This window comes from Pseudarthrobacter defluvii, assembly GCF_030816725.1.
GTDB classification, from domain to species: Bacteria; Actinomycetota; Actinomycetes; order Actinomycetales; family Micrococcaceae; genus Arthrobacter; species Arthrobacter defluvii_A.
In genome coordinates this window covers 4391882-4447770 of sequence record NZ_JAUSYG010000001.1, presented here as the reverse complement: position 1 = coordinate 4447770, position 55889 = coordinate 4391882, and the positions used below count along the sequence as shown (strand labels likewise).

General features: G+C 66.6%; 55 protein-coding genes and 3 pseudogenes (2 of these 58 running past the window's edge). 25 read left to right on the top strand and 33 right to left on the bottom strand.

Annotation, left to right across the window (positions count from 1 at the left end; genetic code table 11):
- Both QF031_RS20790 and QF031_RS20785 read right to left on the bottom strand, forming a co-directional pair.
- Window positions 1-155, bottom strand: the start of a protein-coding gene (locus tag QF031_RS20790; protein WP_307432729.1) for a Re/Si-specific NAD(P)(+) transhydrogenase subunit alpha. Its footprint begins 1024 nt before the window's first position; the window shows 155 of its 1179 coding nt (coding positions 1-155); its start codon is at window positions 153-155; its stop codon lies beyond the left edge, outside the window.
- 173 nt (window positions 156-328) lie between these two features.
- On the bottom strand, window positions 329-1081 hold the full coding sequence (locus tag QF031_RS20785) for a GntR family transcriptional regulator (RefSeq protein WP_307432726.1): 753 nt from the start codon (window positions 1079-1081) through the stop codon (window positions 329-331).
- Between the two features lie 95 nt (window positions 1082-1176).
- On the opposite strand from QF031_RS20785, the gene QF031_RS20780 reads away from it, so the two are divergent.
- Together QF031_RS20780 and ligK are read left to right on the top strand one after the other, a co-directional pair.
- Window positions 1177-2202, top strand: coding sequence for an amidohydrolase family protein (locus QF031_RS20780; protein WP_307432723.1), 1026 nt, complete (start codon window positions 1177-1179; stop codon window positions 2200-2202).
- 22 nt (window positions 2203-2224) lie between these two features.
- Window positions 2225-2908, top strand: coding sequence for a 4-carboxy-4-hydroxy-2-oxoadipate aldolase/oxaloacetate decarboxylase (ligK, locus tag QF031_RS20775; RefSeq protein WP_307433552.1), 684 nt, complete (start codon window positions 2225-2227; stop codon window positions 2906-2908).
- Between the two features lie 29 nt (window positions 2909-2937).
- Here ligK and QF031_RS20770 read toward each other — a convergent pair whose 3' ends face one another.
- The 13 genes from QF031_RS20770 to QF031_RS20710 all read right to left on the bottom strand — a co-directional run bounded on the left by QF031_RS20770 (window position 2938) and on the right by QF031_RS20710 (window position 14808).
- Entirely contained in the window at window positions 2938-3237 is a 300-nt protein-coding gene (locus QF031_RS20770; protein ID WP_307432719.1) for an MmcQ/YjbR family DNA-binding protein, read from the bottom strand.
- 134 nt (window positions 3238-3371) lie between these two features.
- Window positions 3372-4184, bottom strand: a complete 813-nt coding sequence (locus QF031_RS20765) for an IclR family transcriptional regulator domain-containing protein (protein ID WP_307432717.1) — start codon at window positions 4182-4184, stop codon at window positions 3372-3374.
- Between the two features lie 11 nt (window positions 4185-4195).
- Window positions 4196-4897 (bottom strand): 3-oxoacid CoA-transferase subunit B, encoded by a 702-nt coding sequence (locus QF031_RS20760; protein WP_307432715.1) that lies wholly within the window; start codon window positions 4895-4897, stop codon window positions 4196-4198.
- Window positions 4898-4899: 2 nt separating this feature from the next.
- On the bottom strand, window positions 4900-5589 hold the full coding sequence (locus QF031_RS20755) for a 3-oxoacid CoA-transferase subunit A (RefSeq protein ID WP_307432713.1): 690 nt from the start codon (window positions 5587-5589) through the stop codon (window positions 4900-4902).
- Between the two features lie 3 nt (window positions 5590-5592).
- On the bottom strand, window positions 5593-6813 hold the full coding sequence (locus tag QF031_RS20750) for a thiolase family protein (protein WP_307432710.1): 1221 nt from the start codon (window positions 6811-6813) through the stop codon (window positions 5593-5595).
- Entirely contained in the window at window positions 6810-7238 is a 429-nt protein-coding gene (pcaC, locus tag QF031_RS20745; RefSeq protein WP_307432707.1) for a 4-carboxymuconolactone decarboxylase, read from the bottom strand. Before pcaC ends, QF031_RS20750 begins: the two co-directional genes overlap by 4 nt.
- On the bottom strand, window positions 7235-8053 hold the full coding sequence (locus QF031_RS20740) for an alpha/beta fold hydrolase (protein ID WP_307432704.1): 819 nt from the start codon (window positions 8051-8053) through the stop codon (window positions 7235-7237). Before QF031_RS20740 ends, pcaC begins: the two co-directional genes overlap by 4 nt.
- On the bottom strand, window positions 8046-9518 hold the full coding sequence (locus QF031_RS20735) for a lyase family protein (RefSeq protein WP_307432699.1): 1473 nt from the start codon (window positions 9516-9518) through the stop codon (window positions 8046-8048). The genes QF031_RS20740 and QF031_RS20735 overlap by 8 nt, the downstream gene beginning before the upstream one ends.
- A complete protein-coding gene (gene pcaG, locus QF031_RS20730; RefSeq protein ID WP_307432696.1) occupies window positions 9515-10072 on the bottom strand; it encodes a protocatechuate 3,4-dioxygenase subunit alpha in 558 nt (185 codons plus the stop codon). Before pcaG ends, QF031_RS20735 begins: the two co-directional genes overlap by 4 nt.
- A 5-nt stretch (window positions 10073-10077) precedes the next feature.
- A complete protein-coding gene (gene pcaH / locus QF031_RS20725) occupies window positions 10078-10962 on the bottom strand; it encodes a protocatechuate 3,4-dioxygenase subunit beta (RefSeq protein ID WP_307432694.1) in 885 nt (294 codons plus the stop codon).
- 68 nt (window positions 10963-11030) lie between these two features.
- Complete coding sequence (locus QF031_RS20720; RefSeq protein ID WP_307432691.1) at window positions 11031-12917, bottom strand: bifunctional sugar phosphate isomerase/epimerase/4-hydroxyphenylpyruvate dioxygenase family protein; 1887 nt, start codon at window positions 12915-12917, stop codon at window positions 11031-11033.
- Window positions 12917-13798 carry a shikimate dehydrogenase gene (locus QF031_RS20715; RefSeq protein WP_307432689.1) on the bottom strand — a complete coding sequence of 294 codons (882 nt, stop codon included), beginning with the start codon at window positions 13796-13798 and terminating at the stop codon, window positions 12917-12919. The genes QF031_RS20720 and QF031_RS20715 overlap by 1 nt, the downstream gene beginning before the upstream one ends.
- A 155-nt stretch (window positions 13799-13953) precedes the next feature.
- The gene (locus tag QF031_RS20710) at window positions 13954-14808 is read right to left on the bottom strand and encodes an IclR family transcriptional regulator (protein WP_307432685.1); all 855 of its coding nucleotides are present in this window, start codon (window positions 14806-14808) and stop codon (window positions 13954-13956) included.
- Window positions 14809-15039: 231 nt separating this feature from the next.
- Here QF031_RS20710 and QF031_RS20705 point away from each other — a divergent pair, with 231 nt between their 5' ends.
- Complete coding sequence (locus tag QF031_RS20705) at window positions 15040-16359, top strand: MFS transporter (protein WP_307432682.1); 1320 nt, start codon at window positions 15040-15042, stop codon at window positions 16357-16359.
- A 157-nt stretch (window positions 16360-16516) separates the two neighbouring features.
- Here the strand turns inward: QF031_RS20705 and QF031_RS20700 are convergent, their stop codons facing one another.
- Together QF031_RS20700 and QF031_RS20695 are read right to left on the bottom strand one after the other, a co-directional pair.
- Window positions 16517-17605: an ATP-dependent DNA ligase gene (locus QF031_RS20700; protein ID WP_307432679.1), complete on the bottom strand. Its 1089-nt coding sequence runs from the start codon at window positions 17603-17605 to the stop codon at window positions 16517-16519.
- A 52-nt stretch (window positions 17606-17657) separates the two neighbouring features.
- Window positions 17658-18581 (bottom strand): AEC family transporter, encoded by a 924-nt coding sequence (locus QF031_RS20695; RefSeq protein WP_307432676.1) that lies wholly within the window; start codon window positions 18579-18581, stop codon window positions 17658-17660.
- A gap of 164 nt (window positions 18582-18745) precedes the next feature.
- Here QF031_RS20695 and QF031_RS20690 point away from each other — a divergent pair.
- The 4 genes and pseudogenes from QF031_RS20690 to QF031_RS20675 all read left to right on the top strand — a co-directional run.
- Window positions 18746-19699: pseudogene (locus QF031_RS20690) on the top strand (TIGR03885 family FMN-dependent LLM class oxidoreductase); the annotation flags it as partial.
- Between the two features lie 84 nt (window positions 19700-19783).
- Entirely contained in the window at window positions 19784-21478 is a 1695-nt protein-coding gene (locus QF031_RS20685; protein WP_307433550.1) for an alpha-amylase family protein, read from the top strand.
- A gap of 39 nt (window positions 21479-21517) precedes the next feature.
- Window positions 21518-22768: a pyridoxal phosphate-dependent aminotransferase gene (locus QF031_RS20680; RefSeq protein WP_307432674.1), complete on the top strand. Its 1251-nt coding sequence runs from the start codon at window positions 21518-21520 to the stop codon at window positions 22766-22768.
- A 106-nt stretch (window positions 22769-22874) separates the two neighbouring features.
- Complete coding sequence (locus QF031_RS20675) at window positions 22875-23111, top strand: hypothetical protein (protein ID WP_307432671.1); 237 nt, start codon at window positions 22875-22877, stop codon at window positions 23109-23111.
- Window positions 23112-23140: 29 nt separating this feature from the next.
- Here the strand turns inward: QF031_RS20675 and QF031_RS20670 are convergent, their stop codons facing one another.
- Complete coding sequence (locus tag QF031_RS20670; RefSeq protein WP_307432669.1) at window positions 23141-23977, bottom strand: NAD(P)-binding domain-containing protein; 837 nt, start codon at window positions 23975-23977, stop codon at window positions 23141-23143.
- Entirely contained in the window at window positions 23967-25379 is a 1413-nt protein-coding gene (ligM, locus tag QF031_RS20665) for a vanillate/3-O-methylgallate O-demethylase (RefSeq protein ID WP_307432666.1), read from the bottom strand. Before ligM (QF031_RS20665) ends, QF031_RS20670 begins: the two co-directional genes overlap by 11 nt.
- Before the next feature lie 242 nt (window positions 25380-25621).
- On the opposite strand from ligM (QF031_RS20665), the gene QF031_RS20660 reads away from it, so the two are divergent.
- The 7 genes from QF031_RS20660 (at window position 25622) to QF031_RS20630 (ending at window position 33313) form a co-directional block, all read left to right on the top strand.
- Window positions 25622-26719 (top strand): 4-oxalomesaconate tautomerase, encoded by a 1098-nt coding sequence (locus QF031_RS20660; RefSeq protein ID WP_307432664.1) that lies wholly within the window; start codon window positions 25622-25624, stop codon window positions 26717-26719.
- A 34-nt stretch (window positions 26720-26753) separates the two neighbouring features.
- Entirely contained in the window at window positions 26754-27719 is a 966-nt protein-coding gene (locus QF031_RS20655) for a VOC family protein (RefSeq protein WP_307432661.1), read from the top strand.
- A gap of 46 nt (window positions 27720-27765) precedes the next feature.
- Window positions 27766-29256, top strand: a complete 1491-nt coding sequence (locus QF031_RS20650; protein WP_307432657.1) for an aldehyde dehydrogenase family protein — start codon at window positions 27766-27768, stop codon at window positions 29254-29256.
- 117 nt (window positions 29257-29373) lie between these two features.
- Window positions 29374-30270, top strand: coding sequence for a methylenetetrahydrofolate reductase (locus tag QF031_RS20645; protein WP_307432654.1), 897 nt, complete (start codon window positions 29374-29376; stop codon window positions 30268-30270).
- A gap of 11 nt (window positions 30271-30281) precedes the next feature.
- Entirely contained in the window at window positions 30282-31154 is an 873-nt protein-coding gene (purU, locus tag QF031_RS20640; RefSeq protein WP_307432651.1) for a formyltetrahydrofolate deformylase, read from the top strand.
- Window positions 31155-31192: 38 nt separating this feature from the next.
- Window positions 31193-32605 (top strand): vanillate/3-O-methylgallate O-demethylase, encoded by a 1413-nt coding sequence (ligM, locus tag QF031_RS20635; RefSeq protein WP_307432648.1) that lies wholly within the window; start codon window positions 31193-31195, stop codon window positions 32603-32605.
- Between the two features lie 69 nt (window positions 32606-32674).
- Window positions 32675-33313, top strand: coding sequence for a PadR family transcriptional regulator (locus tag QF031_RS20630; RefSeq protein WP_307432645.1), 639 nt, complete (start codon window positions 32675-32677; stop codon window positions 33311-33313).
- On the opposite strand, the gene QF031_RS20625 is transcribed toward QF031_RS20630, so the two are convergent.
- The 8 genes from QF031_RS20625 to QF031_RS20590 form a co-directional block, all read right to left on the bottom strand.
- On the bottom strand, window positions 33314-34570 hold the full coding sequence (locus QF031_RS20625) for an ABC transporter substrate-binding protein (RefSeq protein ID WP_307432642.1): 1257 nt from the start codon (window positions 34568-34570) through the stop codon (window positions 33314-33316).
- Window positions 34567-35673 (bottom strand): branched-chain amino acid ABC transporter permease, encoded by a 1107-nt coding sequence (locus QF031_RS20620; protein ID WP_307432639.1) that lies wholly within the window; start codon window positions 35671-35673, stop codon window positions 34567-34569. Before QF031_RS20620 ends, QF031_RS20625 begins: the two co-directional genes overlap by 4 nt.
- Complete coding sequence (locus QF031_RS20615; RefSeq protein WP_307432635.1) at window positions 35673-36554, bottom strand: branched-chain amino acid ABC transporter permease; 882 nt, start codon at window positions 36552-36554, stop codon at window positions 35673-35675. Before QF031_RS20615 ends, QF031_RS20620 begins: the two co-directional genes overlap by 1 nt.
- A gap of 5 nt (window positions 36555-36559) precedes the next feature.
- Window positions 36560-37267, bottom strand: coding sequence for an ABC transporter ATP-binding protein (locus QF031_RS20610; protein ID WP_307432632.1), 708 nt, complete (start codon window positions 37265-37267; stop codon window positions 36560-36562).
- On the bottom strand, window positions 37257-38039 hold the full coding sequence (locus tag QF031_RS20605; protein ID WP_307432628.1) for an ABC transporter ATP-binding protein: 783 nt from the start codon (window positions 38037-38039) through the stop codon (window positions 37257-37259). The genes QF031_RS20610 and QF031_RS20605 overlap by 11 nt, the downstream gene beginning before the upstream one ends.
- Window positions 38040-38173: 134 nt before the next feature.
- Window positions 38174-38494, bottom strand: a complete 321-nt coding sequence (locus tag QF031_RS20600; RefSeq protein WP_370874545.1) for a MoaD/ThiS family protein — start codon at window positions 38492-38494, stop codon at window positions 38174-38176.
- Window positions 38454-39563 (bottom strand): WD40/YVTN/BNR-like repeat-containing protein, encoded by a 1110-nt coding sequence (locus QF031_RS20595; RefSeq protein ID WP_307432623.1) that lies wholly within the window; start codon window positions 39561-39563, stop codon window positions 38454-38456. The genes QF031_RS20600 and QF031_RS20595 overlap by 41 nt, the downstream gene beginning before the upstream one ends.
- A 69-nt stretch (window positions 39564-39632) precedes the next feature.
- Complete coding sequence (locus tag QF031_RS20590) at window positions 39633-39833, bottom strand: hypothetical protein (protein WP_307432620.1); 201 nt, start codon at window positions 39831-39833, stop codon at window positions 39633-39635.
- A 277-nt stretch (window positions 39834-40110) separates the two neighbouring features.
- On the opposite strand from QF031_RS20590, the gene QF031_RS20585 reads away from it, so the two are divergent.
- The 6 genes from QF031_RS20585 (at window position 40111) to QF031_RS20560 (ending at window position 45756) form a co-directional block, all read left to right on the top strand.
- Window positions 40111-40944: a hypothetical protein gene (locus QF031_RS20585; RefSeq protein WP_307432617.1), complete on the top strand. Its 834-nt coding sequence runs from the start codon at window positions 40111-40113 to the stop codon at window positions 40942-40944.
- Window positions 40945-41043: 99 nt separating this feature from the next.
- Complete coding sequence (locus QF031_RS20580) at window positions 41044-41859, top strand: class F sortase (protein ID WP_307432614.1); 816 nt, start codon at window positions 41044-41046, stop codon at window positions 41857-41859.
- Window positions 41860-41955: 96 nt separating this feature from the next.
- Window positions 41956-42468, top strand: a complete 513-nt coding sequence (locus QF031_RS20575) for a universal stress protein (RefSeq protein WP_307432611.1) — start codon at window positions 41956-41958, stop codon at window positions 42466-42468.
- 296 nt (window positions 42469-42764) lie between these two features.
- On the top strand, window positions 42765-43124 hold the full coding sequence (locus QF031_RS20570) for a metal-sensitive transcriptional regulator (protein ID WP_307432606.1): 360 nt from the start codon (window positions 42765-42767) through the stop codon (window positions 43122-43124).
- Between the two features lie 55 nt (window positions 43125-43179).
- Window positions 43180-43419 carry a heavy-metal-associated domain-containing protein gene (locus QF031_RS20565; RefSeq protein ID WP_307432603.1) on the top strand — a complete coding sequence of 80 codons (240 nt, stop codon included), beginning with the start codon at window positions 43180-43182 and terminating at the stop codon, window positions 43417-43419.
- A 27-nt stretch (window positions 43420-43446) separates the two neighbouring features.
- Window positions 43447-45756: a heavy metal translocating P-type ATPase gene (locus QF031_RS20560; protein ID WP_307432600.1), complete on the top strand. Its 2310-nt coding sequence runs from the start codon at window positions 43447-43449 to the stop codon at window positions 45754-45756.
- A 29-nt stretch (window positions 45757-45785) separates the two neighbouring features.
- Here QF031_RS20560 and QF031_RS20555 read toward each other — a convergent pair whose 3' ends face one another.
- Window positions 45786-46058: a DUF2277 domain-containing protein gene (locus tag QF031_RS20555; protein ID WP_307432598.1), complete on the bottom strand. Its 273-nt coding sequence runs from the start codon at window positions 46056-46058 to the stop codon at window positions 45786-45788.
- 212 nt (window positions 46059-46270) lie between these two features.
- On the opposite strand from QF031_RS20555, the gene QF031_RS20550 reads away from it, so the two are divergent.
- A complete protein-coding gene (locus QF031_RS20550) occupies window positions 46271-46534 on the top strand; it encodes a WXG100 family type VII secretion target (RefSeq protein ID WP_307432593.1) in 264 nt (87 codons plus the stop codon).
- Window positions 46535-46684: 150 nt separating this feature from the next.
- Here QF031_RS20550 and QF031_RS20545 read toward each other — a convergent pair whose 3' ends face one another.
- On the bottom strand, window positions 46685-47719 hold the full coding sequence (locus QF031_RS20545) for an EamA family transporter (RefSeq protein WP_307432590.1): 1035 nt from the start codon (window positions 47717-47719) through the stop codon (window positions 46685-46687).
- 71 nt (window positions 47720-47790) lie between these two features.
- Between QF031_RS20545 and QF031_RS20540 the strand changes: the two genes are divergently transcribed.
- Window positions 47791-48336, top strand: coding sequence for a CGNR zinc finger domain-containing protein (locus QF031_RS20540; RefSeq protein WP_307432587.1), 546 nt, complete (start codon window positions 47791-47793; stop codon window positions 48334-48336).
- Window positions 48337-48381: 45 nt separating this feature from the next.
- Here QF031_RS20540 and QF031_RS20535 read toward each other — a convergent pair whose 3' ends face one another.
- The 3 genes from QF031_RS20535 to QF031_RS20525 form a co-directional block, all read right to left on the bottom strand.
- Window positions 48382-48756, bottom strand: a complete 375-nt coding sequence (locus QF031_RS20535) for a hypothetical protein (protein ID WP_307432584.1) — start codon at window positions 48754-48756, stop codon at window positions 48382-48384.
- A gap of 96 nt (window positions 48757-48852) precedes the next feature.
- Complete coding sequence (locus tag QF031_RS20530) at window positions 48853-49443, bottom strand: hypothetical protein (protein WP_307432581.1); 591 nt, start codon at window positions 49441-49443, stop codon at window positions 48853-48855.
- 46 nt (window positions 49444-49489) lie between these two features.
- Window positions 49490-50842, bottom strand: a complete 1353-nt coding sequence (locus tag QF031_RS20525; RefSeq protein WP_307432576.1) for an MATE family efflux transporter — start codon at window positions 50840-50842, stop codon at window positions 49490-49492.
- Between the two features lie 108 nt (window positions 50843-50950).
- On the opposite strand from QF031_RS20525, the gene QF031_RS20520 reads away from it, so the two are divergent.
- A complete protein-coding gene (locus tag QF031_RS20520; RefSeq protein ID WP_307432573.1) occupies window positions 50951-51385 on the top strand; it encodes a DoxX family protein in 435 nt (144 codons plus the stop codon).
- Between the two features lie 301 nt (window positions 51386-51686).
- Here the strand turns inward: QF031_RS20520 and QF031_RS20515 are convergent.
- Window positions 51687-52584 (bottom strand): IS5 family transposase gene (locus QF031_RS20515; protein ID WP_307429913.1). Its coding sequence is split into 2 segments (ribosomal slippage): window positions 51687-52232 and window positions 52234-52584, totalling 897 coding nucleotides; the frame shifts between segments, so codons are not numbered across the junction.
- A 67-nt stretch (window positions 52585-52651) separates the two neighbouring features.
- Between QF031_RS20515 and QF031_RS21515 the strand changes: the two are divergent.
- Together QF031_RS21515 and QF031_RS21510 are read left to right on the top strand one after the other, a co-directional pair.
- A pseudogene (locus tag QF031_RS21515) lies at window positions 52652-54610 on the top strand (SGNH/GDSL hydrolase family protein); the annotation flags it as partial.
- Between the two features lie 630 nt (window positions 54611-55240).
- Window positions 55241-55889 (top strand): annotated as a pseudogene (locus QF031_RS21510) (rhamnogalacturonan lyase); its annotated part runs 1163 nt beyond the window's last position; the annotation flags it as partial.

Sequence of the window (55889 nt, the reverse complement as noted above, 5' to 3'; positions counted from 1 at the left end):
TCCCGGTATGCCACGTCTGCGTGCCCGGCACCGTCCCCGGCACCAGCTTCCACCAGCACCTCCAGCCCCATCCCGGCAAGCTGCTTAGCGGTGTCCGGGGTGGCGGCCACACGCCGCTCGCCCTCCCTGCGTTCCCGCGGAATCCCCAGTTTCAACCGCCGACTCCTCTTCCTGACCAGCGCTGCAGCGGCTCTGCTGCACGCAGTTGGCTTGAGTCTAGAGCCCTGCAGGGCGCGGCGGGAGTGCAGGCCGGGAGGTTGTGGGTAACGATTCGCCTGTCGGCCGGCGTCCTCCCGCCTGTGGCGCCCCTGGGGCAGGACGGGTGCGGCTATTTGTTGCTGGCGCGGATTGCGTCCGCGACGCTTTCCAGGTGGACGCGCATGGCTTCGGCCGCGGCGTCAGGATCATGGGCGCAGACGGCATCGATGACAGCCAGGTGCTGCGGGAGGGAGACGGCAGGGCGGCCCGGCTGGCGGGCCAGGCGGAACTGGAAGCGGACCGCCTGTCCGCGCAGCCGCTGGATTGTTGAGGCGGCGGTCTTTTGCGCGCTCATGGCAATGATCTTTTCGTGCATCGCCTGGTTGCCTTCGGAGTAGGACTCGCGGTCCCCTCGATCCACGGCGCCCTTCATCCGGTCAGCCAGCTCCTGCAGCTCAGCGATGTCAGTGTCGGTGGCCCGCTCGGCGGCCTTGCGCGCGCACAGCGCCTCGAGGGCGGCGCGAACCTCGGTGATTTCAACCGCCTCGTCCACTGAGACGGCCCGCACCCGGGCTCCCCGGTTCTGGACACGTTCCACGAGGCCTTCGACGCTCAGCTCCGAGAGCGCCACCCTGATGTTTCCACGGCTCGCTCCATACTCGGCAGCGAGGTCACCCTCCACCAGGCGCTGGTTGGGGACGAGTTCCCCGCTGACAATGGCGGTGCGCAGCAGCTCCGCGAGCTCGGCAGCGGTGAGGGCCCGGCCCGTTCCATCCACGGTCTCCACAGCCACCATCTCCCTGTTCCGCCGGTTGCCAGTTTCGCTGAATTTTCCGGATTCAGCGTACTCCAGACTTGCCTGCCGGCACCCGATGAGAGCCATTGATTGTTAGCTATATTGCTGACAACATTTGGACTGTGCGGTTATTGAGTTAGAACGGCGCCGTTCGGCAGGCGCCCCTGCCAGGAGCATGCGCGATGATCATTGACATCCACGGCCACTACACCACGGCCCCGGCCGCCCTTGGGGAGTGGCGTGAGCGGCAGGTTGCGGCCCTGCAGGATGCTTTGCCGGCGCCATCACGGGCCGACCTGAAAATCTCCGACGACGAACTCCGCCAGAGCGTCGAAGCGAACCAGCTGCGCCTCATGGACCACCGCGGCATCGACCTCACTGTCTTCTCGCCCCGGGCGTCGTTCATGGCCCACCACATCGGTGCATTCGAGACCTCCGCCGAGTGGGCCGGGCTCTGCAACGAACTCTGCTACCGGGTCAGCCGGCTCTACCCCGAACGGTTTGTCCCGGCCGCGATGCTTCCGCAGTCCCCCGGCGTGGACCCAGCCACCTGCCTTCCGGAACTCACCCGCTGCGTGGAGGACTACGGGGCCGTGGCCGTGAACCTGAACCCGGACCCGTCCGGAGGCCATTGGACCGCACCCCCGCTCACGGACCGGTACTGGTACCCCATCTACGAGAAAATGGTGGAGTACGGCATCCCCGCCATGGTCCATGTAAGCACCAGTGTGAACCCGGCCTTCCACACCACCGGCGCCCACTACCTCAATGCCGACACCACCGCGTTCATGCAGCTCATCCAGGGGGACCTGTTCGCGGACTTCCCCACCCTGAAGCTCGTCATCCCCCACGGCGGCGGTGCAGTGCCCTACCACTGGGGACGCTTCCGGGGCCTTGCCATGGCCCTGGGGAAGCCCGCGCTGGAAGAACACCTGCTGGGGAACGTCTTCTTCGACACCTGCGTCTACCACCAACCCGGCATCGACCTGCTCCTGGAAGTGATCCCAACGCAAAACATCCTGTTTGCCTCAGAAATGATCGGCGCCGTCCGGGACATCGATCCCTGGACCGGCCACCACTTCGACGACACCGCGCGGTACATCGACGACGCCGGCCTTGACGAGGCCGAACTCGCTGCCATCCAGGAGCACAACGCACGCAGCGTCTATCCGCGCCTTGACGCCCTGCTTAAACAGCAGGGCCGCTGACATGCCTTCGGAGGGAACCATGATGCAGGAACTGGGCGTGGTCCACACCACCATCACCCGGGCGGCGGAAGATGCCGTCAAGGCACTCTCCGCGTTCGGGGTCAGCACTGTCCATGAAGCCATGGGCCGGCTGGGGCTCATGCGCCCCTATATCCGCCCGGTCTACCCCGGCGCCACCATGTGCGGTCCCGCGGTCACAGTCCTGCTCCAGCCGGGTGACAACTGGATGCTGCATGTTGCGGCCGAACAGCTCCGGCCCGGCGACGTGGTGGTGGCAGGGTGCACCACCGAATGCGAGGACGGCTTCTTCGGCGAATTGCTGGCGACCTCACTCCGGGCGAAGGGCGCAGCCGGCCTGGTGATCGACGGCGGCTGCCGGGATGTTGCAGCACTGCAGGCCATGGATTTCCCCGTCTTCAGCCGCGCCATCAACTCCAAAGGCACCGTCAAGGCGACCCTCGGTTCCGTAAACATCCCGGTGGTCTGTGCCAACGCCCTGGTCAACCCGGGGGACGTGGTGATTGCCGACGTCGACGGCGTGGTCGTGGTCCCCGCAGCCCGGGCTGCTGACGTGGCGGCGGCGGCCCGGAAGCGCGAGGACAACGAAAAAGTTAAGCGGGAGCGCTTCGCCAACGGGGAGCTGGGACTGGACATCTACAGCATGCGCGGGCCGCTCGAAGCGGCGGGGCTGCGTTACATCGACTAAACGGCGGGACCTCCCAGGCCGGGCCCGTCTTAGCCGCCTGCCAGCCGGTAGGAATCCTCGAGCAGTTCCGCCAGGAGCGCCTGGTCGATCCGTTCCAGGCGGACCAGCACCAACTGGGGTGAGCGTTCGTGGTGCGGCGTCCAGAAAAAGGTGTCCGGTTCGGTGCCGGCCAGCGCCTGGCGCTCTGCTGTCTTGACGGTGAGGACGCCGGGCTCCCAAATGCGGGCCAGCAGGGTCTTGGCAAACCACGCGGGCTGTCCCCAGCTGGACCGTTCCGTCACGCCCGGCAGCGCGAGGGCAGCCTGCCTGACATCCTCCTCGTTGACCATGCACCCGAGTCTCCCCCCGGCTTGGCGGCGGGACAAGGGCACGTACCGGGCTGCGCACTGAGCGCCGGGTTCAGTGGGCAGGGACAGTCCCTGCCCATCGAGAACCGGGTTGGACGCGCAACCCAGGACGCCTGTCAGCCGCGGGCGGTGAGGTCCGCCGAAATAAGCTTCGCCGTGGCCACGATCTCCTGCGCCACCGCTGCGAGGTAGGCGTCCGGGTCCGGCTTGGCTTCCACGGACTGGGCCTGCAGGGACACGTTGACGGCGGCCACCACCTTGGTCCCGTCATACACGGGCGCCGCGACGGACATGAGGCCCAGTTCCAGTTCCTGGTTGAGCCGGCACCAGCCCTCTGCGCGGACGGTTTCCAGAACGGCGAGCAGCTCGGGAACTGTTCCCAGGGCGCGCGGAGTGAGCGGCTTGATGTCCGCGGCCGCCAGGTAGGCCTTGAGGTCCGCGGGCGGAAGGTGCGCAAGGAGCACCCTGCCCATCGATGTGGCGTAGGCCGGGAACCTTGTTCCCACGGTGATCCCGATGGTCATGATGCGGCGGGTGGTGACCCTGGCGATGTAGGCGATGTCCGTTCCGTCCAGCACGGCGGCGGACGTGGACTCCCCCAGTTTCAGGGACAGCTCCTCGAGATGCGGTTGCGCCAGCTGCGGCAGGGACAGCCCCGAAAGGTAGGCGTAACCCAGCTGGAGGACCTTGGCCGTCAGCGCGAAGGTCTTGCCGTCGGTGCGCACATAGCCGAGCTCCACCAGGGTGTGCAGGAACCGGCGTGCGGTGGCCCGGGTCAGCCCGGTCCGGGCAGCAACCTCGGACAGCGTCATCACCGGGCGCTCGGCGTCGAAGGCACGGATCACGGCGAGGCCACGCGCCAGCGACTGGACGTACTGGTCGCTGGCCTGCGGAGCGGCCTGGGTGTCGGTACCTGCGGCGTCAATCATGATTACCAATCCTAGGGCGCGCCTTCATCCGGGGTTCCGACGGCGGACGCGGCCGTGAGCGAGACCGGCACCAGTTCCTGGAGTTCCTCGAGCGTGCAGCCGAAGGTTTCCCGGACGGTGACACCCCCGGGTCCGGTGAGGAAGACGCCCTTGTCCGTGTAGACGCGGGTCACGCAGCCGACGCCGGTGATCGGGTAGCTGCAGGACTCCACGATCTTGGAAACGCCCTCGCGTGTCAGAAGCGTCATCATCACGAAGACGTCCTTGGCTCCGGTGGCCAGGTCCATGGCACCCCCGACGGCGGGAATGGCACCGGGTGCGCCGGTGTGCCAGTTGGCGAGGTCACCGGTGGCGGAGACCTGGAAGGCGCCCAGTACGCAGATGTCCAGGTGTCCGCCGCGCATGATCGCGAAGGAATCCGCGTGATGGAGGTAGGACGCACCCGGGAGTTCGGTGACGGGGATCTTACCGGCGTTGATGAGGTCGCCGTCGATCTGGTCGCCCGTTGCCTCCGGGCCCATGCCGAGCATCCCGTTCTCCGTGTGGAGGGTGATGTTCTGTTCCTCGGTGAGGTAGTTGGACACCAGGGTGGGCTGGCCGATGCCCAGGTTCACGAAGGACCCCGGTGCGATGTCCCGGGCCACCAGCTTGGCCAGGTCATCGCGGCCCAGGGGCGTGGCGGACGTCTGGAGGGAGGTTTCGGTCAGGCTCATTCTCAGGCCGCCTTTTCTGCCGCGCTGCCGCTGCGGGCAACTTTTACGATGCTGTTGACGTAGATGCCGGGCGTGACCACGTTCTCCGGGTCCAGCCCGCCGGTGGGCACGATCTCTGAGACCTGGACAATGGTATGTTTCGCGGCCGCGGCCATGATCGGACCGAAGTTCCTGGCGGTCTTGCGGTAAACGAGGTTGCCTTTGCCGTCAGCCTTCAGCGCCTTGATTAGGGCGACGTCAGCGTGGATGGGGGTTTCGAACACCTGCCACTTGCCGTCCAGGAACCGGGTTTCCTTGCCCTCGGCCAGCATGGTGCCGTAGCCGGTGGGGGTGAAGAACCCGCCGATGCCGGCCCCTGCGGCGCGGATCCGCTCGGCGAGGTTGCCCTGCGGAACGAGCTCGAGTTCGATCTCGCCGGCCTTGTACTTGGCGTCGAAGTGCCAGGAGTCGGACTGCCGCGGGAAGGAGCAGATCATCTTCTTCACCCGGCCTTCCTTGATCAGCAGGGCGAGGCCCTGGTCGCCCTGGCCGGCGTTGTTGTTCACCACGGTCAGGTCCGTGGCCCCGCATTCCAGCAGTGCATCGATGAGTTCGAACGGCTGCCCGGCGTTTCCGAACCCGCCGATCATCACGGTGGAACCGTCCTTGATGCCGGCCACGGCGTCCTGGACGGTATCAACGAAGTTCAGCATGGCTTAGGCCCTTCCATTTGAAGCGGTGACGTTCTCGAGCACGACCGCCAGGCCCTGGCCCACGCCGATGCAGATGGCGGCCACGCCCCAGCGTTCGCCGGAGGCCTGCAGGGACCGGGCAAGGGTGCCCAGGATCCGGGTCCCGGAAGCACCCAGCGGGTGGCCCATGGCGATGGCGCCGCCGTGCCGGTTCACGATCGAGTGGTCGATGCCCCAGGCGTTGATGCAGGCCAGGGACTGCGCGGCGAAGGCTTCGTTAAGTTCGACGGCGCCCACCTGGTCCCAGCTGATGCCCGCCTTTGCGAGGGCTTTGTTCGCCGCCTCGACGGGGGCGTAGCCGAAGTACTGCGGATCGTTGGCGTGCGCGCCGCGCCCGGCGATCCGGGCCAGCGGCTCCAGCCCCAGCAGCCCGGCGGCAGCCTCGCTGCCGATCCAGGCCGCGGAGGCGCCGTCGGACAGCGGGGATGCGTTGCCAGCGGTGACCGTGCCGCCCACCTCGGCGCCCTCGGGCTCTTTCCGGAACACGGTTTTCAGCGCGGCCAACTTTTCGGCGGTGCTGCCGGGACGGATGCCCTCGTCCCGGACCAGGTCCGTGCCGGGCACCGGGGCCACGAGGTTGTCATAGAACCCTTCGTCCCAAGCGGCGGCGGACAGGTTGTGCGAGGCGGCGGCAAACTCATCCTGCGCCTCGCGGGTCACGCCGTACTTTTCGCGCAGCCGCTCGGTGGCCTCGCCCAGGGAGATGGTCCACTCCTTGGGCATGGCCTTGTTCACCAGGCGCCAGCCCAGCGTGGTGGACGCCAGGGTCATGTCCCCGGCCGGGTACGGCTTCTCCGTCTTCGGCAAAACCCACGGGGCGCGGGACATCGACTCCGCGCCGCCCACGAGCATCAGGTCCGCGTCGCCGGCGTTGATCTGGCGGGAGGCAATGATCGCGGCATCCAGGGAGGAACCGCAGAGCCGGTTCACCGTGGTGCCCGGGATGGAAACCGGGAGCCCGGCCAGCAGCGTGCCCATCCGGGCGATGTTGCGGTTCTCCTCACCGGCACCGTTCGCGTTGCCGAACACCACCTCATCGATCCGCTCAACGTCGAGGGACGGCGCCCGCTTTACGGATTCCTTGATCACGTGCGCGGCAAGATCGTCCGGACGGACGCTGGCAAGGCCGGAGCCACACTTGCCGAACGGGGTGCGCACAGCGTCGTACACAAAAGCCTGGTTCACGGGGTGGTATCCATTTCTCGAAAGACCTGCTGGGCGGTCTTGAAGGCGGTGTTGGCGGAGGGAACTCCGCAGTAGATGGCGGTCTGCAGCAGGATTTCCTTGATCTCGTCCCTGCTGAGGCCGTTCCGGAGGGCAGCGCGGATGTGCATGGCCAGCTCCTCCCAGTGGCCGTGCGCCACCATGGCCGTGATGGTCACGGCCGAGCGCATCTGGCGGGTCAGGCCGGGCCGGGTCCAGATGCCGCCCCACGCGATGCGGGTGATCATGTCCTGGAAGTCCTCGGTGAACTCATCCTTGTTGGCGTTGGCCCGGTCCACGTGCGCATCGCCCAGGACTTCGCGCCGGACTGCCATGCCGCCGTCGTAAATCTCCTGGCTGGTGGCGCCGGGCTGGACCACTCCGTGGCGGGGATCGTTTGCGCTCACTGGGCGGCCTCCTGTGATTCTGCCCAGCCGATCAGGCTGCGCATCAGGTCTGCCACGTGCGCCGGTGCCTCGGCGGGGGCCAGGTGCGAGATCCCCTCGATGGTCACGGCAGTGGCGGTTCCGCTGCCCGCCGTAATGCCGGCGGCCACTTCCTCCGCCATGGCGGGGGTGGCGACGCCGTCCAGCGCCCCCGCGATCACCTGTGTGGGGACCCGGATGCTGCCGAGTTCGTTCCGGACGTCAAAGGCGGCCAGCGCCTCGCAGCAGAACGCGTAGCTGAAGCGGTCGGCGTCACGGAGGGCATGCAGGAGCCGGCTGCTGAAGTCGGGTTCCCGGTCCAGAAAGCCCGGCGCGAACCAGCGCTGCGCGGAGCCCTGGATCATGACGGGGGTGCCCTGGGTGCGGACCGTTTCGGCGCGCTCAAGCCAGCCCTCCGGGGTACCGATCTTTGCGCCGCTGTTCTGCACGGACAGGCTCTTCAGCCGCTCACCGTGCTTGATACCCAGCTGCAGGCCGGTGGCACCGCCCAGCGAGACGCCGGCGTAGTGGAAGTTCCCGCCGGGGGCAATGGAGTCGACGAGGTCAACCACGGCGTCCGCAAGCGCGGCAACGTCGAACGGTTCGGTGGCTGCGGGCGAGACGCCGTGGCCGGGCAGGTCCCAGGCCACCACGTCGAAGTCGTTGCCGAGCAGGGACGCAACCCTGTTCCACAGGATGGAGGAGGTGCCGAGGGACGGACCCGCCACCAGCAGGGGGTGGTCGCCGAGGGGTCGCTGGGGTGACAGCAGCGCTGCCTTCAGGGCCGGTTTAGCCACGGGAAGCTCCATTCGCGTCGGGGGAAACAAAGTCGGGAAAGGATGCCAGGATGCGGCGGGAGATCTCCGCCGCCTGGCCCAGGTAGTTCGCAGGGTCCAGGAGCCCGTCCAGCCGGGTGTCAGGGACGACGGCGGCGGGGACGGCTTCGCGGAGCAGCTTGCGGTAGGTGGCGGCCTGTTCCGCCGGTGGCGCCTGCAGCGTCCGGTCCACCACGTCCTGCAGCTGCTGCTTGCCGCTGCGGCCGTCCCGCTCCTCGAGCAGTGGAGCGACGGCGGCGTTCACGCCTTCGGCCAGCAGCAGCGGGCCGGCCAGGTCCAGGTTGCGGCGCATCGCGTCCGGGAACACCCGCAGCCCCTCGGCCAGTTCGCGGATGTTTCCGGCGGCGCCGAGTGCCAGGGCCAGCAGCTGGCGCAGGGCGGGCCACTCGGCGTGCCACGCTCCGTCCGGACGTTCGTCGTTGAAGTTGGCGGCGGCCGTGTGCAGCTGGGCAGCCAGCTGCGGCGCCTGCAGGGCGGCGCTGCGGACCAGGACGGACAGCACCGGATTCTGCTTCTGCGGCATGGCTGAAGAGACACCGCGGCCGGCAGCGCGGGGTTCCCCGAGTTCCGCCACCTCGGGCCGGCTCAGGAACGCCACATCCGCGGCGATCTTGCCGAACGCGTCCAGCACGGAAGCCAGCGAGTGCCCCAGTGAGGTGATGGCCAGCCGGTTGGTGTGCCAGGGTGCCGCCGCGGGCGCCAGGCCCAACTGGGCAGCCAGGGTGTCGGCAAGGGTGAAGGGGGTGGCGGACGAGCCGTCCGTCAGCACGGTTCCGGCCGCGAGGGTTCCCGCCGCCCCGCCGAACTGGACGGGAAACTGCAGGACCTCCAACTGCCTGCCCGCGGCGGCCACGCCCTGGAACCACTGAGCAGCCCGCAGCCCAAAGGTATAAGGGAGCGAATGCTGCGTCAGGCTCCTGCCCACGCACAGCGTGTCCGCATGCTGCCCTGCCAAGGCGGCGAGCGCCGCCGTCGTGCGTTTCAGGTCGGCGAGCACCGCGTGGACGGTGTTGCGGGCCAGCAGCATAAGCGCGGTATCCAGCACGTCCTGGCTGGTCAGCGACGTGTGCACTGCCTTCGCCGCACCCACCCCGGCGGTATCCAGCGCGGCGACGTTCTTCCGGAGGTCTGCCAGCACCGGAATCACCGGGTTGCCGCCGCCCTGGGCGCGCAGCGCAATACCGGCCAGGTCGTAGCGCCCCGCCTCGGCGGCGGAGGCGACGACGGCGGCCGAACCGGCAGGTGCCAGGCCTGCCCGTTGCAGCACGGCAGCCCAGCCGGCTTCGACGGCGAGGATGGCACCCAGCACTGCCCGGTCCCCCGTCAGCGCCGCCACCAAAGGCGAGGCCGAGACGGGACTGAGCAGGCCGGCGTCGGCCTCTTCCGCGAAGGCGCGCAAGTCTCCCAGGGCGGCGGCGTGGGTCATTGGAAGTCCAGGAAGACCGTCTCGCCCTCACCCTGGAGGCGGATGTCCCAGGTGAGGCCGCCGTCGGGGTCGCGGCGGGCGATGAGTGTGTTGCGGCGCTCCGGATCGAGCGAGCCCAGCAGGGGGTCGTTGGCCAGGGCCTCGGTGTCCTCCGGCAGGTAGATGCGGGTGAACAGCCGGTTGGTCAGGCCGCGGGCAAAGAGCGCCACCGAGATGAACGGCGCCGCCCCGGGCTTCGTGGGGCCGGGGTCGACGGTGGTGAAGGTGTAAACGCCGGAGTTGCCCACGGCGCCGCGGCCCCAGCCGGTGAAGGTGTAGCCGTCACGGACCAGGGAGCCGGTGCGCTGGACAACCTTGCCGTCCGCATCGGGCTGCCAGATTTCCAGGATGGCGTCAGGGATGGTGTGGCCGGCGCCGTCATAGACCGTGCCCTGCAGGCGGATGGAGCCGGGGAACCCGGGAGGGAGCAGCTCGTTGTCCTTCTCGAACGGGAGCGCATAGCCGTAGAACGGGCCCACGGTCTGGCCGGGGGTGGGTACCAGTTTGGTGCTCATCTTTCCTACTCTCCTGCCTCATCAATGCTGTCGCCTGCCGTACCAAACGCCTCGTTTTCGGTCCAGGTCCGCTTGGGACCGGTCAGGACGATGTCCCAGTTGTAGCCCAGGGCCCATTCGGGTTCGGTGATGCTGTGGTCATAGGTGGCCACCAGCCGGTCGCGCGCGTCCTGGTCCACGATGGTCTGGTAGATCGGGTCCAGCGGGAACAGCTGGTCGCCGGGGAAGTACATCTGGGTGATGATCCGCTGGGTGAACTCGGTGCCGAACAGTGAGAAGTGGATGTGCGCCGGCCGCCAGGCGTTCAGGTGGTTCTTCCACGGGTAGGCGCCGGGCTTGATGGTGATGAACCGGTAGGAGCCGTCCGGGCCGGTGATGCAGCGGCCGATGCCGGTGAAGTTGGGGTCGATGGGCGCGGGGTGCTGGTCACGCTTGTGGATGTAGCGGCCGGAGGAGTTGGCCTGCCAGATCTCCACGAGCTGGCCCGCCACCGGGCGGCCGTCGCCGTCCAGGACCTTGCCGGTCACGATGATCCGCTCACCCAGCGGTTCGCCGTTGTGCTGGATGGTCAGGTCCGATTCCAGGGCGTGCACGTCCTGGTGTCCGAACGCCGGCGAGTAGAGCTCGATGGTTTCCGGGTCCGCGTGCTGCAGGCTCTTGGTGGGGTGGCGCAGGATGCTGCTGCGGTACGGCGGGTAGTCCAGCCGGGGCTGGATCTCCGGCTGGCCGCCGTCCTTGAGGGCGCGCCGGTAGGCCTCGCCGATGGCGGTGATCTCTGCACTGAGATCTGCCTGCGACTCGATGGCCTTGTCCAGGGGCTGGTGGGCAGCCTTCGGTTCGGCCGGGGGCACGAGCTCCTCCGACTCCAGCTCGGCGTTGATGTCTTCCACGGCTGGCTCCTTTCTGATCTGTTCGGTTTCTTGCTTGGTTTCTTGGGTCTGGTTCAAGGGGTGCGGCACTAGGTGGTGCGGTGCAGCGAGTCGTACTGGACGGCGTGCCGCACCGGGGCGTTGGGGGCGCCGTAGCCGTCATAGCCGCCGCGGCGTTCCACCATTTCGAAGAACACGCTGCCCACGGTGGCGGTATAGAAGTGCAGGAATTCGCCCTCCGCGTCCCGGTCGAACAGCAGGTTGAGCTCCTGCAGGGTGGCAAGGAACTCCGGGTCCAGGTCGAACCGGGCGTCCAGGTCCTCGTAGTAATTGGCCGGGATCTGCAGGAACTTCAGGCCCCGCTCCCGGGCGGCCCGGGCGGTGGCCACCAGGTCATCGACAGCGAAGGCGATGTGCTCCTGGTAGGTCTTGCGCACCTCGCTGCGGGCCTGCTGGATCGGGGCCAGGTTCAGGACAAGCCGCACCGCGGCGTCAGAGGTCTGCATGACCTGCGAGCGCACCAGGCCGCTGGGGCTGGGCACCTCGGCGAACGGCTGGGGCTCCAGGGCGAGGGCGCTGGTATAGAAGAGGACAGCCTCGTCGAAGTGTTGCCACGGCTGGGCCAGGTTCACGTGGTCGATCACAGCAGTGGGTCCGGCGGAGAGGTGTTCGAGTCCTTCGCCGAACTCATGCGTCCAGGCCGCCGTACCGTCCGGGCTGCCCTGGCAGAGGAAGATCTCCGTGGAGTCCGGCGCGGCGATGCCCTGGAACACTTCCTCGTCCGCCTGGACCTTGCGGGCCACCACGGGCGCCTTGAGCTGCTGGGCCCTGGCGGAGGCAATCACGGGGGAATCGACGTCGAACCCCAGCGCGGCGATGGCCGGCTCGGCATGCTGCGCCGCCTGTTCGTTGATGATCACCCGCGCCTGGCCCATGGTCCACAGCTGGACGTCCTTGGTGCGGTGCCGGCCCTCGAACGCGAAGCCCAGCTGCCCAAGGAGCCTCTCCAGCTGGGCGGTGTCGTCCGCCTTCACCTCCGCGAAGTTGAAGCCGGCGGGTTCGTTCACCTTGGGCAGGGTGGCCAGTTCCATGGGATAACGACGGCGGAGCGCACCGGCGCTGCCCGGCGCCCCTTCCGCGGCGTTCCCGGCATTGTCCGCGAGCCACTTGGCGCTCTGCTCCTCCAGCCAGATCAGCGAGCGCATTGCATCCACGGCAGTGCGCTCAACGTCGGACTGTCGGAAGACGTCGTTGAAAACCTCGAGCGAGACCGGACCGGTGTAGCCGGCACGCACCACGTGGCCCATGAACTTGGCCAGCTCGAACTGCCCCTCGCCCGGGAACACCCGGTAGTGGCGGCTCCAGGAGAGGACGTCCATGGACAGCTTGGGGGCATCCGCCACCTGGACGAAGAAGATCTTTTCGGGGTTGAAGGCCTCGATGTGGGAGGTTTCCCAGTCCCGGCTCAGGATGTGGAAGGAGTCCAGGCAGGTCCCCAGGTTGGGGTGGTCCACCATCTCCACCAGGCGGTAGGCGTGCTCGTAGTCGTTGACGTACTTGCCCCACGCCAGGGCCTCGTAGGCCACCTTGACGCCGTGGTCCCCGGCCAGGTTGGCAAGCTGCGCCAGCTGTTCGGCGCGGACACCGTCGTCGTCGATGGTGGCGGTGGCAACGTTGGAGCACACCAGGATGGTGTCCATGCCCAGGCGCGCCATCAGCTTGAACTTTGCCTCCGCACGCCGGAGGTTGGCCTTCAGCAGGTCCGGGGTGACGCCGTCGAAATCCCGGAACGGCTGGTAGAGGTCCAGGCCGAGCCCCAGGTCCGCGGCCATCTTCCGCACGTCCTCCGGGCTGAGCGGCGAGGTGACCAGGTCCTGCTCAAAGATTTCAATGCCGTCGAAGCCGGCGATGGCGCAGGCCTGCATCTTTTCCTTCAGGGTGCCGGAGAGGCAGACGGTGGCGATTCCGGTGCGCATCAGGCGGCCACCTCCTCGGCGGCCACAAGTTCCAGGAAGTGGCTGCGCATCCGGTCCGAATCAGCGTCCAGGCCGGTGAAGATCCGGAACGCGTCGGCGGCCTGGCCTACTGCCATCCGGCCGCCGTCCAGGACCTCGCAGCCCTTGGCGCGGGCGCCGCGGACCAGTTCGGTGTCGATGGGGCGGTATACGATGTCCGCCACCCAGTGCCGGGGCTCCAGCAGGTCCAGGTCCAGGGGGACGCCGGGGTGGGCTGCCATGCCCACCGGGGTGCAGTGCACCAGACCGTCGGCCAGGCGCATCAGCTGCGGCAGCTCCGCCGTCGTACCCGCCGTGACGGTGCTGTCCGGGAAAAAGCCCTGCAGTTCGGCTGCCCGCGCGGCCGCCCTGACCGGGTCCATGTCCACCAGGTCAAGCGTTTGCACGCCGGCGCCCAGCAGGGCGTAGGCGACGGCGGATCCGGCGCCGCCGGCGCCAAGCTGCACCACCCGGTTTAGGCGCGCCCCCGGGAGGCCGGCAGCCAGGGCGGCACCAAAGCCGGAGAAATCGGTGTTGTGGCCGATGAAGCGGCCGTCGCGGATCACCACCGTGTTGACGGCGCCAAGGCGGCGGGCGTCGGGGCTCACTTCGTCCAGGTGCTGCAGGACCAGCTGCTTGCAGGGGTGGGTGATGTTCAGGCCGTTGAAGCCCAGGGTTCGGGCGCTGTGCAGGATGGCGCCGACCGATTCCCCTGTCAGCCCGAGCTCCAGCAGGTCGATGGGCCGGTACAGGTAGCGCAGGCCCTGCACGTCACCTTCCCGTTCGTGCATGGGCGGCGTGAGCGATGGCATCACACCATCACCAACCAGTCCCACCAGGTAGGACTCAGTTCGATTGCTCATGCGTGCAGCTCCTTTGGTACGGCACCGGGCAGCGGCGGAACTCGGGCCGCGCTGCGGGGTGATAGGGATTACGGTACATCAGATGTTCACTTATCGCACTGATGTTCTAGATACGAACAAAAGTGTTGTCACAAAGCCGCGGCCCGCGCGGCCTGCTAGCGCTGCGGCAGCCTTGCTGCCAACTCTGCGGCGGCCTCCTGGAGGACGGGAACGTGCGCCACCAGCTCCTCAAGTCCCATTCGGAAGACCGGCACTGCGGTTGCCAGCGAGGCGAAGGCATGCCCCTGGCTGTTGAGCAGCGGGACGGCCACAGCCCGCATGCCGGCCTCGTTTTCCTCGTCCATGACGGCATAGCCCTGCAGACGGACCCTGTCGATTTCAGCCCTGAACGCGTCTCGGTCCGTGATGGACTTGGCAGTGAGCGCCTCCAGGGGCAGCTCCGCCAGGAGCTTTTCCCGCTCCGCGTCTTCGGCGAACGCCACCAGCACCTTCCCGACGGAGGTGGTGGACAGGGAGCCCAGGTGGCCGGGGTCGCTGGTGACCCGGAAGATCTGGGGTCCATCCACCTTGTTGACGGTCAGATGGTGGTGGCCGTCCCGGACACTGAGGATGGTGGCCTCGCCGGTCTGTTCGGTGACCCGGCGGAGGATGGGCATGGCGGTCCCGGCGAAGCCGTGGTGGTTGGAGACGCGCTGGCCCAGCTGGAAGACCCGAAGGCCCAGGTGGTAGCGGCGGCCATCCGGCTCATAGTCCACAAAGCCGTCCCGCGCCAGGGAACCCAGCAGGCGGTAGGTGGTACTGAAGGGCAGCTCCGCCCGGCGTGATATCTCGGCGGCACTGGCCCCGCGCGGCTCCTCCCCCAGCAGCACCAGCAGGCCCAGCGCCTTTCCCACCATGTCGGTCCGGTCCGCCGCCTTCTTCCCGGCGGCCTTCGGCTCTCCATCGGACTGCCCCGGGTCTGGGGGCCCGGGCTGAACGTCATCGTCCACTGTGGCTTGGTTCACACTCATGCCTCAATATTGCCACATTGTGAGAGCTGCTTCTAGATGGTGATTATTTTCTTGACACGTGACCGCACTCACAGCCATAGTTTCTATATTGCAAAAGTAGCTCCCACCATGTGGCTACGAATGCCGGGTCTTCTTCCGGACTCCCAGCCGCATCCCCAGCCCGCACCAAGGCAACGGCGGCTGCGACCACCAGATCCATCCGCGACAATGTCGTCACATCAAAGGAACACCATGAGCCAGACACTTCCATCCGCCGGGGAGGGTGCACTCACCCACGCCGGCACGCCCAAGAAGGCAGCCGTCGCCAGCTTCCTGGGCAGTGCCGTCGAGTATTACGACTTCTTCATCTTCGGATCCGCGGCCGCCCTCATCTTCCCCAAGGTCTTTTTCCCGGACGCCGACACGAACGCGGCCATCATGTCTTTCGCGACCTTCGGTTTCGCCTATGTGGCGCGCCCGGTCGGGGCGATAATCCTTGGCCACTTCGGTGACCGCGTGGGCCGCCGGAAGGTCCTGATGTTCACGCTGCTGCTCATGGGAGCTTCCACCTTCGTGATCGGCTGCCTGCCGGACTTCAAGACCGTCGGCTGGTGGGCTCCGGCCCTGCTCGTGATCGCCCGGCTCTGCCAGGGCCTCTCCGCCGCAGGCGAGCAGGCCGGTGCCTCGTCCATGACCCTCGAGCACGCCCCGGACAACCGCCGTTCCTTCTTCACCTCCTGGACCCTCACCGGCACCCAGGGCGGCCAGATCCTCGCAGCCCTGGTGTTCATTCCCGTCCTGGCCCTGCCGGATGACATCAAGTACGGCATCGGCTGGCGCATCCCGTTCTGGCTCAGCGCCGTGGTGGTTGTGGTTGCGTTCCTCATCCGCCGCACCCTGCACGAGCCGCCCGCCTTCGAGGAAGCCCGGAAGAACGCCGAGATCGCCAAGCTTCCCGTGGCGGACCTGCTCAAGGGCCACTGGCGGGACGTCCTGCGCGTCATCTGCTGCGCCTTTATTGCCGCCGTCTCCACCGTGTTCGGCACCCTGGCCATCAGCTATGCCAAGACCGTGGCCGGCGTCGACGGCACCACCACCCTGTGGCTGGTGGTGGCCGCCAACATTGTGGCCCTGGGCACCCAGCCCCTCTTTGGAATGCTGGCGGACAGGGTCGGCCGCAAGCCGGTCTTCATCTACGGCGCCCTGGCCAGCGCACTCCTGACCCCCGTGTTCCTGCTGAGCCTGGAGTCCGGCAGCGTCCCGCTGATGTTCCTGGCCGCCATCGGCTACTTCTCCGGTGGCTACGCAGCAGCCAACGCCGTCTGGCCGTCCTTCTACGCCGAAATGTTCAGCACCAAGGTCCGCTTTTCCGGCCTTGCCATCGGCACCCAGCTGGGCTTCCTGATGGCAGGGTTTGCCCCGGCCATCGTCGCTGCCATGGGCGGAATCAAGCCCGGCGGCTGGGTTCAGATCAGCATCTTCACCGCCATCATCTGCGCCGTCGCCGCCGTGTCGGCGTTGACCGCCAAGGAGTCCTTCCGGACCCCCACAAAGCAGCTCGGCCTGAAGTAGGAGCGCGCTCCAGCCCAGTTACTTCGCAAAGAAAGCCCGCCACTTCCTGAAAGGTCCAGGGGTGGCGGTTTTTCTGTGCCGCTGCACCGGGCTGGGCAACAGCAACCGGGCAGGAATGCACGACGACGGCGCCAGGCCAGGCGCCCGCCAGCAGCCGCTACCCCCGGCCGGTCTCCAGCACCGAGGCGAGGTCGAAGTTGACCGGCTCCTCCAACTGCTCGTAGGTGCACGATTCCGGGTCCCGGTCCGGCCGCCAGCGGTTGAACTGGGCCGTGTGGCGGAACCGGTCACCCTCCATGTGGTCGTAGCGGACCTCCACCACCAGTTCGGGCCGGAGCGGAACGAAGGACAGGTCCTTCGTTCCGCTCCACCGGCTGCCTTCGGCGTTCCGCGGGGTCCGCTCGCCCTCTTCCTGCTTGCCCCATGCCCAGGGGTGGCCCTCGAAATCGGTCACCAGTGGCTGGAGCTGTTCGAACAATTCCCTTCGCCGCTTCATCGGGAAGGCACCGATCACGCCCACGCTGGCCAGGCCGCCGTCGTCCTTGTACAGGCCCAGCAGCAACGAGCCGATGGCGTCCGGCCCGCTCTTGTGGAGCCGGTAGCCGGCCACCACGCAGTCCGCAGTGCGCTCATGCTTGACCTTGAACATCACCCGCTTGTCCGGCTCATACCTGCCGTCCAGCCGCTTGGCCACGATGCCGTCCAGCCCGGCCCCTTCGAACTGCTCGAACCACCGGCCGGCCGTGTCCCTGTCCGTGGTGGCCGCCGTCAGGTGCACCGGGGCCTTGCTGGCCGCGAGCGCTTTCTCCAGCGCTGCCCGCCGTTCGCTGAACGGCCTGCCCGTGTAGTCATCACCATCCAGGGCCAGGAGGTCGAAGGCCACGAAGCTGGCCGGGGTTTGCTGGGCCAGCAACTTCACGCGGCTGGCGGCGGGGTGGATCCGCTGCTGCAGGGTGTCGAAGTCCAGCCGGTCCCCGGAGCCGCCGATCAGGATGATCTCGCCGTCCACCACGCAGCGCTGCGGCAGGTTCTCCTTAAGTGCCGCCACAAGTTCCGGAAAGTAGCGGGTCATGGGTTTTTCGTTGCGGCTGCCGATCTCCAGGTCATCGCCGTCCCGGAAGATGATGGAGCGGAAGCCGTCCCACTTGGGCTCGTAACTGAGGTCCCCGCCCGCGGGAATGCCGTCGATGCCGCTGACGGCCTTGGCGAGCATGGGCGGGACGGGCGGCATCACTGGAAGTTCCATAGGCCCATTCTTGCCCGGGCGGCGCCACGGGCGGTAGGGCGGCACGCTGACGTCAGGCGGCCAGCAACCAAACGATCAGCACCAGCACAGGCGCAGCAGCCGCGGTGGAGAGCAGGATGGTGTCACGCGCCACGGCCACCCCTCGCCCGTATTTACTGGCAAACAGGAAGACGTTCTGGGCCGAGGGAAGGGCCGCCATGAGCACGACGCCCAAAAGCATGCGGTGGTCCAGGTTGAACAGGAAGCGTCCGACGACGAACGCCACCGCTGGCATGACCGCGGACTTGAGTGCCGTGGCAGTGAGGATTTCGGCCGTGTGCCCGCCGCTTTTGAGCATTTTGGTTCCGTGCAGTGACATGCCGAACGCCAGCAGCACCACCGGGACCGCCGCACCGCCCAGGAGCGTCAGCGGCGCCATGACCGGGGCCGGGAGCTGCACGTGGAATGCGGCCAGGACCACGCCCAGGAGCGAGGCGATGATCATGGGGTTGCGGAAAGGCTGTGTCAGCATCAGCCGGGGAGAGAACCGGCCCGCCTCGGACAGGTCAAGCAGCGTCAGGACCAAAGGGGCGAAAAGGAGCAGCTGGACCAGCAGGACCGGGGCGACAGGGGTGGCGTCGCCCAGGGCGTAGAGCGTGATGGGGATGCCGATGTTGTTGGCGTTGACGTAGGACCCCGCCATGGCACCGACAGCGGTTTCTGCCAGCGGCCTCCGGAACCAGATGCGGCTGGCGGCCACATACAACAGTGCGGTGACAGCGGCGGTGATCATGGCCAGCGGAACATAGGCGGAAAAGACCACGGAGAGGTCCGATTTCAGCACCACCGTGAAGAGCAGCACCGGGTTGGTGATGAAGAAGGCGGTGCGGGTCAACGCCGAGATGGTGGGTTCGTCGCCCAGTCCGCAGCGCGCGGCGACGTATCCGACGGCGATGACGACGCCGATCACCGCCAGTCCGATCAGCACACCGCCCACGTGGGGTACTTCCTTCCGGTTCCGTTGCACCCTGCACTGCAGCAGGATGAAGTACTACAAGTCCTAAACTTATCGGACAAGCAGCGCAGGGCGTGCCGCCGAACCACCACGGCTACCCAGGTAAGCCTCTCGACACCGCGGCTCCGGGACGGTACAGCTTAACGATGGTTACCGTAGGCTTTCACGCTTCCCACGAACAAATCGGTCCCGGCCAGTTATTGAAGGACGTCCAGCATGCGGAGCGTGCAGGCTTCGACGCGGCAATGTGCTCCGACCACATCGAACCGTGGTCCGCGCGGCAGGGGCATTCCGGCTTCGCGTGGTCCTGGCTGGGGGCGGCGCTGGCCACCACCGGCCTGCGGTTCGGGGTGGTGACGGCACCGGGCCAGCGGTACCACCCGGCGATCATCGCCCACGCCTCCGCAACGCTGGCCAGCATGTTTCCCGGCAGGTTCTGGCTCGCACCGGGCAGCGGAGAAAACATGAACGAACACATCACCGGGGACGCGTGGCCGCCGAAGGACATCAGGCAGCACCGCCTGGAGGAATGCGTGGACGTGATCCGCCGCCTCCACCGCGGCGAGGAAGTCACCCACCGGGGCCTGGTGACAGTGGAGCAGGCCCGGATCTGGGAGGTCCCGGACGCCCCACCGCCCCTGATCGCACCTGCCATCAGCGTCGAAACAGCACGCCGGGCAGCGGCCTGGGCGGACGGCCTGGTCACGGTCAACCAGCCGGCGCCCAAGTTGCGCGAGATGCTGGCCGCCTACCGCGACAGCGGGGGCCAAGGGAAGGCCGTGCTGCAGGTGCACCTGTCCTGGGCCGGCACCGGGGATGAAGCCGCGGCCATCGCCCTGGACCAGTGGCGGACCAACACCTTTGCCCCTCCCATTCCCTGGGACCTGCCCACAGCGGGACATTTCGACGGCGTGGGCGAGCATGTGCGCGAGGAGCAGGTCCGCGGCACGGTCAACATCTCGGCCAGCCTCGCCGAGCACGTGGACTGGCTGGGCGGGTACGCGGAGTTGGGCTTCGACGAGCTGTACCTGCACTTCGTGGGCCAGGAGCAGGCCCCCTTCATCGACGCGTTCGCTGCGGACGTCCTGCCGCAGCTGCGCACCCGCGGAACCGCGGCTGCCGGAATCCCCGCTGGACCGCAGCTGGTCCGCGCGGCTGCCGCTCCGGCGTCGGACGCTCCGGAAATGAGGATCGCGGAGACGTCCGACCTGTGGTGGAAGAACGCCGTCATCTACTGCCTGGACGTGGAGACCTTCTTTGACGACGACGGCGACGGCTGCGGTGACTTCGCGGGCCTCACCCAGCGCGTGGACTACCTCGCTGCACTGGGCGTGACCTGCCTCTGGCTGATGCCGTTCTACCCGTCCCCCGACCGTGACGACGGGTACGACGTGACGGATTTCTTCAACGTTGACCCCCGGCTCGGCACGCTGGGTGACCTGGTGGAGTTCATCCGCGCCGCGAAGGACCGGGGGATGCGGGTGATCGCGGACTTCGTGGTCAACCACACCTCCAACCAGCATCCGTGGTTCGTGGAGGCCAGGAAATCGACGGACAATCCTTACCGCGACTTCTACGTGTGGCGGAAGGACACGCCCCCGGACACCTCCGCCGAGGTGGTGTTCCCCGGGGAGGAGAACTCGCTCTGGACCCGGGACGAGGCCACCGGCGAGTGGTACCTGCACATGTTCGCCAGGTACCAGCCGGACCTGAACGTCACCAATCCCCAGGTCCGGGACCAGATCGCCAAAGCCATGGGACTGTGGCTGGAACTGGGACTGGACGGCTTCCGGCTGGACGCCGTGCCGTTCTTCCTGGAGACCAGGGGCGAACCCAAGGACCAGGCAGCCAAAATCAACCCGCACGGCTACCTCAGGGCGCTGCGCAGTTTCCTGGACCGGCGCAACGGCAGCGCGGTGCTGCTGGGCGAGGTGAACCTGTCCTACAAGGAGCAGCTGGAGTACTTCGGCGGGGTGGAGGGCAACGAGCTGAACATGCAGTTCGATTTCCTGTCCATGCAGCACCTCTACCTGTCCCTGGCCCGGCAGGATGCGCGGCCCCTGGCGGAGACACTGAAGGGCAGGCCGCGGATCAACCCGGACAACCAGTGGGCCATGTTCGTGCGGAACCACGACGAGCTCACGCTGGACAAGCTCAGTGACGGCGAGCGCCAGGAGGTCTTTGCGGCGTTCGGGCCGGAGAAGGCCATGCAGATCTACGGGCGGGGACTGCGGCGGAGGCTGCCGCCAATGCTCGACGGGGACCAGGAGCGCATGCGGATGGTGTACGCCCTGATGTTCTCCCTGCCCGGCACCCCGGTGCTGTTCTACGGTGAGGAACTCGGCATGGGCGAAGACCTCCGGCAGAAGGGCCGCGCCGCCGTCCGCACTCCGATGCAGTGGAACAGCGAGAAGAACGGCGGTTTTTCAAACGCCAAAACCACCGATCTGGTGGCACCGGTGGTGCGCGGGGAATACGGGCCGGACCGGGTCAATGCCGCTGCCGCCAAGCGGGACCCGGAGTCCCTGTTCAATTTCATGGCCAAGCTGATCGCCCGGTACCGCGAGGCAGCCGAGCTGGGCTGGGGCAGTTTCGCGGTCATCGACCAGGGTGAGCCCGCGGTATTCGCCCATACCTGCAGTTCCGACGGCGGGACGCTGGTGCTGCTGCACAACTTCGGCCAGGATCCGGTGAAGGTCAGCGGGAGTTTGGGGGCGAACGATGGTCCATCAGGGGATTTCCGCGGTGCCATGCTGCTGGACCTGTTCGACGGCGGCAACGTCGCCCTGGAGCGTGACGGGAGCTTCACCGTGGAGCTGGGGCGCTACGGCTACCGCTGGTTCCGTGTTCACCGCAAAGGCGACCGGCTGGCGCCGTAAGCCGGCCGTCCGGCGTCGGACTTTGTGAAAAGATCAACCATGCACGCCATGCAGCACTCCAGCAAACTCCAGAACGTCCGGTACGAGCTCCGCGGACCCATCCTCCAGGCCGCCAAGAACATGGAGGCCGAAGGACACCGGATTCTGAAGATGAACCTCGGCGATACCGCCCCGTTCGGGCTGGAAGCACCGGAGTCAGTGGTGGTGGACATGATCCACCACCTGCGGGGCGCCCAGGGTTACAGCGATTCCAAGGGCATTTTCACCGCTCGCACAGCCATCTCGCAGTACTACCAGACCCGCGGCCTGATGAACATCGGGGTCGAGGACATCGTGATCGGCAACGGCGTCAGCGAACTGATCTCCATGTGCCTCCAGGCTTTCATGGAGAACGGCGACCAGATCCTGGTTCCGGCACCGGACTACCCCCTGTGGACTGCTGCCGTCACCCTGACCGGCGGCAAGCCCGTGCACTACCTTTGCGACGAGGCGGAGAACTGGTGGCCGGACATGGCGGATGTGGAAGCAAAAATCACCAGCCGCACCAAGGGCATCGTGATCATCAACCCGAACAACCCCACCGGCGCCGTCTACCCGCGGCACATCCTGGAGCAGTTCGCGGCCCTGGCCCGGAAGCACAACCTGGTCCTGTTTTCGGACGAGATCTATGAGAAGGTGCTGTACGCGGACGCCCGGCACATCCACACCGCAGCGGTGGCCGAGGACGTCTGTTGCCTGACCTTCAGCGGCCTGTCCAAGGCCTACCGCATGCCGGGCTACCGCGCGGGGTGGGTGGCCATTACCGGCCCGCTTGCCGCGACGGCCGCCTACCGTGAGGGCCTGGAGCTGCTGGCCTCGCTGCGCCTGTGCGCCAACGTTCCGGCGCAGCACGCCATCCAGACTTGCCTGGGTGGGTACCAAAGCATTGAGGCGCTGGTGCAGCCGGGCGGCCGGCTGCGGGAGCAGCGGGACCTTGCCCACAAGCTCCTCACCGCCATCCCCGGCGTAACGTGCGTGCCGGCGTCGGGCGCCATGTACCTGTTCCCGCGCCTGGACCCGGAGCTGTATCCGATCGCCAGCGACGAGCAGTTTGTCCTGGACCTGCTGCGGGACCAGAAAATCCTGGTGTCGCACGGCTCGGCCTTCAACTGGCCCACACCGGACCACTTCCGATTCGTCATCCTGCCGTCCGTGCGGGACATTGAGGAAGCGGTCCGCCGGATCTCCACGTTCCTTGCCGCCTACCGCAACCGCGAGGCCGCCTTCGAGGTGGAAACAGTGACGGAGTGAAGAACTAACCGGTCCCTAACAGCGGGGAAACCGGCACGCAACATTGGGCGGCCACACTGGTGAGTGCAGGCAAGAGCCGGCACCCGCTCCAGCCAGGAGGCCCCCAATGTTGACGAAAGCGACCCCAAATGTGACCAGAATCCGCGCCCTGGACCAGCTCCACCGCGGTGACGAAATCGAAGCCCGCCTTTCGGTGGGGCCGTCCTACGACGATGTGGTGGTCCGTCGCGGCAGCGTCCAGGAGACCGCCCCGGGCATCGGCGTCGTCTGGATCCTTGACCACCTCACCGGCCTCCGCAAGGCAATCAATACGGACGAGTGCAGCGTCTGGCGGGTGGCGTAGGAACTGGGGAGGTTGGGCTGCGGGCGTAGTCAGGAAGGACTGTCCGCAGCCTGTCCCCCATCTTGGTCCTGCCGGTGATGCGCCAGCGAATGCAGCCACTCGATGGTGGCGTCCGTGACCGGATGGGCGGCGCCGAGCGAGTCGAGGAAATCCCGCGCCTCGGACATCTCCATTTCCCTGCGCACCGCATGCAGCCGCGTGCCGTCAAGCAGCCGCGCCACGAGCACGTCGCCTGACGGGCCCAGCTCCGCTGCGATCTGGGTGATGATCCAGTCCCGTGCCCCTGCCGCCTCCGCGGCCGTGACCGACTCCAGGACGGTTGCGGCCAGCCCCTTCATGAACACGCTGCGGAGCAGCTTTCGTCCGGCCGCAGCACCCGCCTCGCTGCCTGCGCTGGTGGCCGGGATGCCCCATCCCGGTAAGAGGGACACCAGTTCATCCGCCCCCGTGCCGCTGACCAGCAGGGGCGAACTGATCCGGCTGCGGGGAACGGGCGCCAGGATGGCTACGTCGGCGAAAAGGAAACCGCTCCGGGCTGCCCTTTCTGCAAGCTGCCGCTTTTGGGCAGGGCCTGCGGTGTTCAGGTCCGCGAAGATGGCTCCCGGGTCCATCGCGGCCAGTGCCTCCACAAGGACGGCCTCCGCGGCCTGTCCCCCAACCAGGCTGAACACAACGTGGGCGCCCGCCACCGCGTCGCTGATCCCGCGGGCCCGCGCCACCCCTGGCGGGACGGCGGGGACAGCGGGGTCGGTGGCTGTAACCTTCAATCCCCGCCCGGCCAGGTCCCGGGCATAAATGCTTCCTGCTTCCCCCAGGCCCAGGACGGCAACGGACCGGCCGTCCGTTCCCTCCGGCCTACCTGGCACCGGCGGCTGCGGTCCGCCAGCCGCCGTGGTACTCGGTGCGTGCGGTGACGGCGTAGGGGGCCGGACTGACAACCGCGCGCACGCTGATCTGCTCGTGCGGTTCCACGGTGGTTTTGCGGGACCCGCCGTCGGGCTCGCCCCAGATGACGCGGACCTCGGTGCCGATCTCCACGTTGGGGTCCACCGTGGCCAGCGAAAGGCCGCGGCGTTCGTTGGCGGTGACACCGGTGAAGAGCGAGAGGCCCACTCCTGTGCCGTCGGCGTCCACGACGGAGTCGTAGTTTGACGACCCGTAGTTGGCGTTGGGGACGTCGAAGAACTGGTAGCCGGGCTTGTCGCGGTCCAGGAACGACGCCCAGATGGTGGCGAGGTCCTCGTCGTTCCAGGCGAGGGTCACCTTTTTCCGCTGCGCAGCCGGGTCGATCTGCTGGAGCGCGTCGCGTCCGATGAAGTCGTGGTCGAATTTTACGAACGAGCCATAGCCGAGTTCCCAGGGGGTCAGGTAGTAGTCCTCGATGTTGCCGGAGACGAACGAGCCCGCGAGCGCGTTGACCGCTTCATAGCTTGTTGCGGGCAGCCATTCACGGTAGGCGCGCTCGGCGTCGCTGCTGTAGATGGCCGGCAGCGGTGACGGGATCCAGCCCGATTCGAGGGTGTTCGAGGAGTAGGCCCGCGACCCGCACGGTTCAAGCCCGAACCCAGCCCCGGCCTGGAGCACTGCATCCCGGATTTTGCCGTGCTGTTCGTATGGCCCCCAGATTTCCAGCCCCGGCGCCCCCGCCATGCCGTGCCGCAGCGTTCGGACCTGTTCCCCGGCGATGGTCAGGTGACCCATGTGGAAAAACTTCACCTGCTCAAGCGTCCCCCCGTTGAGCTTCTCGATGATCTGCCAGGCGCTGGGGCCCTGGATCTGGAAGCGGTAGTACTTCCGGGTGACTGCCTCGCCGTAGGGGCGCGACGGGGACCGGTCATCGTAGGTGCATTCGACGTCGTACCCGCCGGTTTCGGCGTGGAACTGGAGCCAGTTGGCAGCCGGCGCCCGGCCCACGTAGACAAACTCCTGCTCTTCCAGGTGGAACAGGATGCCGTCGCCAATCACGCCGCCGTTGGAGGCCGTGGGAACGAACTGTTTGGCCGTATTCACCGGGAAGTTGGTGAAGCTGTTGATGCCCGTATGCGAAAAGAGCTTCAGGGCGTCGGGGCCCTTCACGAAGAAGTTGACCATGTGGTGGGACTGGTCGTAGAGCACTGCCGTTTCCCGCCAGGCCCGCTGCTCGCGCCGCCAGTTGGTGAACTCGGCGGGGACCACCGGATAGATGTAGGTACCGAGTTGGGAATTGTGCAGCAGTTCAACGGTGTTGCCCGCCGCATCAAGCACATCCTGCAGGGACTTCGGGGCCATCGGCTTTCTCCTTCGGTTCAGGTCAGTGCGGTAGCTTTCACCAACGGATGCCCCACTTGAACTCCATCGTTCGGTCCACGGCCGAATGGCATCCCTAAAGGGCCAGCCCGTGATTGCTAACAAAATTGTATCGGATCTCTTGACCAGACTTCCAGAGCATGGTTTTCTGGCACTGTCCGCCGGAAAAGGACTGACCATGGGCCATCCAGGCACCATGCCCGCCGTGGAACGCGAGGCTGCAAATGCCCGAAACAGAGGGAATCCCCTGCCTCCTCATGCGCGGAGGAACCTCCAAGGGTGCCTTGTTCCTCGCCTCGGACCTGCCCCAGGATCCCACGGAACGTGACGACCTCCTGCTGCGGATCATGGGCTCCCCGGACCCGCGGCAGGTGGACGGGCTGGGCGGGGCACACCCCCTGACCAGCAAAGTTGCAGTGATCTCCCCCTCTCCGGACACCGGCGCGGACGTGGACTACCTCTTCCTCCAGGTCGGCGTTGACACAGCACTCGTCAGCAGCCGGCAGAACTGCGGAAACATCCTGGCCGCCGTGGGACCCTTCGCCGTCGAGCGGGGACTGGTGCAGCCCTCCGACGGCCACACCGAGGTCCGCATCCGGATGGTGAACACGGGCAGCACGGCCACCGCGCGGTTTGCCACGCCCGGCGCGGTGGTGGATTACGACGGCGGCCCGGCGGCAGGGTGCGCCGTGGCAATCGACGGCGTTCCGGGGACGGCGGCGCCCATCCGGCTCACCTTCGAGGCCACAGCAGGATCATCGACGGGCGCCCTGTTTCCCACGGGCAAGGTGCTGGACCATGCGGAGGAGGTGGACATCACCTGCGTCGACAACGGGATGCCCAGCGTCCTGATGCGCGCCGCCGACCTGGGCCTGACCGGAGACGAAACCCCTGCAGACCTTGAGGCAAACGAAGGCCTGGCTGAGCGCCTCGCCGGGCTTCGCCTCGCGGCGGCGGAATTGATGGGCATGGGAGATGTCCGCGGTGCCACCGTGCCCAAGCTGGTACTGCTGGCGCCGCCGCGGGCCGGCGGATCCATTGCCACCCGCAGTTTCCTCCCCGTACGCGTCCACACCTCCATCGGCGTGCTGGGAGCCCTCACGGTGGCGGCGGGAGTACTGGCTGAAGGATCCGTGGGGCATGACCTGGCGGCGCTGCCTGCACCGGATGACCCCTTCCGGGTGGAACACCCCACCGGCCACTTCGACGTCGAGGTGGCCCTGGAGGCCACACCGGACGGCTACACGGTGAGCCACTCAACCGCGCTTCGGACGGCGCGGAAAATCTTTGACGGGCGGGTCTTCCCCCGGCCGCACCTGTGACTCCCGCACCGCAACCCTTAGAGAGGACAGCTCCATGACCGGGTATACCTCGTTCGACATCGCCCACCTGGGGAATGTGGAACTGCTGACTCCCGTCTTTGAAGAGAGCCTCTGGTTCTTCCGCGACCTGCTTGCCATGCGCGTCGTAGCGGAAACCAGCAGCGCCGGCACCAAGTCCGCCTACCTGCGGACCTGGGACGAATACCAGCTCTACACACTGAAGCTCACCGCCTCGGCCGATGCCGGCGTCGGCCGCACCACCTTCCGGACCACCAGCCAGGAGGCGCTGGACCGCAGGGTGGCCGCCATCGAAGCCGCCGGCCTGGGCATTGGCTGGGAGGACGGGGAGGTGGGGACCGGGCCCACGTACTCCTTCCGCGACCCGGACGGGCACCTCATGGGCATCTACTACGGGACGGAACGGTATGTGGCCACGGACGACAGGCCCGCGTTGAAGAACCAGGCGTCCGCTTTCCCCGGCCGCGGCGTCAACGCCCGGCGGCTGGACCACATCAATTTCCTTGCCAAGGACGTCGTGGCCAACGGGGAATTCGTGGCGGGCGTCCTGTGCGGGCGGGAAAGCGAGCGGATCCGGCTCGACGACGGAGGATACGCCGCCTGGTGGTTCCACTTCAACAACAAGTCCTACGACATCGTGTACTCGGACGACTGGCTCAAACACGGCAACCGGCTCCACCATGTGGCCTTCGCCCCCGATACCCGCGAGGACATCCTCAAAGCCGCGGACATCTTCCTTGAAAACGGAATCCACATTGAATCGGGGCCGCACAAGCACGCCATCAACCAGACATTCTTTCTCTACGTCTGGGAGCCCGGCGGCAACCGGATCGAACTGGCCAACGCCGGGGCCCGCCTGCTGCTGGACCCGGACTCGCCAGTGGTGGAGTGGAGCCAGGAGGAGCGCAGGAAAGGCCAGGCGTGGGGCATGAAGACCATCGAGACGTTCCACACGCACGGAACGCCAAACGTCCGCCAGTGAGAAAATTAAAGGATCCCGGCAGTACCGCACAGAGAGGTGCATCATCATGACCAACACAGTGGACACGTCCGCCCCGGTGACCACCGGCCTCTATATCGGAGGCTCAGAACGGCAGGCCGCCGCCACCATGGACATTGCCGATCCGGGCAAGCCCGGCACCATCGTCGGCCACGCCGCGGCAGCCGGTCCGGCCGACGTCGAGGACGCCATCGCCGCAGCAAAGGTCGCCTACCCGGCGTGGGCAGCACTGAGCGCGCAGGAGCGCTCGGAGCAGCTGCGCCAAGCACTGGAGGGCATTGCCGACTTCCGGGATGAGGATGCCGCCATCCTGTCGCAGGAAAACGGAAAGATCCGCATGGAAGCCTGGGTGGACTCCCTGGTGTTCGAGATCAGGTGGAACCTCGCCCTGGAACTGGCTCCCGACGTCGACAACGCCAAGGTGCTGCCGCCCGCGCCCGGCATTCCGGTCTCCACCTCAGTCACCTTCCAGCCCCTGGGCGTGGTGACGGTCATCGTGCCATTCAACTGGCCCATTGCCATCCTCGCGGCTTCGCTGCCGCACGCGCTGCTGGCAGGGAACACGGCAATCGTTAAGCCGCCACCCACCGCGCCCCTGGCAACGACGCGCGTGGTCCAGCGGATTGCCGAAAAACTGCCGCCAGGAGTGCTGAACGTGGTGACCGGCAAGGACGCGGACATGGCTGCGCTCATCACCAGCCCGGACATCGCCAAGGTCTGCTTCACGGGAAGCGTGGGCGGCGGCAAGCGCATCATGGAAATGGCTGCAAAGTCACTCACCCGGGTAACGCTTGAACTGGGCGGAAACGACGCCGCCGTCATCCTCGCGGACGCGGTCCTTGATGACACGCACCTTGACCGGCTCTACGCCGCCATCTTCGACACCACCGGCCAGATCTGCATGAACGCTAAGCGGGTCTACGTCCACCGTTCGCGGCTGGACGAGGTGGTGGCGGGGCTCTCGCAACGGCTTGAAAAGGCGGTCATCGGCTACGGGTTGGACGAGGGAACCACCATGGGCCCGCTGCACTCGCCCGTCCAGAAGGCCTTTGTGGCTGAACTTATCGAGGAGGCCAAGGAAGCAGGGGCCGATGTCAGGGAGTTCGGCACACTCCCCGGGGATCCTGAACTGCAGGGCGGGAACTTCCTGCGGCCGGCGCTGGTAATCGACCCCGACCCCTCGCTGCGGGTTGTCACCCAGGAACAGTTCGGACCCGTCATTCCCCTGATCCCCTTCGACACGGAGGAAGAGGCAGTGCAGGCGGCGAACGCAAGCTGGGCGGGCCTGTGCGGCTCGGTATGGACCGCCGACCCGGCCGCCGCTGACCGGGTCGGCGGGCGCCTGGTGTGCGGCTACGTCTGGGTCAATGACCACGGTGCAACGCGGCTGGACCTTCGAGCACCCTTCGGCGGCATGAAGCAGTCCGGCATGGGCAGGGAACAGGGCATCGAAGGCGTGCGGGCCTTCCAGGACACCCGTGCCATCGCCCACCTTGAGTCCGAAGCAACGGAAGGGTAGCGGCGGGGCGGGCTGCGGGGAGCCGGACGGGGCGGGCAAATAGCTATCGACATTACCTATGCGCATAGGTAATGTGGGAGTTGGGCGCACCGCTGCACCCGCCGAAAGGATGACCTGATGGCGACACGAATCATGCCCGCCCCCAACCGGGCAGCATCCCTGGAACTCATCAAGAACTTCTCGCTGGAAATGACCGGCAAGGACATTCCCGCCCTCATCGAGGCAAAAGACAAAATCCCGCCCGGCACCCGCATCAACGTCACCTTTCTCGGCAACGAGGACCTGGACATGCGGGTTGCCGCAGCCAAAGCCGTCCGCGACCTCGGCTTCGTTCCGGTGCCGCACATTTCGGCGCGGCGGCTGGCATCCCGCGGGGATCTCGAAAAGTTCCTGCAACGCCTCCAGGAGGTGGGCGCCGCCGAACACCTTTTCGTGGTGGGCGGTGACCCCACCGAGCCGGAGGGCCCGTACGAAGACTCGCTTGCACTGATTGGCACCGGCCTCCTGCAACAGTTCGGGGTCCGGGAGGTGGGTATCGGCGGATACCCGGAAGGACATCCGGATATCCGCAAGGAAACCCTGTGGCAGGCCCTGGAGGACAAGACCGCAGCACTGGCCGCCCAGGACCTCCGCGCCTTTATCATCACCCAGTTTGCTTTCGACACCGAACCCGTTGCCGGTTGGATTGAGGAGGTCCGCGCCCGGGGCATCAAGGCTCCCATTCGGGTGGGCACTCCCGGCCCGGCGGGCGTCAAGCGGCTCCTCGGCTTCGCGCGCCGCTTCGGGGTGGGAGCCAACGCGATGATCGTGAAGAAGTACGGCTTTTCGCTGACCAACCTCATGGGGGACGCCGGCCCTGACCGGTTCGTCAACGATCTGGCCGCCGTACTCGCCGAACGCGCACCCCGGCAGGACGGTCACCTGCCGGAAGAGGTCGGGCTGCACTTCTACACTTTTGGCGGCCTGCTGGCCACGGCCAACTGGGTCCGGCACTTCACCGCGGGAGAGGGCTAGGGCGGCAAGCCATGGTCCTGCACACCGAGTCCCAAAAGGACCAGTCCTGCCTCATTGTCCACGGACCTGACCGGCCGGGCATCGTGGCTGCGGTGGCGGCCGTGGTGACCCGCAACAAGGGGAACATCGTCTCCCTGGACCAGTACTCCAGTGATCCTTCATCGGGTGATTTCTTCCAGCGCGTGGTCTTCAACCGGCCGGGCCTGGCCGCAGCGATGCCCGAGATCGAGGCAGACGTGGCCAGGACCCTCACGCCGCTGGGGCTTTCCTGGACGCTGACGGACCGCTCCATCCCCAAGCGCATGGCCATCCTGGTGTCCACCTCCGACCACTGCCTGCTGGAACTGCTCTGGCGGCACAGGAGGGGAGAACTCCCGGTGACCATTCCCATGGTGATCTCCAACCACACCAACACGGCCGAGGACGTGCGGGCCTTTGGCGTCCCGTTCTTCCACGTCCCCTCCGCCGGGCCGGATAAGGCAGCAGCGGAGGCCCAGATCCTGAGGCTGCTGGAGGGCAACGTGGACTTCGTGGTGCTGGCCCGGTACATGCAGATCCTGTCCCCCGGATTCCTGGACGCGGTTTCCGTACCGCTGATCAATATCCACCACTCCTTCCTGCCCGCGTTCGTGGGCGCCGCGCCCTACCGCAAAGCGAAGGAGCGGGGCGTCAAGCTCATCGGTGCCACCTCGCATTACGTGACAAAGGACCTGGACGAGGGGCCGATCATCGAACAGGATGTGGCCCGCGTGACGCACGCCCACTCGGCGCTGGACCTGCAGGCACGGGGTGCCTACGTGGAGCGGGCGGTACTCTCGCGCGCCGTCCAGTGGCACGCCGAGGACCGCGTCATCCGGCACGGCAACCAAACCATCGTCTTCTGATACCCATCAACAAACCGATACAGAACAAGAGGTTCAACGTGGCACCCAAAAACCTGCAGGAAGTCCTCGACGCGTCAAAAGGGGCGGTGGATCTCCTCCGCAACTCCCAGATCGGCTCCTACATCTACCCCGTGGTGCCGGCCGATTTCCAGAACTGGATCAAGGAGCAGACCGCCTGGCGGCAGACAGCTGTCCTCTACGACCAGTCACACCACATGGACAACCTGTTCATAAAGGGTCCGGACGCGATCAAGCTGATCACCGCCACCGCCATCAACTCCACCGCCACCTTCCCGGTCAACAAAGCCAAGCAGTATGTACCCACCACCGAGTCCGGCCACGTCATCGGAGACGGCATCCTCTTCCACGAAGCAGCGGACGAATACGTGTACGTCGGCCGCTCCCCGGCAGCGAACTGGCTGCTCTACCACGGCGAGACGGGCGGCTACCGGGACCTGGACATCACCGTGGACCGCCGCTCACCTTCACGGCCATACGGGCATCCCGTGACCCGCCAGTACTATCGCTTCCAGATCCAGGGACCCAACGCCTGGCAGGTCATCGAAAAGCTCAACGGCGGCGCCCTGGAGCAGCTTAAGTTCTTCAACATGTCCACCATGGCCATCGCGGGGACCAGCGTCCGCACCCTGCGGCACGGGATGGCCGGCGCACCGGGCCTGGAAGTGTGGGGCCCGTATGCGGACCATGACCGCATACGGGATGCCATCGTGGAGGCCGGAGCCGAGTTCGGCCTGGTGCCCGTGGGCTCCCGGGCGTACCCGTCCAACACCCTCGAGTCCGGCTGGATCCCGTCGCCGCTGCCGGCCATCTACACCGGCGAAGCGGAGCGCGGCTACCGCGAATGGCTGCCCGCTGACGGCTACGAAGCCACCGGAACCCTGGCGGGCTCGTTCGTGTCCGGGAACATCGAGGACTACTACCTGACCCCGTGGGAACTGGGCTACGGCTCGTTCGTCAAGTTCGACCACGACTTCATCGGCCGCGACGCACTCGAACGGATCGACCCTGCTTCACAGCGCAAGAAGGTCACCCTCGCGTGGGACGCCGAGGATGTCACGTCCATTTTCGCCTCCCTGTTCAACGTGGACGGACCGAGCTACAAGTTCTTCGACCTGCCCCTGGCGAACTACGGGTCGGCGAACTATGACTCGGTGGTGGATGCCGACGGAACGGTGGTGGGCTATTCAATGTTCACCGGCTACAGCGCCAACGAACGGCGCGCGCTCTCGCTCGCGACAATCGACCCCAACGTCCCGGAGGGCACGGAGCTGCGGGTCGTCTGGGGTGAGCCAAACGGCGGAACTGCCAAGGCCGCCGTCGAGCCCCATGTGCAGACTGAGGTGCGCGCCGTGGTCAGCCCCGTCCCCTACTCAACGGTAGCGCGCGCCACCTACCACGGCGGGTGGCGGACGAACTATCAGTCGGCCTAGGCTGGGGAACCCCAATGTGCGGGGGCGCAGCGCCCCCGCACTTTCCCTGAGCCCTTGGAGGAGCACAGCATGAGCCTTCGGTACGCGCTGCTTGCGCTGCTGCGTGTGGGGCCGCTGTCAGGCTATGAGCTGCAGAAGCAGTTCTCCATGTCGGTGGGGCATGTGTGGCATGCCCCCGACTCGCAGATCTATCCCGAGCTGCGCAAGATGGAGGCAGAAAGCCTCATCGAGGGTGAGGAACAGCCCAGGGGCCAGCGCGCCACCCGGCGGGTTTACCACGTGACGGACGCCGGGAACCAGGCCTTCCTCAATTGGATGCAAACCCCCTTGGAGTACGCACGGGTCCGCGACCCTGCCCACCTGCGGGCCGCCTACCTCGAGGCTGCATCACCGGAGACCGGCCGGGCATTCTTCCATCGGCACAAGGAACAGTGGGAGGCCGAGCTCGGCCAATGGGAGGGTGAACTCCAGCGCATTGCCCAGGTGGACAACCCCATGCTGGTGCGCCGCCTGGCGGTGACCGATCCGGCGGACCGTGAACGGACCATCGCTTTCAAGCGGTTCACCTACGAAGGTTTGGTGGACCGTGCCCGCGCGGAGATCGCCTGGGCGCAGCGGGGACTCGAACTCATTGAGAGCCTGGAGTCCACGGGCGGCGCAGAACCCACGGGCGGCGCCAGGCCGGTGCCCAGCGCCGCCCGCGCCTAGTCAGCCGAAGTTCTCGGCAGTCGCGTAGCCCTTGCCGTTGTACTTCTGCACCACCACCGAGGACACCGCTGGCTGGCCGTCAGTCGTGGTGTTGACCGACGTTCCTTCCAGCATCAGTGGCGCCTTCAGGTCCTTGATGTCGCGCAGCGCCGTCATGAAGCTGTCCCGCGTGGGCTCCTTCATGTTCTGGAACGCCTTCTCAAGAGTGGCTCCCACCATGTAGCTCCACATGCAGTGCGGGAACGCGGGCATGTCCGGGTAGTTTCCGTACTGCTTCAGTTCGTCAAGGAATTTGACGACGTCGGGGTCCTTGGCAAATGCCGGACTCTGCGGTGCCTTGGCGAAGGACACCGAGTAGATGCCCGGGTAGGCGGAGGCACCGCCGGGCTCCAGGATGGCGGTGGGGCTGGACGTGTTGGAGGGCAGGAACCAGCTTGGCTTCCAGCCGATCTGCTGCGCCTTCTGAAGCGCCGCGATGGTGAGCGGGGTGATGGACATGGCGTTGAAGAAGACGTCTGCCCCGGAAGAGGCCAGCTGGGTGAGCTGGGCATCCACGGACGTGTCGGTCGCCTCGTAGGTCTGCTCCCCCACCACCGAGATGTTGGACGCCCCCTGGATGGCCTCCTTGAAGCCCGACACGTAGCCCTTGCCGTAGTCATCGTTCTGCGACAGGATGGCCACCTTGTGCTGCCCGCCCGACTTCGCCAGGAGCTTGCCGAACGCTGCTCCCTCGTTCTGGTATATGGGCACGAACCCCAACTGCCACGGGCTCTGCTTACGGTCGCTGAAGAGCGGGTCTCCCGTCATCACCAGCACCTGCGGAACTTTTTGGCTGATGGCGGCGTCACGGAATGCGCGGTTGGTGGGCGTGCCCAGCCCGGCGGTGGCGGCGAACACGTTGTCGGACACCATTTGCTGGAAGTTTGCCAGCGACTTTTGCGGGTCATAGGCGTCGTCATAGGACTTGATGTTCACGGTGCGCGTCTTGCCGTCGCCGAACTTCACGCCCCCGGCAGCATTCACGGCACCAAAGTAGGCCGAGACACCGGCGACGGTGCACTTGCCCGGCCCGGCCGTTGCACCGCTGAGCGGAGTGGTGATCCCAAGCGTGATCGCCGAGTCAGTGATCCCCGGGGAGGACGCGGAACCGCCGCCCTGGCCGCCGCTGTCGCCCCTGCAACCAGACAGGGAAAGCGCGACGGCGGCCGTCAAGGCAACGATGCCAAGCACCCCTCCTGGCTTCTTTCTCATCTTCATGGTCCATCCTGCCTCTCTGTTTGTTCGTGTCGCTCCGGCGCGGCATCCGGTACCGGACGGTGGGCTGGAGTGGTCTGCTGGGAAGTCTCCGCTGCAGGGCGGGCCATGGCACGGCGGCCCGTGGAGCTGCGTCCGGCATACCGGCGCGTGAGCCTGCGAACCACCCGGGGGATGCTGACCAGGCCGCCGGGCAACAGGAACAGGACCGCAAGGAGGATGGCACCCTGGCTGATGGTGGTGAGGTTGGGATCTATTGCGTTGGTGAGTTGCGGAACGAAGACGTAGTAGGCGCCGCCCAGGAGGGAACCGGCGATGCTGCCGGCACCCCCGATGACCATGGCTGCCAGGAGGCTGATGGAGTGTCCGAAGCTGAGGGTCTCGGGCGAGGTGTACTGCACGGCCGCGAGGTACAGGAAGCCGCTGGCGCCGCCGAATATGGACGCAATGGTGAAGGCAAGGACCTTGGTGCGGTAGGGCGAAATACCCATGGAGGCAGCAACAGCCTCGTTTTCGCGGACCGCGGCGAAGGCACGCCCGTACTTGCCGCGGACCAGGCTCCGGGCCAGCAGGAATGCCCCGGCCGCCACCACCAGCACGATGTAGAACTGCCATTGGTCGTTGTCCAGCCCGGACCATTCCGGAGCGTCCGTGAAGCGCGCCGAGATTCCCTGGGAGCCGCCGGTGAAGTCGGAAAGGCGCTTGGCCAGGGGGACGCCGACGATGGGCAGGGCGATGGTGACCATGGCAATGGCCAGGCCGCCGAGGCGGGCGGCTGCCAGGGCCACCAGCAGCCCGACCACGCCGGCGACGGCACACGCGGCGACGAAGACCAGCAGGATGTTCCAGCCCTGGTTGACGCCGTATGCAGTGACGTAGGCGCCGAGGCCCACGAAGAAGATTTGCCCGAGATTGACCTGGCCGGTGTATCCCATCACGATGTTCAGCCCCAGCACCGCCACGGCGTAGACACCAATGCGGACCAGCGTTTGGTTCGCAAAGGCCGGCAGGACCAGTGGAGCGGCGATCAGAACGACCGCCACAACGGCGGCGAGCACGATCCGCACCCAGGGGCGGCGTGCGGTGGTAGCGGCAGCGGCGCTCATCAGACCCTCACCACGACCTTTCTGCCGAACAGGCCCTGGGGACGGATGATGAGGATGACGAAGATCAGCGCGAAAGGCACCGCGATCTTCAGGTCATGGCCGATGAGGGGAATGTAGACGGCCACCAGGTTCTCCAGGACGCCGATCGCCGAGGCCGCCACCACGCAGCCGATGGGGCTGTCCAGGCCGCCGAGGATGACGGCGGCGAGCGCGTAGACCAGGGCGGTGTCCAGCATGCCGGGCGTCAGGGTCAGCTGCGGGGCCACCAGGACTCCGGCGATCGCTCCGAGCGTGGCCGCCAGCCCCCAGCCGACCATCAGCAGCCGGCCCACGGGAAGGCCTGAGAAAGCGGCCGACGCCGGGTTGTCGGCGACGGCGCGAAGGGCCAGTCCCAGCTTGGTGCGCAGGAAGAGCAGTTGCAGGACAACCATGATGACAACGATGGTCACCGCAGTGGCAAGCGACCTGACGCTTACCACAGCCCCCAGCAGTTCGACGCTGGTCAGCGGGAAGAGCGACGGAAAGCCCAGGTTGTTGTAGCCCCAGAGGACCGCGCAGATGCCGGTGACGAGGGTGAGCAGACCGATGGTCACCACCACGGCGGTGTCCGGGTCACCACCTTCGAACCGGCGGAGGAGGAAACGCTCCACCACCGCGCCCAGGAGGAATGAAAGAATAATGGAAATGAGGATGGCCAGGACGAGCGGCAGGCCGAGCTGGACAAACGCGTAGGCAATGTAGGCGGACAGCACAGCCATGCCGCCCTGGGCGAAATTGATCAGGCCCGTGGCTTGGTTCACCAGCACGATCGCCAGGGCCAGGGCGACGTAGATGGAGCCGGTGGCGAGTCCGTCGACGACGAGCTGGATAAAGGTCCCCATGAGGGTCAACCTCCCAAATAGGCACGGCGGATTTCGTCCATGCCCTTGAGCTCAGCCGAGGTGCCGGTGAGTACGTTGCGGCCCGTCTCCAGGACGGTGGCGGTGTCCACCAGGGAGAATGCGAGGTTCGCGTTCTGTTCCACCACCAGCATGGCGATTCCGGACTCGAGCCGGAGACGGCGGATGGCTTCGTAAACCGTCTTGGCCGTGCTGGGCGCCAGCCCGAGTGAGGCTTCGTCCAGCAGCAGCAGCTTGGGTTTGGCCATGAAGGCCCGGCCTACGGCGAGCATTTGCTGCTCACCGCCGGACAACGCCGCGCCGCGCGACCCCACCCGGTCCTGGAGCTGCGGAAACAGGTCAAGGCAGTACTCGATATCGCCGGCGATCGCCTTCCGGTCTTTGCGCAGGTAGGCACCGACCAGCAGGTTCTCGCGAACGCTCAGCTGGCCCAGCGTGCCGCGCCCCTCCGGCACATGGGCGATTCCCAGCGCTGCCACCCGGTCCGGCCGGAAGCCCCGGATGTCCCGGCCGTCGAACCTGATCCTGCCCCCGGTCCTGACGGTACCGCTGATGGCGCGGAGGGTGGTGGTCTTGCCAGCCCCGTTTGCGCCGAGGATGCCCACGGATCCGCTTTCCGGCACACCTAACGAAACCCCGTCCAGGACCTGCACGGGCCCGTAGGACGCTGTCACATCCGTGAGTTCAAGCAGCATCGTCCGCGGCGTCCTTCCCGATGTAGGCCTCGATCACGCGGGGATCGGACTGGGCCTCCGCCGCTGTGCCCGCCATCAGCTTGCGTCCGTGGTCCAGGACCATCACCTGGTCTGTGAGCGCCGAGATGAGTCCCATGTGGTGCTCCACGATGATGATGGTGACGTCCTGCTCGGTGCGGAGCCGCTTCACCGTGGCAATCAGTTGTTCAACTTCGCCATGCGAGAGTCCGGCCGCCGGCTCATCAAGAAGGAGCAGCGCGGGCTTGGAAAGAAGAGCCCGCCAGAGTTCGATGCCTTTATGGAGCCCGTGGGAAAGTTCGTCTGCAGGCAGGTGCGCCGCCCACCCCAGCCCGGCCTTATCCAGGAGCTGCAGCGCTTCGGCCCGGACGGCGCGCTCGGCCCTGACCGTGTAGGGCAACCGGAGCGCCCAGGAGGCGGGGCCGCCGGGCAGCCGCGTGTGCCCTCCGAGGAGTACGTTCTCCAGGACTGTGGCGTTCAGCTGCAGCGCCGGGTGCTGGAAGGTGCGTGCCAGCCCCAACTGCGCCATCCGCGAAGGGGCACTGCCGGACACCTCGGTACCGTCGATGGAAATCGACCCGGAGCTTGGCTTGTAGTGTCCGCTGATGCAGTTGAAGAGGGACGTCTTGCCGGCACCGTTCGGGCCCACCAGGCCGAAGATCACGCCGGGCTCGACGTTGAAGCTGACATCCTGCAGCACCTTGACCCCGCCGAAGTGCAGACTGACGTCCTTGAGGCTCAGGCTCGCTGCCACCCTGTACCTTCCTGTCGCATCATCGCTAGGAATGGATGCAGCTCATGACCACTGCACGAAACCGACGCTACGGATCGCGGACGAAATTGTCAACGATCCTGGCTTCGCTTGGCCAGCACTGTTCCCGCGGCGGCTCAACCGCCTGCAACGGATTGGATTACCAGCACCTCCTGGCCCGGCAGCACCTCGGTCTCCAGGCCTTGCAGCCGCCGCACTTCGTCGCCGTCGATATAGATGTTGACGAACCTTCGCAGCGCCCCGGTCTCGTCGCGGAGCCGGCGGCCCAGCACGGCGTAGTCCGCGGCCACCGCATTGAGCAGGCCGCCCACCGTCACCGGCCCGCCGACGGGCATGGTCAGCAGCGACTGCCCGCCGGCAAGGGGCTGCAGGACGCTGGGAAGGAGCAGCGTAATTTCAGGCACCGGCCGCCACTGCCGCCCGCACGCACAGGACATCAGGCAGGTGGGACGCCACCTCCCTGAACGTCTCCCCCTCGTCAGTGCTCGCGTAGACCGTCCCGCCCCGCGTACCGAAGTACACCCCTGCCGGTTCTGCCGTGTCCACCGATGCCGCGTCCCTGAGCACGCTGTTGTATTCGCGCTCCGGCAGGCCTGTACTGAGACGCTTCCAGGTGTTACCGGCATCGTCAGTGCGGTGGACGGCGAGCCTGCCGTCCGGAGGGATGCGTTCGCCGTCGGCCTTCAGCGGGACCACCCAGGCGGTGCCGTCGCGGCGGGGATGGGTCAGCATGACGAAGCCGAAGTCCGCGGGCAGGCCCTCGGCGATGGAGTTCCAGCTGTCGGCGTTGTCGTCCGTCCTGTACACCCCATGGTGGTTTTGGGCGTAGAGGCGTCCCGCCACGGCCGCATCAGCGGCGATCTTGTGCACGCACTGGCCGAACTCCGGATTCGGGTCGGGCATGAAGTACGCCGAGATCCCCCTGTTGCGCGCTTCCCAGGAAGTGCCGCCGTCGGCTGAGCGGTAAACGCCGCCGGTACTCATGGCGACATGGACGGTCTCACCCGCGGGGTCAACCACGATCGAGTGCGCCGCCGCCCCTCCGTAGCCCGCGCCCCATTCGCTGCGGTGCGGGTGGTCCCACAGGCCACGGTTCAGCTCGAAGTGCTCTCCGCCGTCGGTGGACTTCCAGAGGGAAATCGGTTCGGCCCCCGCCCACACCACTCCCGGGCGGGACTCGGCGTCAGGGTAGATCTGCCATACGCGCTCCAGCGCTGCGCCGGTGTCTTCCGGGAACTTGATGGCGCCGTGTTCCGGCTCGTTCCAGGTGGCGCCGAAATCATCGGAGTGGGCCACCGTGGGCCCCCAGTGCGGGCTGCGCGCGCCCACCATGATCCGGGTACGCCCTTCCCTGGTATCGATCCCGATGCTGGGAATCTCCGCCATGAGGAAATGCGGGCCGGTGAAGGACCAGTCCTGCCGGTCCTTGCTCGTGGCCAGCCACAGCCCTTTTTTGGTGCCGATTGCCAGGACGAATGATTCTGCCGCCGTTGCCATGCGGACCATGCAACCACCGGAACGGTTGCCGCGCAACGGTATCCCGCCCCGTGATTGCCCCTCCCAAGCAGGCAGGGGTCAGTCCACGAACTCCGACTGCGTCTCGATGAAGTCCCAGTCGGCGGCGGTGAGCACCGCGGCGGGATTGCCTGGATGCGGACCTCCTGCCTCGGCAATGCCCTGAAGTACCGGCAGCGGCAGTTCCTCCGCCCGGAGATTTTCCCGCAGCCATTCCTTGCTGGCGAGGTCCAGGTCCAGCCACCACATGAAAATGTCCACGACTTCCCCCTTCCTGGGTCATCTAAAACGTTAGGCACAGCCAAGGCTCCGGACAAGGTACCGACGAAGAAGCAGGTGGGGCCTTCAGTGTTTCGGGTACCGGCAAGTAACTTGGCCGGCGAGTGCCGGGAAAAGACGAGTACCCCCTACTGGCGACTGCCTCCTGAGGCACCCCTAGCCTGAAATCTCAACTCAAGCTGACCGTGCTGCTGGGGCATACGGTGCCACCGCTGGCATGTCCTTGCCATGGTCCGTTTCACACATATGGGGAGACAGCATGAAACGCACCTTAGCCACACTGGGGGTGGTGGGGCTCGGCCTTATCAGCCTCACAGCGCCTGCAATAGCCGCAGGGGACAAAGTTACCGTTTGCCATAGCGACGGCAGCACCTGGAAAGCGATGGAGTTCAGCATCAACGGGCTGTCCGGCCATGACGAGCATCCGCTGGACATCATTCCGCCGACGTCGAAATCGGAGGGCAAGAACTGGACCAACGCCGGAAAGGAACTCTACGTCGCGCAGTGCGCACCGCTGCCCCCGGGTGAGGAGCTTGACCAGGTGGACCCGCCCGTCGTCGTAAATCCTCCCGTGGTGACACCGCCCGCCGAACAACCCCCCGCCGAACAACCGCCTGCCGAGCAGCCGCCCGTCGTCGACCAGCCCGTGGTGACGCCACCCGTGGACACGCCCCCCGCCGAACAACCCCCTGCCGAACAACCGCCCGCCGAGCAGCCGCCCGTCGTCGACCAGCCCGTGGCGAACCCACCCGTGGACACGCCCCCCGCCGAGCAACCGCCCGTCGTCGACCAGCCCGTGGTGACGCCGCCCGCGGAGACCCCCGGAGGGGAAACTGTGCAGAAGCAGCCCTCTGCAGTTACTCCTGCTGCAGTGCCGGCCAAGCAGGCTGCCACCGTCCCGAAGGCGGCGCCCAAGGCAGCACCGGTCCCGGTCCCCGTCAGCGTGGGAACCAACCAGGGCTACAACGCGCAGACCGCAGTAGGAGCCGCTGACAGCGGGCCGGGTTGGCTTGCCGGGGCAGGCGCCCTCGCTGCCGCGGGCGCAGCCGTGGCAGCCCGACGCCGGTCGCGTCCAGTCAGCAACGCCGGCTGATTGCATGCCGCCACCGGCGGCTCCCAGACAAGGAAGGCGTCCTGCCAGTGCCCGGCAGGACGCCTTCCTTCCAATCCCCACCGCAACACGAGGAGCGCCATGCCAAGGACCCGAAGCCGGCACGCAGCGCCCAGGCGACGCAGCAACAGGCAGCTGGCGGGGCGGCAATGGAACGCCGGCGATGTGGCCATCCTCTTCTGCGGTGTCCTCACATTCCTTTCGTTCACCCTTGGCGCTCCCCTTTTCCACCCGGCACCGCTGCTGTCCGTGGGAAGCAGTTCCGCAGCTGCTGCGGTGGTTGCCGGAGGCGTTGATTCCTCCGGAAAGTCGTCCACCGGCCCTGCTTCTGCCGGCGCGGCCCCCATTGCCGGGACGGGCGGGCCAGCTTCAGCTGTGGCAGCGGATCCGACCGCAGCCATCCAAACGCCCGGGATGACGCCCACCGGTGTTGCGGCGGGACCGCCACTTCCGCCAGCAGCCCAGCCCGTCCGCATCAGTTATCCATCAGCCGCCTTCAACGTGGGCGTCCACCCACTGGGCCTCGATGGTGAAGCTGAGGCCAGCAGGACCATTGAACCCCCCGCCACCAAAGACGGATACTGGCTGACGCCTTTCGGAATTCCGGGCAGTGGTTCCACCAACACCACCTACATCATCGGCCACAGCTGGGAAGGCGCCGACGCCCCCTTCAACCACCTCAGCTCAGCCGCGGCCATTGGTGACCGCTTTGACGTGGAAACCAGTGCCGGAACCATCAGCTACCAGGTGGAAAGCGTCACGACGTACGTGAAGTCAGGCCTCAAGGACAGTCCCGTGTGGGACATGGTGCCCAACCGCCTGGTCCTCATCAGCTGCTACACAGAAGACCCCTGGGGTAAAAACGTTGTGGTCACCGCGTACCCTGCTGCTTCCTAGCGGTTCCACGACTGGCACCCGAGCCCCTTAGGTTCCCCGTCTTTACGGGCCAAACGTACCTGTTCACGCTCTTGAGCGGGGCGGACAATGGGCGCCATGACAGGGGAACTCTTCAACGGCGCTCCGCTCCTGGTGGGCATCATGCCCAAACAGCACCCGGAAGTCCTTCAAACTGCAGCCGCCCTGGCCGCACGGCTGGCCACACCTTTGGTCTGCGCATACGTGGATGAAGCCAGCTATCTGGTGGAATGGGATCCGGCCCGCTCTGCGCACCGCCTTTCCCGGCACCCGGACGTTAATGACGACATGCTGGCCCTGACAACAGAGCTGAAAGCCCAGGTTCAATCCACCGTGGACGAACTGGGTTCCACCGGCAGCGCCCTGGACTGGTCCTTCCGTACCCTCACCGGGGATCCCGCCCGTGCCCTGGGCCAGGTCGCGGCGGAACTCGGCGCCCCCATCATCATTGTGGGCACCCCGGAACGCGGATTCTCGCACCGGCTTTCGGAGGCCCTGAACGGATCCGTCGGCACCTGGCTCAGCCACCACCAAAGCCGGCCGGTGCTGGTGGTCCCCTACAGGATGCCCGCCCACGAGGACCATCCGTAGAGGACATGAGCACGGGGAAATCCTGGCCATAGGTGGGGCGCTTAAAGTAAAGCGAAAGTAGTTATTCGGGATGCTAGCGCAGTGCCCATACCAGCCCGTAAGCTAATTCAAGCAAGGACGATCCACGCAGGTGGATCCGGAATTGCCCAAAAGCTGCTCCGGAGTGCGTATCCCCCAATAACGCACTCCGGAGCTTTTTTGTGCCTTCCCAGCTGGGCCCGCCGACACGCGGGGGCCCGGAAAATACCCCACCGGGGTACTTGCGCTTATACCCCTCCCGGGTATACCTTGGCTGCATGAATGCTATCGAAGGAACCATCGCGGCGGCTGAACAGCCTGCTGCGCAGGATGGCACTCCCCCGCCACACGGTTACACCGGAAACAAAGATGCCTACCTTCGCCGCCTGAAGCGCATCGAGGGCCAGGTGCGCGGCATTGCCCGGATGGTGGATGAGGACAAGTACTGCATCGACATCCTTACGCAGGTCGCAGCCGTCACCAAGGCGCTGCACGCAGTCAGCCTTGGTCTGGTCGAGGAACACATCGGCCACTGCGTGGTGGGTGCAGCCTCCGAGCCCGACCCGGAAGCCCGCGCTGAAGCCATCGACGCCAAGGTGAAGGAAGCTGCCGACGCCATCGGCCGGCTGCTCCGTTGACGCCACCCCCCAATCCACCCCCGGCCACCGCCGGGACTTAACGAAGGAGCAAGCCATGAGCACCACCTCCCCCACCACCACAACCGTCAGCGTCTCCGGCATGACCTGCGGGCACTGCGTATCGGCCGTCAGCGAAGAACTCGAAGCCATCGACGGCGTAGAGGAAGTAAAAGTCGACCTGAACGCCGGCGGCATCTCCACCGTAACCATCACCGCAAACAGGGAATTGCCGCCCTCGGACATCGGGGAAGCCGTCGCCGAGGCCGGCTACCTGGTGGTCGCAAACGAAGCCTAAACACACTCCCGCACCGGAAAGCTGACAATGAGCCACCAGGAACTGCTGCACCCGCCCGGCACCCGCGTCGTCGAACTCGACATCGAAGGGATGACCTGCGCATCCTGTGTTAACCGGGTGGAAAAGAAACTCGGCAAGCTCGACGGCGTGGCTGCAACAGTCAACCTGCCGCTGGAGTCCGCGTACGTCACGGTCCCGGAGGGCGTAACCGACGAACAGCTCACATCGACAGTGGAAGCTGCCGGCTACAAGGCACGGGTCCGGCAGCAGCATTACTCAGCCGTCGATGCGGAAACTCAAGGCAGCGCCGAAGGTGCGGTGCCCGCGGACCATTCGGCTGCGATCCCGGCTTCCCGGCTCCGCCCGCGGCTCATCCTGGCGGCGATCCTGACCGTACCGGTCTTCCTTGTCAGCATGGTCCCCGCCTTCCAGTTCCCCAACTGGGGCTGGGCGGCGGCCGTGCTGGCACTGCCGGTGGTCACGTGGGCAGCCTGGCCGTTCCACCGGGCGGCGGCAATCAATGCCCGGCACCTCGCCTCCACCATGGACACCCTGGTGTCGCTGGGGGTTTCTGCGGCCTACCTGTTCTCGGCCTGGCAGCTGCTGGCCGACCCCCGGATGACCGAGCACCCCGGGATGGAGGGCATGCCCGGCGGCTTGTACTTCGAGGTGGCCTCCGTGGTCACCACCTTCCTGCTGCTGGGCCGGTACCTGGAAGCCAACGCCAAGCAAAAGGCCGGCGACGCCCTGCAGGCCCTGCTGAACCTGGGCGCAAAGGATGCCACGGTTTTGCGAAACGGCAGCGAAGAGAAAATTTCGGCCGACCGGCTGCAGGTGGGCGACGTCCTGGTGGTACGCCCGGGCGAGAAGATCGCCACCGACGGCGTGGTGGTGGACGGTGCTTCTGCCGTTGACACTTCGCTGGTCACGGGCGAGTCGGTCCCGGTCGAAGTGGGGCCGGACAGCCGCGTCACAGGAGCCACCATCAACACGTCCGGCCGGCTGCTGGTGAGGGCGACGAGGGTCGGGTCCGAGACTACCCTTGCCCAGATGGCCCGGCTGGTGTCGCAGGCCCAGACGGGCAAGGCTCCCATCGCGCGGCTCGCCGACCGCATCAGCTCGGTTTTCGTGCCGGTGGTCCTGGGCATTGCTGTCCTGACCTTCGTGCTCTGGCTGCTCCTGGCCGGACCCGACGTTGATGGCGGCCATCTGCGCCAGGCTTTCACCGCCGCCGTCGCCGTCCTGGTGATCGCCTGCCCCTGCGCCCTGGGCCTGGCCACCCCGGTGGGCCTCCTCACCGGCACCGGCCGGGGTGCCCAGCTTGGCATCCTGATCAAAGGCCCCCAGGTGCTCGAGGACACCCGCACCGTGGACACCATCCTGCTGGACAAGACAGGCACGGTCACCACGGGCATCCTGTCCGTCGACACCACATCCGCGTTTCCCGGCTTTGCAGAACACGAAGTCCTCCGGCTCGCCGGCGCCCTGGAGGCCGCCTCAGAGCACCCCGTGGCCCGGGCCATCGCCGTGGCGGCAGCATCGGCCGCAGCTTTGAAGCACGCGAACGACGCCGGCACGCTGCCCCCAGTGCAGGGCTTCAGTTCCGCCCCCGGCGGCGGAGTCTCCGGCACCGTTGAGGGCAGGCGCGTGCTGGCCGGACGGAGCGGCTGGCTGCAGCAGAACGGAATTGCCCTGGATGCCGGCCAGCAGGCCCGGTTGGCGGCTGCCGAGGAAGGTGGCGCCACCGCCATCTGCGTGGCAGTGGACGGCCAACCTGCCAGCATCATCAGCCTGCGGGACACCGTCAAGGAGGGATCCGCCGCCGCCGTCGCCCGGTTGAAGGCGCTGGGCCTGCGGCCCATCCTGCTGACCGGGGACAACGCCGCTGTCGCCGCCCAGGTGGCTGCCGCCGTCGGGATCGCTCCGGACGATGTCTACGCCGGTGTCCTGCCGGAGGGGAAGGTTGAGGCAGTACGGAAGCTGCAGGCCGGCGGCGCCACGGTGGCCATGGCCGGGGATGGCGTCAATGACGCCGCGGCGCTGGCGCAGGCGGACCTGGGCATCGCCATGGGATCCGGGACGGACGTGGCCATCGAAGCTGCGGACCTGACCGTGATGGGGAACGACCTCGCCCAGGTGGCGCAGGCCATCGAGCTGTCCCGGAGGACCCTGGGCACCATCAAGACCAACCTGTTCTGGGCGTTCTTCTACAACGCGGTGGGGATCCCGGTGGCAGCCCTGGGGCTGCTCAACCCGATGATTGCCGGGGGCGCCATGGCTGCCAGCTCGGTGCTGGTGGTGGCCAACTCCCTGCGGCTGCGAGGCTTCGGCAAGTAGCCGCAGTCCCGGCGGGTGCGGGCGAGGGCTCAGGCGGCGCCGTACCGTACTGCGGCGCGCGCCCTGGCCTTGGCGGCCTCGGACTCCCGGTCCTTGGGCGGCGCCTGCGTCACCAGCGAATCCAGCAGGTGCTGCGTAATGTGCGCGATCTGGTGCACGGCCTCGTCAAAAGCTTCCTGGTTGGCCTTGGACGGTTTGGTGCTCCCACTGATCTTGCGGACGTACTGCAGCGCCGCCGCGTGCACTTCCTCGGACGTGGCGTGCGGCTCGAAGTTGTGGAGGGTTCGGATATTCCGGCACATAAGGCCATGCTAGGCTCTTCCAACGCCTGGGATCGACCCCCTTTTTCATGGTCTCCACCCGGCGTCCATGGGGAGCCCGGCATGGGCAGGGCTGCCCATCGACACTGTTTGGGGGCCGGGATAGGTTTTAGGCAATGGATCTTCCGGATGAGCCGGGGGGCCGCTGGGGATGCCGATCTGGTTCGGATCCACGACCTAACAAGGAGAAACTGATGGCTATTTGGGGTGCAGACGTTGAGCAGCTTCGCCAGCTCGGCAGCAAGCTTCAGGCTGGGGCGTCCGAGATCGAGACGCAGAAGTCCACTCTCACCAAGGTTCTGAGCAGCACCAACTGGGAAGGCCCGGACGCCACCAAGTTCCGCAACGAGTGGTCCGGTACCCACACCACGATGCTGACCAAGGTTGCCGAGGCGCTGAAGGAAGCCGGCGCACAGGCCAAGCGCAACGCCGAAGAGCAGAGCCAGGCCTCTCACTAGGCTTACGCCACAAGCTGGCGGGGGCAGGGACACCATGCGGTGTCCCTGCCCTTTTGTTGTCACCACCCGTTGTCGGCTTCCGGAGGCTGTTGGCTTACGACGGCGGCACCTCGCTTTGATGGCCCGGCGCACCTGGGCATAGGCCCGGGCTTAGGGGACGGGTTCGACGTCGTTCGCGTGTTCCAGCGGCGAGACCGCTACTGGCGCGTCTTTGCCGGCGCCGGGAGCCGTGGCACGCAGCTCGTCGAGCCGCACCAGGATGACTCCGCCGACGATAAGGACACCGCCAAGGAGCTGGATGGGGCCCGGAAGTTCACCGAGCAGCAGCCACGCCCACAGCACGGCAAAGAGGACCTCGGTGAGGGACACGAAGGATGCCACCTTGGACCCCAGGGCCCTGGCCGCCATGATGCCCGAGACGTAGGCCAGCACGGTGGCCAGCACCACCAGCCCAGCAAGGGAAACCCACCAGGGCGTGGTCCATGGACCCAATGTGGTGTCCGCGGTGCTGAAGGCCATGGGCAGCAGGCCTGTGGCGGCAGCCAGCCACATGACAGCGGCGCCGGTCATGAGTCCGCCGGAGGCCAGCACGATGGGCGGCAGGGTGTCGTTTTCCTTGGCCGTAATGAAGAAGTAGATGGCCAGGCAGACCGCTGCGGCCATGCCCCACAGGACCCCCACGAGGTCAACTTTTACAGCTCCGGTGAGGTCGAGGACCAGCACCAGTCCGGCGAGGGAGAGCAGCGTCCCGCCGGCGGTCAATACCCGCGGGCGGCGGCGGCTGGCTGCCCAGAGCCACAGCACGATAATCACGGGTGCCAGGTACTCCAGCAGGAGTGCGACTCCCACGGAGAGCCGGGCCACCGCGTTGAAGTAGAACAGCTGGCATGCCGCCACGCCGATGAGCCCGAACAGCACGATGGTCAGCCAGTTGTCGCGCAACTGGTGCCAGCGGCCCCTCAATGCCGTCGCGGCGGGAAGGGCAAGGAGCAGGGCGGCGCCGGTGAGGCGGGCCGAGACGGCGGCGCCAGGGGACCAGCCGGTCTCCAGCAACGACTTGGCGAACGATCCCGACAGGCCGAAGACGGCCGAGGAGAACAATGCGATGCCTAGCCCGGATGCAAGGAAGCTGGTCCGCGTGGTGGGCAGCTCCGGGGTTTGGTTGTGATTTTTGGCGGCAGGCACCGTCGCCTCCTGTCAGGAGTAAAGTGGGGTAATGCTCATGACACTACGCCTCGATGCTGTAAGGAGTCAACATGGTTTTCGCCCCTGACACTGAAGTGGCGTTGCGCACGGTGGTGAACCTTATCAACTCGGCCGCGAACGGCAGGGACGGGTTGGCCTCCGTCGCAGACCTTGATGCCTTCCTGGCGGCTGAAGGATTTTCGGGAGCCCGAACCCATGATGCCGTCGAGCTGGAAAGCGTGCTGCAGCTGCGTGGTGAGCTGGCGGCGGTGTGGACAGCGGATGAGGATGCCGCCGTTGATACGGTTAACCGGCTGCTGCGGGACGCGAGTGCCCTGCCTCAGCTGATGAAGCACGACGGGTGGGACTGGCACCTGCATGCCACCGCACCGGAGGCCCCGCTGGCGGACCGGATGAGCACTGAGGCAGCCATGGCGCTTGCCGACGTCATCCGCAGCAAGGAAATGGACCGGCTGCGCACCTGCGATGCCGAGGACTGCGATGCAGCCGTACTGGACCTGAGCCGCAACCGGTCCAAGCGGTACTGCGACACCGGCAACTGTGCCAACCGGGCCCACGTTGCCGCCTACCGCGCGAGGCAGGCGGCGGCAGGCTAACCGGAGCGGGTTATCCCCGCGGCACAGCGCGGGCGAACTGAACCCCTAGCGCTGGGGCGTGCCGTCCGTGCCGTCGCCGGACGCTGGCGGGTTCTGGGTGCCGGGAGCACCAAAGCCGCGGGAGCCGCCGTGAGGAGATGTTTTGGGCGCCGAGCTCAGGTTCACACCCGACCCCTTGCCCAGGTGTTCCGCGTTCTCCTTGTAGCTCATGGACAGCATTGCGGCGATCACCAGGGTGACGATGAAGGCGATACCGGCCGCGGTGAAAGCGAGGTCGAAGCGGGGCGCGCGGGCGCTTCCCCCGGAAGCGAAGATCAACACTGCAACGAAGGCGACGACGGCCCAGAATGCCGAGAACATCAGCGGCCCCTTCACCGAGGTCCGCATCTTGCGCGGTTTTCCTTGATGCTGGTCAGCCACGTGGTTCCTCCCTGCAGGCGGCGCATGGCCGACCTGGTTTGTCTTTGCGGTGTCGCGGCCGTTTTCTACGGAAAGTAGAAGGGCGCTCTACCTAGTTTACGGCTTTCCCGCCCCGGCGAGGGCATCGTGCCGCAGCGTCAGGCCGGAGAGTGCCCACAGGACGCCGGAAATAATCGCCCCGCCACCGGCCACGCCCAGCAGCGCGTGGGCACCGAGGTTGATGAAGAACGGCAGCAGCACCGCCGTTCCGATACCGATAACCCCCGAGGCAATCCAGTCCCTGGCAAGCACGTGACGGCCCCTGTGCTGCAGACCGCAGGCAAGCTCGAGGGCGCCGGCCACGCCGAGTCCCAGGGCCGCGATCACACCGAACAGCAGGTCGCTGTGCAGGAGCAGCACGGCAAAGCCGGCGCCGGCCAGGACCGCACCGCCGGCGGACAGCAGCTTGCCGGGGGCAGAGTTCTGGGCGAAGCCCGCTGCGGGGACGGTCCGAAGGGACACCACGCCGGCGGCCAGGAGGTAGAGTCCGCCGGCCCAGCCCATGACCTCCACGGAAGGGGAAGTCCAGAAGACCGTGACGGCGCCGAAGACCAGCGCAGCGGCCGAACGGAGCAGGACGGGCTTCCAGAGGCCATTACGGGGGGTTGTTCCGGGGGCTGCGCCCGCGGGGGTGGATGGTTGCGTCACCGGTCCAGTTTAGTGGGGGCGGCTGGGAGGTCCAGCCGGGTTGGAGTCAGGCAGAGCCGAGCACCATCCAGCGGTCGGAGCGTGAACGCAGACCCAGGGTTACGGCGCGGGCCGCCATGTAGCCCAGCGCAAAAGCCACCCAAAGCCAGCCAAGCCCCGATGTACCGGCGGCGCCGGACAGTGCGACCCATGCCAGCAGCGGCACGTAGACCGCGAGGTTAACCAGACCCGCCACGGCGAGGTACCGTGCGTCCCCCGCGCCGATCAACACACCGTCGAGGACAAAGACGTAACCGGCGATGGGCTGCCCTGCGGCCAGGACCCAGAGGGCAACGGCAAGCGCCTGCTGCACCTGGCGGTCAGGGGTAAACAGCGCCCCGGCCCAAGGTGCCGCCGCTGCCAGCAACAGGCCGGTCACCACGCCGAAGCCCGCGCCCCAGCGGATCATGGTCCCCGTCAACAGCCTGGCCCTGGCTGCGTTCGATGCACCGAACTCCTTGCCGATCAGCGCCTGGGCAGCGATAGCCAGGGCATCCAGGGCGAACGCGAGGAAAGAAAAAATAGTCATGGCCAGCTGGTGGGCTGCAAGGTTCACGTCGCCCTGGGCAGTGGCAACCAGCACGGTGGCCAGGATCGCGGCGCGCAGGCTGAGCGTTCGCAGCATGAGCCAGGACCCCACACGGGTCATGCTGCGGATCCCCCGCCAGCTGGGCAAGAGGCTTACGCCGTGGTGCACGGCGTTCCGGCGCACCATCACCACATAGACAGCAGCCATGCCCCATTGGGCCAGGCTGGTCCCCAGCGCTGAACCCACGACGGACAGGCCCAGGCCGTAGACAAGCCACAGGTTCAGGACGATGTTGACACCGAATCCCACGGTGGCCACCACCAGCGGGGTGCGGGTATCCTGCAGGCCGCGCAGTACCCCGGTGCCGGCAAAGATCAGCAGCATTGCCACCAGCCCCGGCATGGACCAGCGGAAGTAGTCGACGGCGAAGGTCCGGACACTTCCCTCGGCGCCCAGAAGGTCAATCAGCGGTTCGGCCGCGGCGAACCCGGCCACGGCGAGGAGCACGCCGAGGATTCCTGCGAGCCAAACACCATCCCGCCCTGCCGCCAGCGCCTTGCCCAACCGTCCGTCACCTATTGCACGGGCCACGGCGGGCGTAGTGGAGTACGCCAGGAAGACCATGAGTCCGACGGCGGTCTGCAGCACAGCTGAGGCCAGCCCCACCCCCGCCAGCTGGGCGACGCCGAGATGCCCCACGATGGCGGAGTCCGCCAGCAGGAAGAGTGGCTCGGCCACCAGCGCGCCGAAGGCGGGGACGGCAAGGCGGAGTATCTCCCGGGCCGGACCGCGGGTGGCAGCCGGAGACGCAGGGGCAGGTTGACGGGGCACGGTGACAGCTTAACGTCGCCAGTCGATACGGGGCAGCCCGGCATGAGAAAGCCCACAATCACACCCTTTTAGTTGACACTTCAACTATCTGCGAGAGAAGGTGGAGACATGAACCAGCCACGCCTGACCACCACAGCCCTCACCGCCCTCCGCCTGATCCTCGGTTTCCTCTTTGCCGCCCACGGCTGGCAGAAGTTCAATGAATGGACCCTCGCCGGCACCCAGGCTTCCTTCGCCAAAATGGGCGTCCCGGCGGCCGAGATCATGGCTCCGGCCATCGCCGTCCTGGAACTGGCGGGCGGCGTTGCCCTGATCCTGGGCATCCTCACCCGCGTCGTGGCCGCACTCCTGGTCCTTGACATGCTCGGCGCCCTCTTCCTGGTTCATGCCCCCGCCGGCATCTTTGCCGCAAACGGAGGGTATGAACTCGTCCTGCTCCTGGCCGCAGCCTCGTTCGCGCTGGCACTTACCGGCCCCGGCCGCTTCTCCCTGGACCGCGCACTCTTCGCCCGCCGCAATTCGAAACTGGCGGTCCTGGCCTAGCCCGGCCTGAAACAACAAATGCCGGACGGCGGCTACGCACCACGGTGCGCGGCCGCCGTCGTTTTTCTACGGCCTGGCCTCCGCATCCCACTTGCCGCTCAGCCTCGCGCACGGGAAAGATTGGGAAAACGCTTGCCAGCTAAATGGCACTCCTGATAGACCTTTGTTTGTTGCAGTGAGAGCTGCATCACCGCACCCCTGGTCTCAGCCATCTTCATCGGTCTCCCCCACGTACGGCCGCACCACGCACTTGGAGTCCACTGCCGGCGTGTTTTGAATCGTTCCAAAAGCGCTGGGACCACTAGGGCGTGTCTCCTAAAGCTGTCAGCCAGATGCTGATCGCGCGGAGGACTGCTCCGCCGCGGTAGGTGAAGGCCAGTTTGTCGTAGCGGGTCGCCAGGGCCCGCCACTGCTTGAAGATGTTGAAGTTGCGTTCGACGACGTTGCGGCCTTTGTAGTCCTCCTTGTCGAAGGCCGGGGGTCGGCCGCCGGTGGATCCGCGTCGTTTCCGGTGGCCGATCTGGTCGGATGGTTGCGGGATAACAGCGGCGATGCCGCGGTCGCGAAGGTGGGTCCTGATCGCTCTGGACGAGTATGCCTTGTCACCGCGAACACGGTCCGGGCGGGTGCGCGGCCTGCCCGGACCCGTCCGGTTGATCTTCAACTGGTTCATCAAATGAGTGAACATGGGCGCATCCCCGCCCTGGCCGGGGGCAACGAGCAGCACCAGGGGTCTGCCTTTACCATCGACCAAGGCGTGGATCTTGGTGCTTAATCCGCCGCGGGAACGCCCAATCGCGTGATCGGTGGGCTCAGCAAACAGATTCATGTAATTCGAGCAGGCCCCCTGTGGTGCGCGGAAGGTTGGTGCCGTGCTGGTGGGCACGATTCACCGTCGAGTCCACTGAAACCGACCAATCCACCTCACCGCGGGCATCCGCGGTCGTCAGCAGGGCCGCCAGGATCCTGTCCCAGGTCCCGTCACCGCTATAGCGGCGGTGACGCTTCCAGATGGTCTGCCAGGGACCAAACTCCGCCGGCACATCCCGCCAGGCGATCCCGCACCGATACCGGTAGATGATGCCCTCGACTACACGGCGATCATCCCGGAAAGGACGACCCCGGCGGCCAACAGAAGACGGCAGCAACGACTGAATCCGGGCCCACTGCCCGTCAGTCAAAACAGAAGTACGAGACACACATCAAGCATCCCGGGTAAGAGGTTCCGGATTTAGGAGACACGCCCTAGCACACTCATCGAAGGAGATGCCAGTGAATCATTCCGAGCGCCCCACACCTCAACAGCAGGAGAGTCCGCCGCCCAGGCCGCCGCGTGTGCGGCTCGCCGGCGCCAAAGCTGTCACTGCTGCCGCAGTCTCCGCCGCCATCGCACTCACCGGACTGCCCGCAGTACACGCCGACACAACGCTGCCGGCAGTGGGAAGCGGCTTCAAATTCGACTTCGGCCCCGGCGCAACTGCCGATGGCTATACCGCTGTGGATGCCGGTGATCAGTATTCGGCAGGAGCCAAGTTCGGTTTTACCGATACCACCGCCACCTCCGGCGCTGACCGTGGCACCGGGGATGCGCTCCGCTCCGACTTCGTCCAGGCCCAAGGGAGCACGTTTCTGGTCGACCTGCCCAACGGCGACTACACCGTAAAGCTCGTCGCCGGCGACGCCACGGAAGCCACCAACATCGCGATCACCGCGGAAAAGATGGCAAAGGTCCAGCTGACGGACAAGCCTGCCGGGCAATACCTGGAGATGGAATTCCCCATCTCACTCGTGGATGGCCAGCTCAACCTCGACTTCACCGGGACCGCAGCGAAGATCAACTCCCTGGTCATCGCCGCACGGGCCCCGCGAACTGCCACCATAGATCCCGGCGTCTACCTCGCCGGCGACTCCACGGTCCAGACCTATGACGAAGGCTACGTTCCCCAGGCGGGGTGGGGTCAAATGATCGACCGCTACCTCGACAGCGCCGTATCCGTCCACAACCATGCCATCGGCGGGGGCAGCTCCAAGAACTTCATCAGCCAAGGACGCCTGGATGAGATCCTGCGCGTGATCAACCCCGGCGACTACCTGATGGTCCAGTTCGGCCACAACGATGCCACCATTGGCGTCGATGACCGTTACGCGTCCCCCGCCGACTACAAGGAGTACCTGCGCACCTATGTCAACGGTGCACGCCAGCGCGGGGCCATCCCCATCCTGGTGACACCCGTGGGGCGCCGGGACTATGACGAGGCAACAGGCAAATTCAACGTCAGTTTCCCGGAATATGTGGCCAAGATGCAGGAACTTTCAGCCGAAGAAAAAGTTGCGCTCGTGGACCTCTCCGCCTCCAGCCGCGCCTACTACGACGCCATCGGCCCCGAGGACACAAAGTCCGTCTTCCTTCACGTCGACGCCGGCGTCTACCCGAACCGGCCCACCGGGACCGTGGACAACACCCACTTCCAGGAGTACGGGGCCATCCAGATCGCCCGGCTGGTGGCTGGGGACCTCAAGCAGCTCAACCTTCCGCTGGCTGCGCGCGTGAAGGAGGTGGCCCCGCCGTCGACCGTTCCTGCCACGCCGCAGGGCCTCGTGGCAGGCAGCATCTCCAACGCCGGCGCACTCCTGAAGTGGCAGGCCGTGGAAGGCACGGACATCTACAAGGTCTACCGCAAGCTGGCCTCCGAACCGGACAGCGCCTTCAAGCTCACCACCACCGCCACCGTGCCCACAGCCAACCTGACCGGCCTCGAGGAGGGGACCGCCTACAGCGTCCGTGTTGCCGCCCTGAACGGCAAGGGACTCTCCGAACCAAGCGACGCCCTCAGCCTGACCACCAAGAAGGCCAAGTACAAGTTCGATTTCGGCCCGGTGGGCGCTCCCGTGGAGCCCGGCTACACCGAGGTGAACCGGACCATGGCCTACACGCCCGGCCGCACTTTCGGCTTCAAGGACATCTCCGTCCTGAGTGACCGGGACCGCGGCGCCGTAACGTCCAACCTGCTGCGCGATTTTGTCCTCAGCGGCTCCAGCTTCGAGTTCCAGCTCGACGTTCCCAACGGCACCTACGCCCTGAAGACGCACCACAGCGACTGGATCGGCTCCACCAGGACCGATGTAGCGGCGGAAGGCGTTCCATTCGGGCAGGTTTCCTCCGGCAAGGCATCTTCCGCCACCAAAATCATCAACCAGGTCCTGGTATCCGACGGACAGCTGAACCTGACCATCAGCGGCTCCGGCCAGCGGCTCAACGGGCTGGAAGTCACGCCGCTGCTGGTGGGGCCCACCAACCTGCACACCACGTCGGTGAACGCCTCAGTCGAACCTCCCACTGTGGACCTGGCCTGGGACGGGGTGCCTGACGCCGCCTCCTACAAGGTGTTCCGCAAGGCGTCTTTCGAATCCGGGCCGGAGCTCATTGCGGATCACGTCACGGCGCCCGCCTTCCAGGACACCACAGCCTTCCCAGGGCTGAAGTACCAGTACTACGTCACCGCTGTGGACAACACCGGGCTGGAATCGGTTCCTTCCAACACTGTCGACACCGCCTTGGTGGACCCGGCCACCGCGGTTCCTGCAGCCCCCGGCAAGGTGGATGTCAAGGCCGTGGAGAAGACCAGCGTGACGCTGAAATGGCAGAAGGTGAAGGAGGCTGCCGCCTACCAGGTCTACCGGTCCACCTCACCGGACGGTCCCTTCGAGTACGTGGGCCGCGCAGCGGAGGTGAATTACACGGACTACACCGTGCTGACCACCATCAAGAACTACTACCGGCTCACCGCGGTGAACAAGGGCGGCGAGTCACTGCCGTCGGCAGTAGTGGGCACCGAAAAGGTCACCGTCGTCAACCGGCAGATGGAAGCCATCGACCGCGCGCCCGTGGCACTGCTCACCAGCCAGGGTGTCCGGGTAGGCTGGCGCATGCTGGGCCTCGACCCGGAACAGATCGGCTTCCACGTCATCCGCGACGGCGTCCAGCTCACCGATGAACCGATCCGCAACAGCACCACCTTCCTGGATCCGGCCGGAACCGCCGCGTCCAGATACGTCATCAAGAGCGTGGGCAACGGCGGTGATCAGCTGACCGCTGAATTCACGCCCCTGGCGCAGGACTACCTGGCCATCAAGCTGGACAAACCGGCAGACGACTACACCAAGGACGGCCAGCCCTACAGCTATTCCGCCGGGGACGCCAGCGTGGCCGACCTGGACGGCGACGGCACCTACGAAATCCTGCAGATGTGGTCCCCGTCCAATGCCAAGGACAACTCCCAGGCCGGCTACACGGGCACCGTGTACGTGGATGCGTACCGGATGGACGGAACAAGGCTCTGGCGGATCAACATGGGGCCGAACATCCGCGCCGGAGCACACTACACCCAGCTGCTTGCCTACGATTTCGACGGCGACGGCAAGGCTGAGGTAGCCATGAAGACTGCTGACGGAACGCGTGACGCCGCCGGGACGGTGATCGGCAACGCCGGAGCGGACTACCGCA

What these genes read in the sequence shown, in the direction of transcription:
- QF031_RS20560 (WP_307432600.1), top strand. Translation starts at nt 43,447, where the DNA reads ATGAGCCACCAGGAACTGCTGCACCCGCCCGGCACCCGCGTCGTCGAA.
- QF031_RS20755 (WP_307432713.1), bottom strand. Translation starts at nt 5,589, where the DNA reads ATGCTGAACTTCGTTGATACCGTCCAGGACGCCGTGGCCGGCATCAAG.
- QF031_RS20705 (WP_307432682.1), top strand. Translation starts at nt 15,040, where the DNA reads ATGAGCCAGACACTTCCATCCGCCGGGGAGGGTGCACTCACCCACGCC.
- QF031_RS20720 (WP_307432691.1), bottom strand. Translation starts at nt 12,917, where the DNA reads ATGCGCACCGGAATCGCCACCGTCTGCCTCTCCGGCACCCTGAAGGAA.
- QF031_RS20595 (WP_307432623.1), bottom strand. Translation starts at nt 39,563, where the DNA reads ATGGTCCGCATGGCAACGGCGGCAGAATCATTCGTCCTGGCAATCGGC.
- QF031_RS20645 (WP_307432654.1), top strand. Translation starts at nt 29,374, where the DNA reads ATGGCGACACGAATCATGCCCGCCCCCAACCGGGCAGCATCCCTGGAA.
- QF031_RS20565 (WP_307432603.1), top strand. Translation starts at nt 43,180, where the DNA reads ATGAGCACCACCTCCCCCACCACCACAACCGTCAGCGTCTCCGGCATG.
- QF031_RS20650 (WP_307432657.1), top strand. Translation starts at nt 27,766, where the DNA reads ATGACCAACACAGTGGACACGTCCGCCCCGGTGACCACCGGCCTCTAT.
- QF031_RS20785 (WP_307432726.1), bottom strand. Translation starts at nt 1,081, where the DNA reads ATGGCTCTCATCGGGTGCCGGCAGGCAAGTCTGGAGTACGCTGAATCC.
- QF031_RS20630 (WP_307432645.1), top strand. Translation starts at nt 32,675, where the DNA reads ATGAGCCTTCGGTACGCGCTGCTTGCGCTGCTGCGTGTGGGGCCGCTG.
- QF031_RS20585 (WP_307432617.1), top strand. Translation starts at nt 40,111, where the DNA reads ATGAAACGCACCTTAGCCACACTGGGGGTGGTGGGGCTCGGCCTTATC.
- QF031_RS20620 (WP_307432639.1), bottom strand. Translation starts at nt 35,673, where the DNA reads ATGAGCGCCGCTGCCGCTACCACCGCACGCCGCCCCTGGGTGCGGATC.
- ligM (WP_307432666.1), bottom strand. Translation starts at nt 25,379, where the DNA reads ATGGCCCCGAAGTCCCTGCAGGATGTGCTTGATGCGGCGGGCAACACC.
- QF031_RS20625 (WP_307432642.1), bottom strand. Translation starts at nt 34,570, where the DNA reads ATGAAGATGAGAAAGAAGCCAGGAGGGGTGCTTGGCATCGTTGCCTTG.
- QF031_RS20550 (WP_307432593.1), top strand. Translation starts at nt 46,271, where the DNA reads ATGGCTATTTGGGGTGCAGACGTTGAGCAGCTTCGCCAGCTCGGCAGC.
- QF031_RS20765 (WP_307432717.1), bottom strand. Translation starts at nt 4,184, where the DNA reads ATGATTGACGCCGCAGGTACCGACACCCAGGCCGCTCCGCAGGCCAGC.
- QF031_RS20715 (WP_307432689.1), bottom strand. Translation starts at nt 13,798, where the DNA reads ATGAGCAATCGAACTGAGTCCTACCTGGTGGGACTGGTTGGTGATGGT.
- purU (WP_307432651.1), top strand. Translation starts at nt 30,282, where the DNA reads ATGGTCCTGCACACCGAGTCCCAAAAGGACCAGTCCTGCCTCATTGTC.
- QF031_RS20735 (WP_307432699.1), bottom strand. Translation starts at nt 9,518, where the DNA reads ATGACCCACGCCGCCGCCCTGGGAGACTTGCGCGCCTTCGCGGAAGAG.
- QF031_RS20575 (WP_307432611.1), top strand. Translation starts at nt 41,956, where the DNA reads ATGACAGGGGAACTCTTCAACGGCGCTCCGCTCCTGGTGGGCATCATG.
- QF031_RS20600 (WP_370874545.1), bottom strand. Translation starts at nt 38,494, where the DNA reads ATGTCCTGTGCGTGCGGGCGGCAGTGGCGGCCGGTGCCTGAAATTACG.
- QF031_RS20700 (WP_307432679.1), bottom strand. Translation starts at nt 17,605, where the DNA reads ATGGAACTTCCAGTGATGCCGCCCGTCCCGCCCATGCTCGCCAAGGCC.
- QF031_RS20615 (WP_307432635.1), bottom strand. Translation starts at nt 36,554, where the DNA reads ATGGGGACCTTTATCCAGCTCGTCGTCGACGGACTCGCCACCGGCTCC.
- ligK (WP_307433552.1), top strand. Translation starts at nt 2,225, where the DNA reads ATGCAGGAACTGGGCGTGGTCCACACCACCATCACCCGGGCGGCGGAA.
- QF031_RS20580 (WP_307432614.1), top strand. Translation starts at nt 41,044, where the DNA reads ATGCCAAGGACCCGAAGCCGGCACGCAGCGCCCAGGCGACGCAGCAAC.
- QF031_RS20780 (WP_307432723.1), top strand. Translation starts at nt 1,177, where the DNA reads ATGATCATTGACATCCACGGCCACTACACCACGGCCCCGGCCGCCCTT.
- QF031_RS20540 (WP_307432587.1), top strand. Translation starts at nt 47,791, where the DNA reads ATGGTTTTCGCCCCTGACACTGAAGTGGCGTTGCGCACGGTGGTGAAC.
- QF031_RS20570 (WP_307432606.1), top strand. Translation starts at nt 42,765, where the DNA reads ATGAATGCTATCGAAGGAACCATCGCGGCGGCTGAACAGCCTGCTGCG.
- QF031_RS20680 (WP_307432674.1), top strand. Translation starts at nt 21,518, where the DNA reads ATGCACGCCATGCAGCACTCCAGCAAACTCCAGAACGTCCGGTACGAG.
- QF031_RS20770 (WP_307432719.1), bottom strand. Translation starts at nt 3,237, where the DNA reads ATGGTCAACGAGGAGGATGTCAGGCAGGCTGCCCTCGCGCTGCCGGGC.
- pcaG (WP_307432696.1), bottom strand. Translation starts at nt 10,072, where the DNA reads ATGAGCACCAAACTGGTACCCACCCCCGGCCAGACCGTGGGCCCGTTC.
- QF031_RS20760 (WP_307432715.1), bottom strand. Translation starts at nt 4,897, where the DNA reads ATGAGCCTGACCGAAACCTCCCTCCAGACGTCCGCCACGCCCCTGGGC.
- QF031_RS20655 (WP_307432661.1), top strand. Translation starts at nt 26,754, where the DNA reads ATGACCGGGTATACCTCGTTCGACATCGCCCACCTGGGGAATGTGGAA.
- QF031_RS20710 (WP_307432685.1), bottom strand. Translation starts at nt 14,808, where the DNA reads ATGAGTGTGAACCAAGCCACAGTGGACGATGACGTTCAGCCCGGGCCC.
- QF031_RS20555 (WP_307432598.1), bottom strand. Translation starts at nt 46,058, where the DNA reads ATGTGCCGGAATATCCGAACCCTCCACAACTTCGAGCCGCACGCCACG.
- QF031_RS20610 (WP_307432632.1), bottom strand. Translation starts at nt 37,267, where the DNA reads ATGCTGCTTGAACTCACGGATGTGACAGCGTCCTACGGGCCCGTGCAG.
- QF031_RS20520 (WP_307432573.1), top strand. Translation starts at nt 50,951, where the DNA reads ATGAACCAGCCACGCCTGACCACCACAGCCCTCACCGCCCTCCGCCTG.
- QF031_RS20675 (WP_307432671.1), top strand. Translation starts at nt 22,875, where the DNA reads ATGTTGACGAAAGCGACCCCAAATGTGACCAGAATCCGCGCCCTGGAC.
- QF031_RS20660 (WP_307432664.1), top strand. Translation starts at nt 25,622, where the DNA reads ATGCCCGAAACAGAGGGAATCCCCTGCCTCCTCATGCGCGGAGGAACC.
- QF031_RS20685 (WP_307433550.1), top strand. Translation starts at nt 19,784, where the DNA reads ATGAGGATCGCGGAGACGTCCGACCTGTGGTGGAAGAACGCCGTCATC.